This is a genomic window from Variovorax gracilis, assembly GCF_030317115.1.
Classification (GTDB): domain Bacteria; phylum Pseudomonadota; class Gammaproteobacteria; order Burkholderiales; family Burkholderiaceae_C; genus Variovorax; species Variovorax gracilis.
Map to the genome: position 1 here is coordinate 1 of NZ_JASZYF010000029.1, position 57671 is coordinate 57671.

Here is a 57671-nt window from a genome sequence, read left to right on the forward strand (position 1 = left end):
CCAAGTCAATGCCCAGAATGTCGATGTCCATCGCAGACCTCCAATGCAAGAACGGTTGATGAACCGCTCAGTTTCCTATCGGGGTGGCGCCGGGTCCATCACAGTAAAAAGATACGCTTTGCTCCGAGAGCCTTTGCTGGCGCGGGTTTCGAGACGTCGGCGCATCGTCTGGAGCGCTTCCCCAGGGCGGCCAACGACGGCGATGTACAGTCCGCCGACAGCCTGCTTTGGTCGGTCATGTCCACCTATGTCTATCGTTTCGTCGGTCTGGAAGCCCTGCCCGGTCGCCTGACAGACTTCGACCTCCAGCAGTTCTTCCAGCTCGGCACCGGTGACGTCGAGGCGATTCGCCAGCGGTTCCGATCAGACCCCCTCCAAGCGTCACGGACCAAATACGCTCATCGAGACGCTGGAGAAGATAACCAGCCGATGCGCCACTGGCATCTGAACCGTATTCAATTCGGCGAGCTACCTCTGTCGCGCGACCGATGCCGCAGCCGCCTGAGCAGCCTTAACGTGCCCGTAGTCTCGAATTGACTGCGGCAGCGCGGCGATCAGCGTAGCCGCGGGCCACGTCCGTGCGTCAAGGCTCTCAAGAAGCTCCTTAGGGGGTACTCGTCCTTATCGTGTATGTATGGACTCGGCGCCTTTTGCAAACTCTCTTCGGTGACAACGACGTAAACGCGGTGATCGTACTTATCGTGCGGATTGATACGGTCGCCCGAAACTTCTCTATTTAAGTCAACGACTTGCGACGGTGCGCCTTTGCGCAGAGACGCAGGCCGGTAAGTGGTTGTCCCGTGTCGATTTTCTTGACCTACCCGTATCAATTTTCATCGAAAGCACGATTACCCCTACTTGCGCAGCCCTGCGATAACCCGCCCCTACGAAAATCGCAGCCGAATCCTGACCGCAGTGCTCGCTTTTGTGCATCAGTCTTTGTCGATCTGGCGTTGCCGGATCAGTCAATTGTTGGTTAAAGCCTTCTTCGCGGGCAGGTCAGTGATAGTCTTCCTCGCGCTGATGTCGGACGGCCAGGACTTTGACGGTCTTTCCGGGAAGGATCTCATAGAGTGCGACGTAGCCTGATGCGCCGATTCCCACGATCAATTCCCGGCGGGTGGTTCGACGTCGGTCGCCGGCTTTGCGATAGGCCCAAGGATTCTCCGAGAGCCTCGTCATGATGTTGCTTCGGAGTTCATCCAAGACCCGCTGGGCATGTTCTAGGTCTTCCAGCGTCTGCGCCCGATCAACGAGAAAATCGAAGAGGCGCCATAGGTCTTCTTCGGCTGACGGAGTCATGTCGACTCCGAACAGGTCCATCACAAGTCGCGGCCTTGCAAGCTCCTGCGCCGCGCGTTGATTCGGTCCTGAAGCCGATCGAAGACCTCATTCGCTGGGCGGGATATTCCGTCGCGCTGGTACTGCCGCCAAGCGGCATCGCCACGGGCATGAAAGTCAGCTTCCACACGCCGAAAATCAACCGCCTGTCGGACCGCGTCCGCCACGAAGGTGCTGATCGTTTCGTTTTCTCTGAGCACGGCCTCGAGTTGAGTGCGCAGCTCGGGCTCAACGCGGACTACAGGCAGGGTTGAGGACTTCATGGAGTTACTGTATCACAAATGTAATGCAACGCCTTGATGGGGGGTGCGGGAAGGGGTACATGATGTTCTTCGCAATGTTGCAAGTGCGGCAGCAGGTGACGAGGTTACGCCCATAGCGATCACCAACCATTCGTCGATGCCGCTGCACGACGTGAACATCACGGGTTCGGGCTTCTCGCAGGCGGTCGCGGCCACCCTGGCGCCGGGTGAAACCCGCGTGGTCCGCGTCAGACCGAAGGGCGAATCCGGCCTTGGCATTTCCTTCGTGGCGGGCGCTCGGCGCGTTGCGCCGAGAAGGGCTACTTCGAGGGCAACGGCTTCTACTCGGTCAAGGTGGTGGTGCCACAGGATCTGTCGGCGTCGGTTCGAGCAGACCTTTAGCCTGGGCTAGGCCGTCTCGGCAACACGCCTGCGCGTTCCGCGCGGCTGCCCCTTCGCGCCTTTTCCTGTCCTGACGGGTTTGACGGCTTTCACCGTGCCCGCAGGCTTCACCGCCTTCACCGCAGGGCCCACCGCGCCCTGGCCCCCAACGGCGCGCACCGGCGGCGGGAAAGCGAAGGTCAATCCGAACGAGATCAAAGTGCCCGCGTCTTGCGCCGCAGCGTCCGCGATCGTGAGCGTCCAGGTTCCACGGCACGACTTCCCGGCGGCGCGGGCAAGGTTCGGGGCGCTGGCAGCGTCGAAAGCGCGTCGGATCGATTTGGCCGAGCCGCCTTGACGCTTGTGCAGCACCACATCGGCCATGCCGCTGCCCGCGGGCGCCTTCAGCGTGAGCACGAGGTCGCCGATGAAGCTGTGCGTCAGATCGATGGACACCGTGAGCGAGGCCACCGGCGTCGCATCCAGCACATCGAGCGCAAACGACACCGTCTGCAGATCGGGGATCGGCGCATCGAAGCGACGGCTGACCACCAGCTCGCTGCGCGGCGCAGGTCGCGCCAGCTCGACGGCCGTTCGTGCATTCAGCCGGCCGTGTCCGTACTTGTCGCTGTGGCCCTGCGGGTCGTAGGCGCCGTCGCCGGGATCGATGCGGTCGCAAGCGCGCCTGAGCAGGTCCTTGACGTCTCGCCAGTTGAGTGCGGGGTTGACCGAAAACACCAGGGCCGCGACGCCGGCCGCACCAGGGCAGGCGCTCGATGTTCCGCCGAAGCTGTTGGTGAACGTGCCCGCCGCATCGCCATCCGCGAGCTTGCCCGTGTTGTAGCCGGCACTGCCCTGCCGGTCCGTCGTCCAGATGCCCGTGGTCAGCGGCTGCTGTTGACTGAACGGGGCGTGACCGAAGTCGTTGCTTGGAAACGCGCACCAGACCGCCTTGCCGAAGTCGCTGTAGACGCTTCGCTTGCCCCGATCGTTGCAGGCAGCCACCGCAATGACTTTCTCGGCGCTTGCATAGCCGTCGTTGTCCACCGACTCGTTGCCGTTGCCGGCAGCGAACAGCACCACACACCCTTTGCCGCCGCGGCCCTGCGTGGTCACGTAGTCCAGCGCCAATCGCGTGTTGGCGGGCAAGGGCACCTTGTGGTTGTGGCGCGCATCGCTCAGGTCCCACCAATCGCCGTCGGGCGGGCCCCAGCTGCATGAGATGACATCCGCGCCATGGTCGGCGGCCCACTTGAAGGCATCGCCCTCGCGCTGAGAGCCCAGGCCCGAGGCAAGCCGAATCGGCATCAGGCGCGCCTTGGGCGCCACGCCCGATGCCCCGGCGGCGCCGTTGGCGCAGGCCACGCCCGCGCAGGCCGTGCCGTGGTTGTCCCCATTCTCGGGACCGGTGCCAAACGTATCCTGGGGCCGCGGATCGTCGGTCAGGTCGGTCGCGTCACGCGGAGCGACCTGCTTGCCGGGCCCGGCGAACTCGACATGGTCGATGTCCACCCCGTCATCGATGACGGCGATGGTGATGCCCTCGCCCTGCGAGATCTCGTGCGCCGCCGCGACGTTGGCATGCGCATCGATCGCCACGCCAGCGAGCGTGGTCTTGGCCAGGTGCCACTGCTGAGGCGCGATCGCCTTCGATGCGCGCCGGCGGATGATCTCGGGGTGGCAATACTCCACGTCATCGCGCGCGAGCAGCTTCTGAGCGATCTCGAAGACTTTCTGTCCCGTGCCCTCGGGCGCCGACACGAAGTAGGCATTGGTCGCGTACTCCACCGTCTGCTTGATGCTCAAGCCCGCTTCACGCAGCACTTCGAGGCAGTTGTCCGGATCGGCCGTGTCGATGAACTTGACGAACAGGTTCTCGGTGTAGAGAACCGGCTCGGGGCTGCCGGGTTCGACGAGCACGCCCCCGGCAAAGCGCACATCGGGCACTGCGCGCAAGGCCACCTTGCGCTCGTCAAGGCTGCGCTGCGACTTCCCCGTGGGAACACGATAGACTCGACCTGCGCCTCCGGATAGGCGGCCACCAGCGTGGCGTCCCGCAGCTCGGCCGTCTGCGGTGCAGCGACCGGGCCCGCGGAGCGGGCGAGCGATCGACCGCTTCGCGTGCGCACCACGATCAGGTCGTTCGAGGTCTCGAGCTTGACGCTGGGTTCGTTCTTCGCGCCAAAGTGGACGACTGGCATACACCCTCCGCAACATCAGATGCAACGCGGGCAGCTTAGAAGTCCTCGCGCGCGCCGGAATCCTCATTCCTGAGGATTCAAGACAGCGCGCGCCCCGGCGCACTGCCAATACCTCGTTCGACGGATGTTCAATTCGACGGGCTGGCGCATGATGCGCGGCTGCAAACAGAGCAAAGGGACCGAAGAATGCGCACCAACAGTTCTTCCTGCTCGCAGACCGAAGCCATCCCTTCTGCCATGGAAGAGCGCGACTTCGACAGCACGATGTTGGCTCAGAACCTGGTCGGCCGCAGCGCATGCTTTCGCGAAGCGATGGCGCTGGTGCAGCTGTATGCCGCGTGGAGCGCACCCCTTCTGATCTCGGGTGAAACCGGTACCGGCAAGGAGCTGGTTGCGCGTGCCGTCCACTACCAGGCGCAGCGTCGGCATCGGCCCTTCATTCCGGTCAACTGCGCGACGCTGCCCGACACGCTGGTCGAAAGCGAGCTGTTCGGCCACACACGCGGCGCCTTCACCGATGCCAGTCAGGCCCGCGAGGGCCTGGTCCGCATGGCCGAGGGCGGCACGCTCTTTCTCGACGAAATGGAGGCCCTGTCGCCACGCGGCCAGGGCGCGCTGCTGCGCTTCCTGCAGGATTCGAGCTACCGCGCGCTGGGAGGCAACCAGCTGCATCACGCGGACGTGCGCATCGTCGCAGCGACCAACACCAACCTGCACGAGCGCGCGGCGGCCCGAGGATTCCGCGACGACCTGCTCTATCGCCTCGACGCCTTCCACGTCAACCTGCCGCCCTTGCGCGAGCGCCTGGACGACCTGGACCTGCTGGTGCCCCACCTGCTCGCCAAGGCGGCCCGTCAGACCGATGGCGTGGTGCGACGCATCGGGCCCGCCGGGCTCGCGCTGCTGCGTGGCTACGACTGGCCCGGCAATGTCCGCCAGCTGGAGAACGTGCTGCTCAAGGCGCACGTGGTCTGCCAGGGGTGCGAGGTCGGCGTGGCCGAGCTGCAGCGATGTGTGCCGGAGCTCGTGCAGGCCGACACGACGCAGGCGCCAGTCACACCGTCGCAGTCGCTGCGCGAAGCCAGGCGCGCGGCCGTCGTCCAGGCCGAGCGGCGCTTTGTCGAGGACTGGCTCGCGCGCACGGCCGGCAACATCAGCGCCGCCGCGCGCCTGACCGGCATCGAGCGCGCGTCGCTGAGCCGGCTGGCCAAGAAGTACGGCGTCAAGGCACGCGAGCTCGGCAGCATCTAGCCGGGCCGTGTCGTCGGTCACACACCCCGTGTCTGTTGCGGCACGCAGGCCGCCAGCGCGCATGGCTTCTGCGAACAAGTAGCCGCGGCCCTCGCAGGCGCCGTGTCATCCATCGCACGGGGCAGCTTCGCGCGAAACGCGTGAGCCCAATGAAATCAAGCACTTAACAACGTTCGAGCGGTGGCACGCCATCTGCAAGGCAGGCCGGTCATGACTCCGCGGTCTTCCCACCATGCCCGGCGCGCCGGCCGATGCTGTGACAGATGTGATGGCGGCCCTGCGCCGCTATCTGCACGTGTACCCGCTCGCCTGCGACACGGTGGAAGGCATCGCGGCCTGGTGGCCCCTGCCGCGCACGGCGGTGAACTCTCGCGAGGTGGTCGCCGCGGCGCTGGACGCACTGGTCGCCAGCGGGGAGATGGAGTGTGCCTTGGGCGTGGACGGTCTCGCGGTGTACCGCACCGCACTTTCCGTGCGCCGCCGGGGAATGCAGGTGGAGCCCCCAGGCTCCTGATCGTCAACTGATGAATTGGGGGAAGTATGCCCAGTGCCCTGAGTTACCCAGGCGTCTACGTGGAAGAAGTGCCCAGCGGGGTTCGCACCCTGACGGGCGTGGCCACCTCGATCACGGCCTTCATCGGACGGGCGGCTTCCGGCCCCACCAACGAACCGGTGATGCTGACCAGCTTCGCGGACTACGAGCGCCGGTTCGGTGGCTTGGCCGTGGACTGCCCCCTGTCCTATGCCGTGCGCGATTTCTATCTCAATGGCGGCGCATTGGCGCTGGTGGTGCGGGTCGTCGGTACGGTGGCGCCGCCGCCGCCGCCGGCACCCGCACCGGCGCCAGCACCCGCACCGGCGCCAGCCCCCGCCCCCGCTCCCGCTCCCGCTCCCGCTCCCGCTGCGGCCGCCACCCTCACGCTGCCCACGGGCCTGACGCTCACGGCTGCCAGCGTGGGTGGCTGGGGAAATCGCCTCTCGGCCAAGGTCGACTACGAGACCGACAGCCTGGCGGGGACCGACACCACGCGATTCAACCTGCTCCTGCGCTTCCAGCCGCGGGCTGACCGCGACGAGTTCGTGTTCGAGACGATCGGCTCGGTTTCCACGACGGCCAGCAACCCGCGTTATCTGCCGCTGGTGCTGGAGCGCGAATCCACCCTGGTGCGAGCGCTGGGCACGGTGCCTGCAGCGCGCCCGAGCCCCACGCCCAACTGGGTGCCAGCGTCCGGCGGTGAAGACGGGCCGCCGCTGCGCGCCGCCGACGTGCTGGGCAGCCCCTTGAACCGCAGCGGCATCCACGCGCTGGCCAATGTCGATCTGTTCAACCTGCTGGTGATCCCGCCCTTGGCGCGTGACACCGCTTCCCTGCCGTCCACCTACACACCGGTGCCGGCCAACGTCTGGCAGGACGCGCTCGCGCTGTGCGTGGAACGCCGCGCGATGCTGATCGTCGACCCGGATCCCGCCTGGGGCGCCACCGCGGCGACCGCGGTGACCAGCGCGCAAACCGGCCGCACCGCGCTGGGCTTCAGCGGCACGGCGCCGCGCAACGCGGCGCTGTACTTCCCGTGCCTGCGCATGGTCGACCCGCTGCGCGACAACCGCGTCGACACCTTCATGCCCAGCGGCGCCGTGGCCGGCATCATGGCGCGCACCGACGTCGCGCGCGGCGTCTGGAAAGCGCCTGCCGGGCTCGACGCCGGGCTCAGCGGCGTGCAGGACCTGCAGATCAACCTGACCGACCTGCAGAACGGCCAGCTCAATCCCCTGGGCATCAACTGCCTGCGCTCCATGGGCGTCAACGGCCGCGTCGTGTGGGGCGCGCGCACGCTGCGCGGCGCCGACGCCAGCGCCGACGAATACAAGTACGTGCCGGTCCGCCGGCTCGCGCTGTTCCTCGAGGAAAGCCTGTACCGCGGCACGCAGTGGGCGGTCTTCGAGCCCAACGACGAGCCGCTGTGGGCGCAGGTGCGGCTGAACCTCGGCGCCTTCATGCAGGGCCTGTTCCGCCAGGGCGCTTTCCAGGGCGCGTCGGCGCGCGACGCCTACTTCGTCAAGTGCGACAGCCAGACCACGACGCAGGCCGACATCAACCTGGGCGTGTTGAACGTGATCGTCGGGTTCGCGCCGCTCAAGCCGGCCGAGTTCGTCGTCATCAAGATCCAGCAAATGGCCGGCCAGATCCCCACCTGATCGAGGAAGAACGTCATGGCACAGTTCAGCGTCAACGCCACCCGCTTCGACCCCTACAAGAGCTTCAAATTCCGCGTGAAGTGGGACGGCCGCTACGTGGCCGGCATCTCCAAGGTGGGCGCGCTCAAGCGCAGCACCGAGCCGGTGGAGCACCGCGAGGGCGGCGACCCTTCCTCCACGCGCAAGTCGCCGGGCCGCACCAAGTTCGAGGCCCTCACGCTGGAGCGCGGCGTGACCCACGACGTGGAGTTCGAGCGCTGGGCCAACAAGGTCTGGAACTTCGGCTCCGGCCTCGGTGCCGAGGTGTCGCTCTCGAACTTCCGCAAGGACATCATCATCGAGGTCTACAACGAGGCCGGCCAGCTCGCCATCGCCTACAAGGTGTTCCGCTGCTGGGTCTCGGAGTACCAGGCGCTGCCGGATCTGGATGCCAACGCGAACGCCGTCGCGATCCAGACCCTCAAGCTCGAGAACGAGGGCTGGGAGCGCGACTACGACGTGGTCGAGCCGGCCGAGCCCACCTTCAACGAGCCCGTCTGAAAGGCCAGGTTCAGGGGGTGGCGATGCGCGCACTGCCCGGCTCCGAGATGTTGTCGCTGTGGGAGCGCGGCGCCGCCCGCCATGCGCTGGACCGCAGCGCGCTGCTGGCGGCCGCGGCCCGGCCCGACTGGCCGGCCGAGGACATCGCCGACCTGCCGCTGGGCGCCATCAACGCCAGCCTGCTGCAACTGCGCATGGCCTGCTTCGGCCCGCGCATCGACGGCCACGCCGATTGCCCCGCTTGCGGGGAACGCCTGGCGCTGGCATTGGATGTGCACGAGCTGCTCGGCGCGGCCTGCGAACACGATGCGCCCGGATCGACACGCGGCATCGAGGTCGCCGGCCTGCATGTGCGCGCCCCCACCCTGCGCGACCTGGCCGCCGTGGCCCACGAAGCGGATGCGGCGCGCGCGCTGCTGACGCACTGCACCCTGGCCGGCGATGCGTCGCAACTGGACGACGCGGCGCTGCAGGCCGTGGAGCAAGGGCTGGATGCGCTCGACCCGCTCGCCGACCTCGCGCTGGCCCTGCAGTGCGTGGCCTGCGGCCACGCCGACCTCGTGCAGCTCGACGCCGGCCAGCTGATGTGGGACGAGCTCGAGGCGCAGGCCCTGCGGCTGCTGCGCGAGGTGCACCTGCTGGCCAGCGCCTACGGCTGGAGCGAGGCGCAGATCCTGGCGCTGACGCCCGCGCGGCGCGCGAGCTACCTCGCGATGACGGGGCCCCCATGACAGGCCTGTTGCAGCGCCTGGCGGCGCGCGCCACCGGCAGTGCCTGGACGGTGCGCACCGATGCGCGCCTGCCCTTTCATCCGGCGCCGGTGGAGCAGGTGCAAGACGTGGCGCTGCCCATGGCGACGGCCGCGCCAGGAAGCCCCGCGTCGGTGCGCCACCCGCAGGAGGCCGCGCCGCCCGATCGCCACGTCGACCCGCCGCGGGCCGCGGCGCCAACGCCGACGACGGACGCCATCGAGCGCAGGCCGGTGCAGCCGCCACGCACACCGCCCGCCGCGCCGGTGGACGACGCGACGACGCAGCCGCCCGCGATGCGGCCGGCAGCGTCGTCGCGTGCGCCGGTCGCCACGCCCGCAACCGCACCTGCCGCCCGCTTCGTCGCCGCCACGCAGGCCGTGGCCGCTTCGATCCACGCGCGAACCGACGCGTCCGCCGGGCCGAAGCCATCGCCCGCCGCGCCGCGCGGAGACCCCGCGCCGCTGATGCCGCTGCAGGCACAGGGCGCGTTGCAGGCCGGTGCGCCATCGCAGGCCCAGCCCCGTGCGCCAGCCGCGGTGCAGATGGCGGCGCCGTCCGGCCCCGGCGCCGACACCGAGGTCCACATCCACATCGGCCGCATCGACGTGACCGCCGTGCACGAGGCGCCGCGGCCCAAGGCCCGAGCGCGCGAGCATGCGCCGCTGGTGTCGCTGGACGCCTACCTGGCCGCCAGGAGCAAGCCGTGAGCACGGCACTGGCCATCGCCGGTGTCAGCGCGGTGCTGCGCGACCTGCTCAACGACGGGCTGGTGAACCGCAACGTCAGCGGGGTGCTCGGCGCCAGCGTCACGGTGAGCGTGCTGGCCCCCGACCGCGTGGTGCCCGTCGGCGGCACCGAGGCCTCGCAGCTCAACCTCTTCCTGTACAGCGTGACGCCCAACACCGGCTGGCGCAACGAGGCCCTGCCCTCGCGCGACACGGCGGGCCGCGCGCGGCTCACCAATCCGCCGCTCGCGCTGGACCTGCACTACCTGCTGTCGGCCTACAGCGCGGCCGATCTGCATGCCGAGATCCTGCTGGGCTATGCCATGCAGCTGCTGCACGAGATGCCGGTCCTCTCCCGCGAGGCCATCCGCACGGCGCTCAATCCGTCGCCCGCGACCGGCGCCACCCTGCCGCCGGCGCTGCGTGCGCTGGCCGACGCGGGGCTGGCCGAGCAGGTCGAGCTCATCAAGGTCACGCCGCAGCACCTGAACACCGAGGAGATGTCCAACCTCTGGACCGCCACCCAGAGCAACCTGCGCCCCAGCATGGCCTACAGCGCCTCGGTGGTGCTGATCCAAGCCCAGCGGCCGGCGCGCTCGCCGCTGCCGGTGCTCACGCGCGGCCCCATCGACGAGGCCACCGGGCGCGAGGCCGGCATCGCCGTGCAGCCCAGCCTGCTGCCCAGCGTTCCGGTGCTGGTGCAAGCCGTCTTCCCCTTGCGCCAGCCCGTGGCAGCCATCGGCGACACCGTGGCCCTGCAGGGCAGCCTGCTCGACGGCACGCAGCGCGAAGCCTGGTTGCGCAACGACCGCTTCGACATCGTGCGCATGCTGCCGGTGCTCGCCGCCGCGGCCGACCGCCCGGCCGCGACCGTGGCCGCCTTCTCGCTCGCCGGCCAAGAGGCCGCACTGCCTGTCGGCGTGTACCGCACCAGCGCACGCCTGACCCGGCCCGACGCCCAGGGCGAAGACCGGCTGCACGAGACCAACACCCTGCTTCTCACGCTGGCGCCGCGCATCACCAACCTGCCGCAGTCCGTCGCGCGCGCGGGCAACCTCTCGGCCACCGTCACGATCCAGTTCACGCCCGACCTGCGCGCAGGCCAGCGCGCGGTGCTGGTGGTGGGCGGCACGCAGGTACTGCCGGAGACGGCGGGCGCGACGGCGAACTCGCTGGTCTTCGTGATTCCCGCGGCGCCCTTGGGCGTGCACCCGGTGCGGCTGCGCATCGACGACATCGACAGTCCCATCATCGACATGGACTTCGAGCCGCCGGAGCTGCCGCGCTTCCTGGACCGCACGCTGGAGATCACATGAACGCGCCCGACCGCATGCTCGCCTGGAGCGATGCCAACCAGCGGCGGCTGGTGGCGGAGTTCGCGCGGCTGGCCATGCTGCTGGGAGACGGCACTGGCGACACGCGCGGCACAGGCGACGCGGCCGAGGCGCAAGGTGCGGTCGACGCGCAGCGCGCAACCATGCCCGCGCCGGCCGCCATCGACAGGCTGGCCGCGCTGTTCGAGCTCAGCGCCTTCGAGCGCGATCTTGTGCTGCTGGTGGCCGGCGTCGAGATGGATGCACGCATCGCCGGCCTGTGCGCGCAGGCCGGCGGCCCTTCGCACCGGCCCTGGGCCAGCTTCAGCCTGGCGCTGGCCGTGTTGCCGCAGCCGCACTGGAGCGCCCTGGCGCCGACCGAGCCGCTGCGCCGCTGGCGCTTGCTGGAGGTGGATGACAACGCGGGCCTCGCCAGCGCCAGGCTGCGCCTCGAGGAGCGCGTGCTGCATTTCATCGCCGGGCTGAACGCGCTCGACCATCGGCTGCAGCCGCTGCTGCGCCCGCAGGCACCTGCCGGCGCCATGGGCCGGGACCAGAAGGCCGCCGTCGCCCGACTGGTGGCTTGGCTGCACGGTACCCGCGGCCCCTTCCCCGCCGTCGTGCTCGACGGCGACGATGCGGCCGGCCTGCACGACGTGGCCGCCGCGGTGGCGCAGGCCTTGGGTGTGGGGCTGTACCGCCTGCACGCGGCCGACGTGCCGACCGCCGCCACCGAGCAGGCCGCCTTTGCCGCGCTGTGGGCCCGCGAGGCCGCGCTGCTCGGCTGCGGCCTGCTGATCCACTGCGAGGAGCGCGAGACGCAGGCCGCGATGACCCGCCTGGTCGCGCGCCTGGGCGGCCTGGTCTTCGTCAGTGGAGAAGGCCTGTCACTGGGCAACCTGCCGCAGCTTCGCCAGGCGGTGGCCGCACCCGAAGCGCCGGAGCGCCTGCAGCTCTGGCAGGAGGCGGTGGGCGGCCGTGGCGCGGCGCTGGCACCGACCCTCGGCACGCTCGCCACGCACTACCGCCTGGGCGCGCGCCGCATCAAACAGATCGCCGCGCAGGCGCAGGGCCAGGACGCATCCGCCGATCGCTCCTTGCTGCACGACGCATGCCGCGGCCCGGCCCATGGCATGCCGGGGCTCGCGCAGCGCATCGACACGCGCGCGCGCTGGTCCGATCTGGTGCTGCCCGAGGCCCAGCTGGCCGTGCTGCGCCAGATCGCGGCCCATGCGCGCCACCGGATCACGGTGCATCACGATTGGGGCTTCGCGGCCCAGGGCGCGCGCGGGCTGGGAACCGCGACGCTGTTCTGGGGCGACAGCGGCACCGGCAAGACGCTGGCGGCCGAAGTCATCGCAGCCGAGCTGGACCTGGTGCTCTACCGCATCGACCTGTCGGCCGTGGTCAGCAAGTACATCGGCGAGACCGAGAAGAACCTGCGCAAGGTCTTCGACGCGGCCGAGCAGAGCGGCGCGATCCTTCTCTTCGACGAGGCCGATGCGCTCTTCGGCAAGCGCAGCGAGGTGAAGGACAGCCACGACCGCTACGCCAACATCGAGGTCGGCTACCTGCTGCAGCGCATGGAAAGCTATGGCGGGCTGGCGATCCTGACCACCAACCACAAGACCGCGCTGGACAGCGCCTTCCAGCGAAGGCTGCGCTTCGTCGTGCACTTCCCGTTCCCGGACCAGGCGCAGCGCGAAGGCATCTGGCGCGCGGTGTTCCCGCGCGCCGCGCCGCTCGAGGGCATCGACTACGCGAAGCTCGCGCGGCTCGATGTGCCTGGCGGGACGATCCGCAACATCGCGCTGTCGGCTGCGTTCCTGGCGGCGCAAGCGGGCACGCCGATCGGCATGGCGCAGTTGCTGCGCGCGGCGCACCTCGATGCATCGAAGCACGAGCGCGCGATCGCGAATGCGGAAACCGGGGGATGGGTATGACACAGGTGCACATCGAGATCGAGCGTCTGGTCCTCAACGGCCTGAGCGCCAAGGACGGGCACACCGTGGCCGGCGCGCTGCGCGAAGAGCTGAACCGGCTGTTGAGTGCGCCCGAGGTCGCGCAGCAGCTGTCGCGCATCGTCGGCGCACCGGTCCTGCGCGCTGCGAATCCGGCCTTGCCCACCAGCACGAGCCCCCATGAGCTCGGCGTGAACGCGGCACGGGCGATCGGCAGCGAACTCATCAACGAGCGGGGCGCATCATGAGCGAGCGCAAGGCAGCCATCCCGGGCCAGAAGAGTCCCGCCGAAGGCAGCAGCGCCCCGGCGCGCCGCGCTGGCGATCGCGAGCTTGCCGCCAAGGCCGACGCGTCCGGCGCGATCGAACAAGGCTTGCGCGCGCCCGCCAAGCCGCTGGACAAGGAAACAAGAAGCTTCTTCGAGCAACGCTTCGGCCACGACTTCGCCAGCGTGCGTGTGCACGCTGGCGCCCGGGCGGCCGCATCCGCCGACGCGCTCAACGCCAAGGCCTATACCGCGGGCAGCGACATCGTGTTCGGCGCCGGGCGCTATCAGCCCAACACCCGCCACGGCAGCGAGTTGCTGGCCCACGAGCTCGCGCACGTGGCGCAGCAACCGGGCGGCACCTGGGCCGGCGGCAGCGTTCGGCTCAGTTCGCCCGACAGCCCGGCCGAGCACGCCGCGGCGACCAACGCCAGGCGAGTCGTCGCCGGCCTGGCGCCGGCGAACGTGGGCGTGGCGGAACCCGGCATGGTGTATCGCACGATCAAGGACGACCTGAGCAAGGCAGTCGCCGGATGGGGCACCGATGAAGAAGCCATCTTCACGCGGCTCCAGGCGGCGACGCCGGACGAGAAAACCGCGGTGCTGGCCGACCCGCTGCTGATGCAGGACCTTTACGACGATCTCAGCCGCAGCGACTGGAGCCGCGTCCTGCGCCTGCTCGGCGCGGCCGCCGAGTCCAAGATCAACGCCGCATCGGAAGGCTGGGGGACCGACGAGGACGCGATCTTCGATGCGCTGCGCGACACCGCCGCCACGGAGCTCAAGCGCCAGATCGAAACGACGACGATCCTGCTGACGCTGCGCGACGAGCTGTCCGACGACGACCTGGGCCAGGCGCTCGCGATCGTCGCCGAGAAATACGCGAAGGAGCCGTCGATCAGCTGGGAGTCGACCTTCCATGTGCTGGTGCTGTTTCCCGACGCCATTCCGCAGGCGTGCAAGTACCTCACCAACCTGGGCGTCAATGTCGCGACCGGCGTCATCGGCTTTCTGCAACGCGGGCACCTGATGGCGCCCGCGACGGTGTCGGACATCAACACCTTCATCGAGAACGACAACCTGGTCACGCGCGTCGAGGCCGCCTTCGAGGCGCGCTGGAACCTCGACCTTCGCACCCGCAAGTCCGCAACCGGCAAGGTGCCGAACTGGACCGTCAACCAGATCCGGAACGTGCATCGCTCGCTGCAGCAGCTGCCGCCCGGCCACGTCGTGCGACCGGCCCAGATGGTGCCGGGCATTCAGGCCGGCGAGGTGGCCGCCTTCGAGCTCGACGCCCTGAAGCCGCACATGGGCTTCTGGGACGCGAGCCGCGGCACCATCCTCGTCGGGGAAGAGTTCGGCGACATCGCCGGGCTGACGCGCCACGAGGTCGGCCATGCGATGGATTCCTTCCTTGCCGGCACCACGACGACCTTCAAGCAGAACGCGGTGAATGGCTGGCGCTGGAGCAACTCCTCGGCAACCTGGGAGACGGCGATGGCGAGCCCGTGGGCGCGCAAGGATGGGAGCGTGGTGCCGGTGGCCGACCAAGGGGCGATCAGGACGCATCTCGATGCGTACATCACAACCGACGGCAGCGCCGGCCTGCGCGACGGCACGCCGGCCAATCACGCGATCCGGAAGTACTGGAACGACGACGTCCCGATGATCGAGGCGGCCAAGGGCCTGGCCGGCCGGAAGGACAAGGTCTGGAACGCCCCCGGCAGCATCAAGAAGATCGGCGCCCGCTACTACAGCTGGAGCGCCTACTACCACGAGTTTTATGTCTACAACGCGGTGGTGCAGGACAAGCGATTGACCGACTACCAGCTGTTCGGCCACCCGGAATTCTTCGCCGACATGTACGAGGCCTATTACGAGGAAGGCACCGGACCCACGCGCGGCGACAAGCTCAAAGGAGTGCCAAATTGGAAGCAGTTCTTCGACGGCACGGTGCATACGGCGGTGCAGACCTGAGCGCAGGCGGCCGCATCGGCGCACTGCGCGACGTGTTGGCGGCGGTGGTGCCGGGCGCGCTCGCCGATGTGGATGCCCTCGGCGATGCGATCGGGCCAGAGCTGGACGCCTACGGCGAGTTCATCGCCTCGGCCGAGGCGCCAGTGGCCGGCGTGCTCGTGCGCGGTGAAGGGGCCGGGTTCACGCGTCGCGTCGCTGCCCTGCTGGACGACTGGGGCATGCCCGAAGAGTCCAGGCGCTTTCACGCCACGCTCGCCGAGGCCTTCGAGCACAAGCGCGTGTTCCTGAAACTCGAGTGGCAGCGCGCGGCAAAGACCGAACGGCAGGTCGCTGTCTATTACCGGCGCCGACCGCGGGTGCACGATGCGCTGAAGCTGCTGGCGGCCTTCACCGGCACCTGCCTGCGGCTGCAGGACTTTCGCGAACTGGGCGCGCTGCTGGGCAAGGACACGGTTCATTTCGTCGCGTTCACCACCCGGGCCGACGCGCCGCTCCAGTACAAGTTCTATTTCTCCCAGTACCTCACGCCCGATTCGTATGCGGCGGCAGACCACCGCCTGCAGCGCTGCGTGCAACGCTTCGTCGGCGACTCGCCCGCGGTCACGCGATGGCTGGCGTACCGCGACAGGCTGGCGCCGCGCCATCGAGAGCAGACCCTCTTCGTTTCGCTTGCACAGTCCGAAGACGGCGGCGACGGCTCGCTGAAGATCGACTACCCCGATGTCGCGCCCCTGGTCGCTGCGGGGCTGCTCGACGGCCGCAGCGCCGCACAGGCCGAGGAACGCCTGCGCTGGTTGTGCGAAGCGGCCGGACGCGACGAACTTTCCTATCTGGGGCTGCGCCTGGGCGCGGGGGCGCACCCGGTGCTCAAAGGCTACGCGGACCTTCCATGAGCCGTTGCATCGTCCAGGCCGTGACTTGCCCTGCCTGCGGCGCGAGCCAGCAGGAGAAGCTGTTCGTCAGCGTCAACGGTGCGCGCATCACGGAGGCGGCCGACCGCATCATCGACGGCGCCTGGGGCCAATGGTCCTGCCTCAACTGCGGCGCGAGCGAAGTGCTGGATACGCCGCTGCTTTTCAGCGACCTGCCCGGTGGCCTCTGGATCGTGCAACGCGACCGCTCGGAGCGCGACCGGTTCGCGGCGCTCGAAAAGGAGGCCGATGCGATCTTCCAGCGCGAGTTCATCGAGCGGCCGCCACCTGCGATTCGCGATCAGGCGCTTCGCGTGAAGCGGCGCCTGTGTTTCGGACGCGCGCAGTTGGCCGACAAGCTGCTTGCGCATCGCGAGGGCATCGACGATTGCGGGCTCGAATGCCTGAAGCTCGTGCTGACGCGCGACTACCTGCAGGAGCTGTATCCCTTCGGCCCGGTCGAGTTCCACCTGAAGCAGGCGGACGCCAAGGCCTTGCGGCTGCACGCCATGACCCTGGCCGGCGCCGGCCCGGTGCTGGAGGTGTGCGTCAGCCGCGAGAAGTTCGACGCGATCGCCGAAGACCGGCAGAGCTTCCAGGAACCCTTCGCCGACCTGTTCAGCGGGCTCTACGTCAATGCGTCGCGCTACCTGGGCGATGGGGTCACCTGAGCGGGAGACTTGTCATGTCGACCTTCCCCAACTCCCCCAAGCTCATCAAGGGTGGCCTGGTGCTGATCGACCCCGAGTCGGCCCAGGTGCAGCGCGTGATCTCGCTGCAATACAACGCCGACTCGCTGACCCGCAAGCTGCAGGCCCAGACCACCGGCGGCGCCGGTGCCGAGCGCGCCGAGCCCACGCGCTTCAAGGGCCCGCCGGTGGAGACCATCAGCTTCGACGCCGACATCGATGCGACCGACCAGCTCGAGTTCCCGGACCAGAGCGCCAACACCGTCGCCCATGGCATCGCGCCCCAGCTCGCGGTGCTGGAGTCGCTGCTGTCGCCGGGCTCGGCGCAGTTGCAGCGGGTGGACAGCCAGGCCAGCTCCGGCACGCTGGAGATCGCGCCCATGCTCGCGCCGCTGGTGCTCTTCGTCTGGGGCAAGAGCCGCATCGTGCCGGTGAAGCTGGCCGACTTCTCGATCACCGAGGAAGCCTTCGACCCCGCGCTCAACCCGATCCGCGCCAAGGTCTCGTTCAGCCTGCGCGTGCTGTCGGTGGACGACCTGGGCTTCTCGTCCAAGGGCGGGGCCTTGTTCATGACCTATCTGCAGGGCAAGGAGAAGCTCGCCGCCAAGGCGCAGCCGGTGAGCTTCGCCACGCTCGGCATCGGAGGGATCTCGTAATGACCGATCCGATCCAGGCCTTCATGCAGGCGAACGGCCTTGCGCAGCCCGCCTTCGCGCCGGACAGCCGCCATCACGGCCTGCCGCTGGCGCAGACCACCCTGCCCGATGGCCGCGAGGTGGTGTTCGTCACGCGCCGCTTCCTGCCGCCGCCGGAGAACTTCGCGCGCCTGGCGACCGTCACGGTGGTGGCCGGCGACCGGCTCGACAACCTCTCGGCGCAGCACCTGGGCGCGGCCGAGCCGAACTGGCGCCTGGCCGACGCCAACGGCGCGATGCTGCCCGAGGCGCTGGTGGCCGAGGTCGGCCGCCTGCTGGCCATCACCTTGCCCGAAGGCGTTCCCGCGCCGGGCGGAGCCGGAGATGTTCGCTAAGGGCATCCAGCTCACCTTGATGATCGGCCCGATCGTGCCGATCCCGGTGCCGCGCGCGGTGATCGACGCGCTCGAAAGCGTGGAGGTGCGCACCGCCAGCGGCAGCGCGAGCGGCTTTCGGCTCAACTTCTCGATCACGGCGCGTTCCGAGCTGAACACCATCTTCCTGCTGGCCGGCGTCAACTCGACGCCCGTCACACCGGCCCTGCGCGTGCTGCTGATCGTCACGCTCAACGGCCAGCCGCAACCGCTGTTCGACGGCGTGATGACCGATGTGCAGCTGCAGCCCGGCAGCCCGGGCCATCCCGGCAGCCTGGTCGTGACCGGCGAGGACGTGACGCGGGTGATGAACAAGCAGGACTGGAGCGGCCTGCCCTTCCCCGCCGTGCCGGTGGAGGGCCGCGTGGCGCTGCTGTGCGCCAAGTACGCGCCCTTCGGCCTCATCCCGATGATCATCCCGGTGCTGTTCCCGGACGTGCAGATCCCGGTCGACAAGATCCCCGCGCAGCAGGGCACCGACCTGGCCTACATCAAGGAGCTGGCGCACGAGGTGGGCTATGTGTTCTACGTGGAGCCGGGCCCGACGCCGGGCACCAACATCGCCTACTTCGGACCCGAGCTGAAGATCGGCGTGCCGCAGCCGGCGCTGAACGTGGACATGGACGCGCTCACCAACGTCGAGTCGCTCAGCTTCAGCTTCGACCCCGAGAAGGGCGTGCTGCCCGTCGTGTTCATCCAGAACCAGCTCACGCGCGTTCCGATCCCGATCCCCATTCCCAACATCAACCCGCTGCAGCCGCCGCTGGGTGCGCTGCCCACGTCGCTCTCCAACATTGAGTTCATGAAGGACACGGCCAAGAAGAGCCCGATGAAGGCGATCTCGGCCGGCCTCGCGCGCGCCGCCAAGTCGCAGGACTCAGTGACCGGCACCGGCTCGCTGGACGTGGTGCGCTACGGCCGCCCGCTGAAGGCGCGCGGGCTGGTCGGCGTGCGCGGCGTGGGCATTGCCTACGACGGGCTGTACTACGTCAACAGCGTCACCAGCACGCTCAAGCGCGGCGAGTTCAAGCAGCGCTTCGAGCTCACGCGAAACGGCCTCGTTTCGATCACCCCCAAGGTCCCCGTCTGAGGAGCAATGCGAAGTGCCCGAGAAGTTCTACGGCAAGTACCGCGGCATGGTGCTCAACAACATCGACCCGATGCAGATGGGCCGCTTGATGGTGCAGGTGCCCGACGTCGGCGGCGTGATGCCCTCGACCTGGGCCATGCCCTGCGTGCCGGTGGCCGGCATCCAGAACGGCATGTTCGCGCTGCCGCTGATCGGCTCGGGCGTGTGGATCGAGTACGAGCAGGGCGAGATCGATCACCCGATCTGGGTCGGCTGCTTCTGGGGCAGCGCGGCCGAGGTGCCGGCGCTGGCGCGGCTCACGCCGCCCGCGGTGCAGGCCATCACCTTGCAGACACCGCTGCAGAACGGCCTGACGATCAGCGACCTGCCCGGGCCCAGCGGCGGGATCATGCTCAAGAGCGCGACCGGTGCGACGCTGATCGTCAACGACACCGGCATCTACATCCAGAACGGCAAGGGCGCGTCCATCGTGATGACCGGTCCCACGGTCACGGTCAACGCCGGCGCGCTCACCATCGTCTAGGGCACCCCACGATGTCCGGCCCGCTCCTCCACCTCGGCGCCACCGTCATGTGCATGCATGGCGGCCAGGCCACGCCCAGCGCGCCGGTGCCGCGCGTGCTGGTCTCGGGCCAGCCGGTGACCACGCAGGCCGCGCCCTACCTGGTGGCCGGCTGCGCGTTCTCGCCGCCGCAGGGCAACGGGCCTTGCGTGACGGCGCAATGGATCGTGGCGGCCACCCGCGTGTTCGCCACCGGCCAGCCGGTGCTGCTGATGAGCAGCCAGGCCCTTTGCGCGCCCACCGGCACGCCGCTGATGGCAGTGGCCGCGCAGACCCGCGTCATAGGGATGTGAACCATGGACACCGACATCGGCTTTCCCCTGCGCGTCGACGGCCGCGGCCGCAGCGCGCTGGTCTCGCGCGAGGCGCACCTGCGCGACCTGATCGAGCAGCTCCTTTTCACCGTGCCGGGTGAGCGCGTGAACCGGCCGGACTTCGGCTGCGGCCTCATGCAACTGGTGTTCGCGCCCAACAGCCCCGAGCTGGCCGCCACGGTGCAGGCGCTGGTGCACGGCGCGCTGCAACAGTGGCTGGGCCACCTCGTGCGCATCGACGAGGTCAGCGCCGAGAGCGTCGACGCCACCCTGTCGGTGGCGGTGCGCTACACGGTGCTCGAAACGATGCAGACCGGGCAAGCGCAGTTCAGGCGGGAGGCCCCATGAACAGCCAGTACCTGTGCAGCAACCCCGGGCGCATCGCCGCACTGCGCCAGGCCGCGCAGGCGAATCCGCCGCGCGCCTTCAACGGCATCGCCTACCTCGAAGTGGTGCACGGCGAACCACGGCTGATGCTGCACTTCGTGCACGACCTGGGCTTCGCGCCGGCCGCGCCGCTCACCGCCTCCAACATCGAGATTCGCGGCGGCGTGCGCCTGCGCGATCCGCAGGCGATCGGCGTCTCGGCCACCGGCGACGTGCTGACGGTGGAGCTCGACGGCATCGGCGACTTCTCGCGCTACCAGTTGCGGCTGGTGGCCTCGGCCGACTCCGACGCGCCGCCGGACGGCATCGATCCGGCCCTGGCGCAGATCGACTTCGGCTTCAAGGTCGACTGCCCGAGCGACTTCGACTGCCGCGTGGAAGACGAGTGCGCGCCCAGCCCGCAACGCGCACCCGACATCGACTACCTGGCGCGCGACTACCAGAGCTTCCGCCGTCTGGTAGTCGACCGCCTGGCGGTGCTGATGCCCGACTGGAAGGAACGCAGTCCGGCCGACCTGATGGTCACGCTGTCCGAGGCGCTGGCCTTCCGCGCCGACGAGATCGCGTACTTCCAGGACGCGGTCGCCACCGAGGCCTACCTCGGCACCGCGCGCCAGCGGGTCTCGGTGCGGCGGCATGCGCGGCTGCTCGACTACGCGCTGCACGAGGGCTGCAATGCGCGCACCGCGGTGGCCTTCGAGGTCGACGTGGGCGCCGCGGCCGACGGCCAGACGCTCGCGGCCTGCGACAGCAGCACCGGCCTGGACGGCACCTTGCTGCTGACGCGCGTGCAGGGCGCGCCGCGGCGGCTGGGCTCGCTGGCCAGCGCGCAGGCGATGGTCGCGGCCGGTGCGCAGGCCTTCGAACTGCTGACACCGTTGCGGCTGTTCAGCGCCCACAACGACCTGCGCTTCTACACCTGGAGCGACGAGGCCTGCTGCCTGCCGGGCGGCGCCACGCGCGCCTTCTTCATCGACAACCCGGCGAACCGGCTGCGCCTCTGCGCAGGCGACCTGCTGCTGCTGGAGGCACGCGCCGGCACCGCCAACGGCTTGCCGCAGGATGCCGACGCGCAGCAGCGCCATGTGGTCCGCATCACGCGCGTGGACCCCGAGGCCAGCGCCGCCCGCGTGCCTGCGCCCGCGCCGCGGCGGGACCCGGTCACCGGGCAGCCGCTGGTCGAGGTGCGCTGGGACGCAGAGGACGCGCTTCCCTTCGACCTGTGCCTGTCCAAGGTCATCGACGGCGTGCAGGTGCGCGACATGGCGGGCGCCTGCGCCAACGTCGCACTGGCCGACCATGGCTTCAGTGCGGTGCGTCCCGAGGCCCTGCGGCCGGTGCCCGGCGGCCGCGTGCCGCGCTATCGCCTGGCGCAGCCGACGCTGCTGCCGTGGACGCGCCAGGGCCTGGTGCACGATGCCGACGGCCAGGCCCTGTTGGTCGACCCGGCCACCAGCGCCAGCGCCGCGCTGCGCCCCAACCTGGCGGACACGCGCGAAGCGGTGCACGTCACCAGCAACGGCGACGACCGCCGCTGGAGCCCGCGTCGCGACCTGCTGCAAAGCGGCGCCCATGCCGCCGAGTTCGTGGCCGAGACCGAGGCCGACGGCCAGGTGCTGCTGCGCTTCGGCGACGGCGTGAACGGCCTGCGGCCCGGCGCGGCCGAGGCGCTGTCGGCACGGGTGCGCACCGGCAACGGCAGCGTCGGCAACGTGGGGGCCGATGCCATCGCCCATGTGCTGTGCGCCTTCGACGGCATCGCGCGGGTGCGCAACCCGCTGCCGGCCCAGGGCGGCGTGGACCCGGTGGCGCTGGCGCGCGCGCGCATGGACGCACCGCAGGCCTTCCGGCGCCAGGAGCGCGCGGTGACGGCCGAGGACTATGCCGAGGTCGCGATGCGCGACGCCCGCGTGCAGCGCGCCGTCGCCACGCGGCGCTGGACCGGGAGCTGGCACACGATGTTCATCACCGTGGACCGGCGCGGCGCCGAGGGCATGGACCCGGACTTCGAGGACAGCCTGAGCGCCTTCATCGACCGCTATCGCCTGGCCGGGCATGACGTGGAGATCGATGCCCCGGCCTACGTGGCGCTCGACATATCGCTGCATGTCTGCACCCGGCCCGGCTATTTCCCGTCCGACGTGCAGCGGCGCTTGCTGCGCGTGTTCACCACCGCGCCAGGCGGCTTCTTCCACCCGGACCGCTTCAGCTTCGGCGAGCCGGTCTACCTGAGCGCCGTGATCGCCGCGGCGATGGCGGTGCAAGGCGTCTCGCACGTGGCGCCGCTGCGCTTCCAGCGCCTGGGGCGGCCGCCCGATGGCGAGGTCGACGCCGGCCGCATCGCGATGGCGCGCCTGGAGATCGCGCGGCTGGACAACGACCCCAACGCGCCCGAGCACGGCCGCATCCAGTTCGAGGTGCATGCGGCGGAGGAAACGAAATGAGCAGCGACGACAAGCACCTCGACGGCTGCCACTGCTGCGAAGACCTGGCCGAGCCCGGCGACATCCACAACGCACCCGGCCTGCCCGCGCTGGCCTGGCGCGTCGACACCCAGCCCGGCTTCTACCAGCGCATGCTGGCCCGGCTGCCGCTGTGGGGCCTGCCCGGCCAGCCGGCGAGCGCGCCGCGCCCGCTGGGCCTGCTTCGCACCCGCGAGAGCGACGACGCGGCCATCGCGCTGGTCGACGCCTCGGCCTGCGTGGCCGACGTGCTGACCTTCTACCAGGAGCGCATCGCCAACGAGGGCTTCCTGCGCACCGCGACCGAACGCCGCTCGGTGCTGGAGCTCGCACGCGCCGTCGGCTACGAGCTGCGGCCGGGCGTCGCCGCCAGCGTGCACCTGGTCTTCACGGTGGAAGACGCACCCGGCGCGCCGGGCGTCTGCGCCATCGCGGCCGGCGCGCCGGTGCAGAGCGTGCCGCCGCAGGGCAAGCTGCCGCAGGTCTTCGAGACGGGCGAGCCGATCGTCGCGCGCGCCGAATGGAACGCCTTGCGCCCGCGCCAGACCCGGCCCGCCGACCTCGCCGTGCTGGAGGTCGACGGCACGCAGCGCCTGGCCCTGCTCTACCCGAAGGGCGGCCTGCCGGGCGACACCGTCGGCCTGCATCAGGACCTGTCGAGCGGCAACCTGTTCCGGCTGGACCCGGACCTGCCCGTGGAAGCGAAGGTGGACGCCCAGGAAGTGGCCCGCATCTACCTGTCCGATCAGGCCAGCGGCCTGCAGGCCGGCGAGTTGCTGCTCTTCGTCGGCAAGAAGGGCTTGCAGCTGAAGCACCTGGTGCTGCGCGCGCTGGAGGTCGAGGACGAGCCGGCCCTGCGCCGCGTGCGCGTGGCGCTCGAGCCGCTGCCCGACCCGAAGAAGCCCGCCGCGCCGCCGATGCTGATCTGGCTGGTGCCCACCTTGTCGATGTTCCATGTCGGCTACGCGCAGGCGCAGATCGAAGTCGTGCCCTTCACCCAGACCGACCTGGGCCCCGCCGTCACCACCAAAAGCTGGAAGGAGAACGAGCTGCAGGCCATGATCGCGATCCAGGGCTGGAGCACCACGCAACTGGTGCAGGCCGTCACGGCCAGCGTCCAGCCCCCGGCCACGCCGAACTCGCCCGAGGCCGGCGCCTTCAGCTTCACGCAGCGGCTGGGCTTCTTCGGGCACAACGCGCCCAAGTGGGGCTCGCTGCCGAAAGAGAACCTGCGGGACAGCACGATCTACAAGGATGGCTGGGACGACCAGGATCCGGTCACCAATCCCACCGGCACGCTGGACGCGAGCCGCAGCATCTGGACCGACTCGCAGGGCAAGCCCAACATGGAGAGCCTGGTCATGCCGCCCTGCCACGCGTTGCTGGAGCGCCCGGTGCCCAAGCTCGCGCCCGGCAGCTGGATGGTCTTCGACGCGCCCAACGAGAAGGCCACGGCCTATGCCCTGTTCGATGCGCGCGAAGTCTCGCGCGCCGACTACGGCCTGTCGGCCCGCGCCACCGCGCTGCGGCTGGCCGACAGCAACGGCCAGCCGATGGCGCAGGCACCGACAGAGGAATTTCTGTTCCGCGACACCACGGCCCATGTCGTGAGCCGGCGCCAGCCGCTGGTCGAGCTGCCGATCGAGACGCCGATCGAGACCGGCAGCAAGCGCATCGAGCTGTCGACCATGGTGATGGGCCTCGCGCGCGGCCAGGCGCTGGCCTTCGTTGGCCAGCGCGGCGACCTGGCCGGCGTGGACGCGGCCGAGATCGCGCTGGTGGACGAGGTCGAGCACAGTGCCGGCCGCAGCACCCTGGTGCTGCAGAAGGCGCTGCTCTACAGCTATCGCCGCGACAGCCTGCTGATCCACGCCAACGTGGCGCGCGCCACGCACGGCGAGAGCGTCCAGGAGGTGCTGGGCAACGGCGACGCGACGCAGAGCTTCCAGCGCTTCATGCTGCGCAAGCCGCCGACCACGCACCTGAGCGCGGCCTCGGCCAGCGGCGCGAAGAGCACGCTGGAGCTGCGCGTGAACGGGCTGCTGTGGACCGAACGCCCCTCGCTGTACGGTGCGGCGCCCGACGAGCACGTGTTCACCACGCGCATCGACAACGAGGCGCGCATGCAGGTTCTCTTCGGCGACGGCCGCAGCGGCGCGCGCCTGCCCAGCGGCCAGATGAACGTGCAGGCGCGCTACCGCAGCGGCATCGGCCCGGACGGCGAGGTGGCGGCGGGCACGCTGACCTTGCTGCGCGCCATGCCGCTGGGCCTGCGCGGCGTGAGCAACCCGCTGCCCGCAAGTGGCGCCCAGGGGCCCGAGAAGCTCGATGACGCGCGCCGCAACGCGCCGCTGACGCTGCTGGCTTTCGAGCGCGTGGTCTCGCTGTCGGACTACCAGGATTTCGCGCGCGCCTTTCCGGGCATCGGCAAGGCGCGCGCAGACCTCGTCTGGGCCGAAGGCGTGTCGCGCGTGCTGCTGTCGGTGGCCGGCGCCACCGGCGGGCTGCCGGGCGACGAAGTGATGGACAACCTGCGGAAAGCCATTGCCGGCTTGTCCGACCCCTCGCAGGCTTTCGTGCTGGGCGCCGCGGTGCTGCGCTATTTCCGCTGCAGCGCGCGGGTGGCGATCGACCCGCGCTACGAAGCCGACACGGTGCTCGCGGCCTGCCGCACGAAGCTGCAGGCGGCCTTCGGTTTCGACGCGCGCGACCTCGCGCAATCGGTCACCGCCGCCGAACTGCTCGCGCTGCTGCACCAGGTGCCGGGTGTGGTGGCGGTCGACCTGGAAGTGCTGCAGCCCTACGGCGAAGCCGCAACGGCCGGCGGCGGCGCGCAGGCCGTGCCGACCTTCGGCGCGCGCTGGGATCCGGTGACCAAGATGCGGCCGGCCGAACTGATGCTGCTGAACCCCGCGGCGCTCGAACTCGTGAAGGCCACGCTATGAGTCTCCTCACCCCCGAACGGCTCTACCAGCTGCTGCCGGTCATCCACCGCCTGCGCGACAACGAGCGCGGCGCGCCGCTGCGCGCGCTGCTGGCGGTGATCGAGAGCGAACTCGAAGCGGTCGAGGCCGACACCGCGCGCCTGTACGACAACTGGTTCATCGAGACGTGCGACGAGTGGACCGTCCCCTACATCGGCGACCTGCTCGGTGCACGGCCGATCCGGCCCGTGCCCTCGGCCGGCGTAAGCACGCGCGCCTGGGTCGCCAACACCATCGCCTACCGCCGCCGCAAGGGCACGGCGCTCGTGCTGGAACAGCTGGCGCGCGATGTCACGGGCTGGCCCGCGGCGGCGGTGGAGTTCTTCCAGCGCCTGGGCACCACCCAGCACATGAACCACGTGCGCCGTGCGCCCACCGCCACGGCCTGCGTGCGCGACGCCGCGGCGGCGCAACTGGCGCAGGCCTCGTCGGGCGCCTTCGACCCCTTCGCCCATACGCTGGAGGTGCGCAACGCCGACCCGCGCGGCGGCCGCTTCAACATCCCCCACGTGGGCCTGTACCTGTGGCGGCTGCGCCCGCAGCCGTTGGGCAGCGGCGCCCCGGGCGGCGCCGCCGCCATGGCGACGGCCGACTTCATCAGTGCGCGCCAGGATGCCGGTGGCTGGTGGCACATGCACCCGGCGGGCGTGGACGCGCCGGTGTTCAACAACCCGCCCACCGAGTCCGGCAGTGGCGCCATCACCCAGGCCGCGCGCGAAGAGCGCGTGCCGGCCCCGCTGCGCCCGCTGGCGCTGCATGCCGAGTTCCAGCAGCTGCGCGCCGGCCAGGCCGAGCCTGCGCCGCGCTTCATGACCGCGCACCGCCCGGTGCTGCGCTGCTTCGTGCGGCTGACCGGCGAGACGCTGCCGGTGGAGCTGCCGCGCGAGGACCTCTGCATCTGCGAGATCCCCGATGCCGTGGAGCTGGCCTTGCCGACGCCGCGCGTGGCGGCCCTGGACCTGCTGCGCGGACGCATCGGCTTCCCGGCCGCACTGGGCGTGGTAGAGGTGTGGCTGCATGCGACCCACGCCAGCGTGGCCGACATCGGCGGCGGCCCTTACGACCGCGGCGCCGCGCTGCGCGCGGCCAGCCGCGCGGCCGAGAGCAGCACGGCCGACGACGAGGCCCGAAGCGGCTTCTTCGACCCGCAGGTCTGGCAGGCGGGCGTCTCGCACCTGCTGCCCCCCGGCGGCATGCTGTTCTCCACCTTGCGCGCCGCGGTCGAGGCCTGGAACGCGCAGCCGGCGGGGCGCACCGGCGTCATCGTGGTCATGGACAGCCTGAGCGAGACCGACACCGCCGCGCTGGAGATCCTGATTCCCGAGGCCTCGAAACTGCTGGTGATTGCCGGCCAATGGCCGCTGCAGCCCATCCCCGGCGCGCCGCCCGGCAGCATGGAGCGCGTGGCCGGCCGCTTCGAGGCCCGGCAGGTGCGCGCGCATTGGCAAGGCCGGCTGCAGGTGCGCGGTACCGCCGACGCCGACGCGTCCGATCCCGGCGCGCTGTTCCTGCACGGCTTGCTGCTGCAGGGGCCCTTGCTGGCCTCGGGCCGCCTGGGCCAGCTGGAACTGGCGCATTGCACCCTGCTGCCCGACACGGTGCTCGGAACGCAGCACCTGCAGGTGGGCGCCGACAGCCCGCGCCTGCAGTTGCGGCTGCTGCAAAGCCTGTGCGCGCCGGTCACGGTGGCCGGCCCGGTGCGCGGGGTGGAGGTGGCCGACAGTCTCGTCGGCCTGGGCCTCGCCGACGGCACGGCGGCCCCGGCGCTCGACGCCCCCGAGGCCCCGCTGGACCTGCAGCGCGCGAGCTTCTTCGGCGCCGTCAACGCGCTGTCGCTCAACGCCAGCGACTGCATCTTCGACGCCCCGGTGCGCGCCGAGCGCCGCCAGGTCGGCTGCGTGCGCTTTAGCTACGTGCCGCCGTCGTCGCAGGTGCCGCGGCGCTACCGCTGCCAGCCTCAGCTCGAGAGCGAGACGCGCATCGCCGCGCTGGGCGCGAACGCCCCGCCGGCCGCCAAGGACGCAGTGCGTGCCGAGGTCGAGGCCACAGTGCGGCCGCTCTTCGTCTCGCGCCGCTACGGCGATCCGGCGCTGGGGCAGCTGGAGCTGCGCTGCGCGGTGCAGATCCGCACCGGCGCGGCCAGCGGCGCCGAGATGGGCGCCTACGAACACCTGCAGCAGCCGCAGCGCGAGGCCAACCTGCGCGATGCGCTGACCGAATACCTGCGCCTGGGCCTGGTTGTCAGCGTGCATTTCGCCAATTGAGGAGGACACCATGAAAGCCGATCTCTCCCGCGAGACCTTCGAGCCCGGCGCGCACTACATCGCCGTGCGCATGCAGCAAGGCCGCGTGATCACCGATGCGGATTTCAACGAGCAAGGCGACATCACCCGCCGCCGCGACCAGACCCTGGCCGAGGACGTGATCGGCCAGAGCGGCGCGCCGGCCGAGAACGCGGGCTTTGCGCTGTCGGCCGGCATGGTGGCGCTGGCGGTGCATGCGCAGGACGCCAACAGCGTGTGGATCGCCGGCGAGGACGGCGTGCTGCTCGTCAGCACCAACGGCGGTGCGGCCTGGACCCTGCCCGCCACCGGCAGCACGCGGCACCTGCGCGCCGTGGCGCGCGCCGCCAACACCGGCTGGGCCGTGGGCGATGGCGGCACCGTGCTGCGCACCAGCAACGCGGGCAGCAGCTGGACCGTGCAGAACGCCGGCAGCCTGCAGCGGCTGCGCGGCGTCGCGGTCTTCGATGCGCAGCACGCGTGGGCCGTGGGCGACGATGGCCTGGTGCTGCGCACCGTGGACGGCGGCGCCAACTGGACGCGCCATGCCAGCGGCGTGGGCCGGCTGTATGCCGTGGCCTTCGCCAACGCACAGGATGGCCTGGCCGTGGGACCCGGCGGCGCGATCGCGCGCAGCAGCACCGGCGGCGCGAGCTGGACCCTGGCGGACAGCGGCAGCACCGCCACGCTGCGCGCCGTGTCGCTCGCCGGCGCCCAGGCCTGGGCGGTGGGCGACGGCGGCACCGTGCTGCGCAGCAACGACGGCGGCGCGACCTGGACGGCCGCCACCAGCGGCAGCACGGCGCGGCTGCGTGCGGTGCGCTTTCGCGACGCCAACAACGGCTGGATCGCCGGCGACGGCGGCGCGCTGCTGGCCACCACCAATGGCGGCACCACCTGGACGGCGCGGAACGTTGCCGGCAGCCCGGGACTGGCCGGCCTTTCCGTGGCCGGTGCCGAGGCACCCTGGCTGGTCGGTGCCGGCCAGGCCTGGCGCGTGGCCGCCACCGGCGCCGGCGCGCCCGCAGCGCTGCCGGCGGCACGCCTGCGCATCGGCGCGGGCCGCTACTACGTGCAGGGCCAACTCTGCGAATGGGAGCAGCCGGCCTCGCTGGCCAACCAGCCCGACGGCGGCGTGCCGGCGCAGCTGGCGACCGGCACGCACCTGGTCTACCTGCGCGCCTGGCAACGCCACGTGAGCGCGCTGGAAGACCCGCGCATCCGCGAAGTCGCACTGGGCGGGCCCGACACCGCCACGCGCGCACAGCAGGTGGCGCAGGTGCGCACGCTGGCGCTTGCGGCCCCGGCCAACAACGCACCCTGGCACTGCGGCGCGGACGTGGACGCCTGGGACGCGCTGATCGAACCGCCCACCGCGCGACTGGCCGCGCGGGCCGAGCCCGAGCTGGCGTCGACCGGCGTCTGCGACATCGCCGCCACGGCCGGCTACCGCCGGCTCGAGAACCAGCTGTACCGCGTGGAGATCCACGCCGTCGACGCGACGGGCGCGGCCACTTTCAAGTGGTCGCGCGAGAACGGCTCGGTCAGCTACGCGGTGCAGCAGGTGAGCATCGATACCGCCACCAGCCGCACCACCGTGCGCGTGGCGGCGCGCGGCCGCGACGCGAACCTCGACTTGGCGCTGCACAACCGCGTGGAACTGGTCGACGACGACGCCGAGTTGCAGGGCCGCGCCGGCCAGCTCTTCGAGTACCTGCAGGACGGCGACGATGCACTGGAGCTGGTGCTGGCCGGGGTGCCCGTGGGCGCGCTGGGCCAGGACCCGGCGCGCCACCCGATCCTGCGCCGCTGGGACCATGTGCCGATGGTGGCCGGCGAGAACGCGTTGCCGGTGGAAGAAGGCGAGTGGCTCAAGCTCGAGGACGGCGTGCAGGTCCGCTTCTCGCCCGGCGGCACGTACCGGCCCGGCGACTACTGGGAGATCCCGGCGCGCACCGTGACGGCCGACGTCGAATGGCCGCGCGACGATGACGGCGCCCCCGTGGCGCGGGCGCCGGCCGGCGTGCAGGACGGCTGGGCCCGCCTGGGCCTGGCTACCGTGGATGCGAACGGCCTGGTCGGCGGCATCATCGATTGCCGCGACATCTTCCCGCCGCTCACGAAGATGATCCAGCTGCTCTACGTGGGCGGCGACGGACAGGCCACCACGCCCGGCGCCGATCTGCCCGAGCCGCTGCGTGTGCGCGTGATGCGCGGCGCCCTGCCGGCGGCGGGCGCCCGCGTGCGCTTTGCGGTCGAGGCCGGCGCGGGCGGCGTGGGCGGCGCCACAAGCAGCGTGTTCGACGCCACATGCAACGCCGAGGGACTGGCCGAATGCCCTTGGCGACTGGGCACCGCTACCAATCAGCGCGTGCGCGCCAACCTGCTGACCAGCGGCGGCACGCCGGTGGCCGAGCAGGTGCTGGTGTTCGCGGCCACTGCAGTCACCGCAGCCAGCGGCGGCGGGGGCTGCGAGATCACCATCGGCGAAGGCGGCGACTTTCCCAAGCTCAGCAGCGAACTGCTGGAAAAGCTGCTGGTGCAGCGCCCGTCGCTTTGCATCTGCTTCTTGCCCGGCACCCACCAGCTCGATGGCCTCGTGCTGGACACGACGCCCACGCGGCTGGTGCGACGGCTGTCGCTGCACGGGTGCGGGCCCACGGCCGTCGTCACATCCGCCGGGCCGATCAGCCTGGCCGGCCTGGCGGCGCTGGAGCTGCGCGACCTGCAGCTTCAATTTACGGAGCGCGGCCTGCTCGCACTGGCGAACAATACCCAGCTCGAACTGGACGGCGTGAACATCGTGGGCCGGGGCGACAGCCCGCTGCCCTGGCTGGCCGTGACGGGCTCGCGCGTGCTGCGCATGCACCGCTGCCAGCTCCCGGCCGCCGTGCGGGCCGCCGCGGTGATCCAGGAGATCAGCGCCGTGTGCGAGATCACGAACTGCGTGTTCGCGGGCGACGTGTCGTTCTACGGCGTGCCCGATCCCGATGTGCCGCGCGACCTCCTCATCCGCGCCCTGCAGCCCGGCGACTTCGAGGTGCAGCCCGGCACCGGCCAGCTGGTGTTCGCCAACAACCTGCTCACGCGCCTTTCGATGGGCATCGAGACCGTGAAGCTGTTGACGAACAGGCAGCTGCGCGGCGTGTTCCAGACCGTGGTGCTGCAGGGCAACACCTTCACCGCCGACATGGTGCTGTGCGCCGGCAACTTCATGAGCGTGAGCGGCAACCACTTCAGCGCCACCCAGCCCCGGCAGAGCACCTACGGCATGCTGGCCGCGCGCCGCGCCGCTGCCAGCAGCAACGTGGGCGAACTGTTCGGCGACAACGCGACGCTGTGGTTTCTGGTGACCAAGGGCGAGTTCCGTGGTGCGGCGAACATGGTGTTCACGTTGCCGCAGTCGACGAACTAGTTTGGCGCTGGCGGAGCTGGCGGAGCGGCGCAGTTCGGATCGAGCGCTGGCTATGCTGCGCCCGTTCGCGTCCGCCCATGCGGCGCGATCAGGTTTGACAGCCTAAAAGCACCCCTGCGACGAAAGCCGCAGTGACCTCCTCCGCAGGTAAGTGTGGGCTCAGCACCCTCTTGACGGCCGTCTGATCGACGGCAATCAGATGTCGAGCACGTGGCGAAGCATGTGGAACGGCACGCGCCATGAGTGACCGTTGCCGGTGTCGACGGTGGCCGTTCTCTGGTTGATGCGAACGACGGTGCCAACTTGGGGTTGAAGGTACTTGTCGTCGAACGAGACCTTCTCACCGCCGCGGAAGTCATTGCGAGAGGCCTTGATCGGTGGAGGTGTCGGCGGTGCTGCCGCCGCTGTCGGCTGCGCAGTCGCAGTTGGCGGTTCGACCGCGGTATAGGGCAGCTTCCATTCGCGCCGCGTGCCTTCCTCATGCAGCGTGACCTGCGTGTCCTTCATCGCCACGACCTTGCCGTTGCGCATCTGACCGTCGCGCCAGTCGAGGAAGCGCACGGTCTGCCCCAGGTTCATGTTCGTGCGCACCGCGATGATCCGTCGCGGATCGGCCAACTGCGCCGAGCCAACGAGATCCTGAAGCTGGCGAGCGCGTTTTTCGCCCAGGCGGAGCTCGACCGCCGGCTGAAGTCCTGAGGGATTTCATCGACAAGCACCGCGCCACCTTCGGGGTCGAGCCGATCTGCAAGGTCTTGCAGGTCGCCCCGTCGGGCTACCGGCGGCACGCGGCGCTGCTGCGTGAGCCGCACAAGCGCTGCGCCAGAGCACACCGCGACGATGTCCTCATGCCGGCGATACAGCGCGTCTGGCAGGCCAACATGCAGGTCATGGGGCCGACAAGGTCTGGAGGCAACTGGCTCGCGAGGGCACGGCAGTGGCGCGCTGCACAGTCGAACGGCTGATGCGGCGCCTGGGGCTGCGAGGCGTGATGCGCGGCAAAGTGGTGAAGACCACGATCAGCGATTCCAGAGCACCATGCCCGCTGGATCGGGTCAACAGGCAGTTCGGAGCGCAGCGCCCGAACCAGCTATGGGTCTCGGACTTCACGTACGTATCGACCTGGCAGGGCTGGCTCTACGTCGCCTTCGTGATCGATGTGTTCGCCCGGCGCATCGTGGGCTGGCGGGTCAGCAGCTCGATGCGCACGGACTTCGTGCTCGATGCGTTGGAGCAAGCGCTGTACGACCGTCAACCCGAGCGCGATGGCAGCTTGATTTGCCACTCGGATCGCGGGCCGCAATACGTCAGCATCCGGTACACCGAGCGACTGGGCGAAGCTGGCATCGAGCCATCAGTAGGCAGCAAAGGCGACTCTTATGACAACGCTCTGGCCGAGACGATCAACGGCCTCTACAAGGCCGAGTTGATCCATCGCCGTGCACCGTGGAAGACCAAGGAGGCGGTGGAGTTCGCAACGCTCTAATGGGTGTCCTGGTTCAACCACCATCGGCTGCTCGAACCCATCGGCTACATCCCGCCCGCAGAAGCTGAGGCAAACTATTACCGGCAACTCGCCAGTCAGGCCGCCACGGCGGTGGCATGACTTAAACCAACCGGCCTCATGAAAGCCGGGGCGATTCAGCCGTAGTGTTGCTTGGGCGCTTGAACAGCTGGAAGCTTTTTGTGCTTACCTTGCTGATCAAACGATCAAACTAAGGCTGCTTGCATACGTCGCTCTTGTGTTCGGCGGAAGTGTCCAGGCCCTCGACGTTCGCAAAAGGTCCGCCGATGGATTCAGCCAGCAGGAGCAAGCGAGCTTCGATCGCCGAGGGAAGCATTGGTGGACGCCCGGGCGAACCGCAGGTCATGAAGGTGTATCGCAGGATGGCGGCGCACGCGCCAGACGAACGTCTATCGCGCCTCGAAGACCGCGAACACCTTGTTCGAGTTGAAGATGTGCGTCTCAACGAACTCGCTCCATTCAAGCTCCGCCCCGAGCGCCTCCATTGCGCCGATGAGCGTCCACCAGTTAAGCACCTCCTGCTGGCCCGCTCCCTCGACCTGCTGAAGCGACGTCGATCGCCAGAAGTCGTAGTCGCCGGCGACCATTGAGTCGTAGAGGTGGCGATCGCTCTCCGTGTCCGGTCTCAGGCGCCAAGTCTTGTCGACGAGAAACGCGTGCGACCATGACGATGAGGCGATCAGGGCGACCCGGTAGGGACTATCCCTCAAGATCCGCGCGGTCGCTGCCCCGAGAGCCATGAAACGCCTGGGCGACGGCGACGGCGGATCGTAATCCACAGGCTGGTCCATCCGCGTCATAAAGCCGCGGCACGAGACAACACGGCGCCCATAGCAATTCAAGGGAAAACAGATGGTCGGGTGGTCATAGCCCTTCCGGTGGTAATCGAGAAAGAGAACCGAATTCGTGAAGGCGTGTGGCACGCTGCGGTGGTGAAGCGGCTTGTACGCATAGGAGACGTCGAAATCCCGTTCGATGAGCGCGGTGACGAGTTGCTTCGCAATGTCGGGGCGCCCGCGCAAACGGTAGCCGAACAACTCGTCCTCGTTCCACACATTGGCCTTGCCCTTCATCATTGACGAAGTCTTTGTCTCCGCCCAGGGCCGCAGGTCCAAGTTCTCATAGGCGAAGATCGCGAACGGCGGAATCAGGTCTTCGTGGAAGTTCTCGTATTGGTCGTCGCCCCAAATGACGACCACATCCGGCTTGAACTCGTCGAGACGAGCGCGCACGCGATCAAGGCCGGTGACGAGTGCGCCGCGATGCCTGGTAGCCGCAGCCGCGCCCTGGTCATCCGCCCACTCCTTCCGCATCGCCGCTGGCCAATTGTCCGGATCCTTGGCGCCGGCGGGGATCGCGGGGTCCTCGAGCGTCCAACGCAGGATGCCCGACATCGCGGCGTCCGGCAGGCAAAGCGGCGGATAGTGAGTGATGCCAAGTCCAAGGATCTCAGCCATGAATGTGCCTCCGCGATTGATTGCGCGACGGGTAAATGATGCCTGCGTATCGCCGCGAGCACTAGGATATGCCGAGTGCGCCCCAAGGGCTCAGCGCTTCCTCAAGCTGTGCCCTGCAACTCGCTGCGAGAAGAATTTGATGAGTTCGTCACGGTCAAATCGTCGATTGACGATCTGACCAGTTTCAAGGTCGACCCAGGCTCGAACCTCCTCTCAAGATCAGATCTGCACGGGCAAGCGCGAGAATATTTTTGTGAACCCATCCGAGCAGTCCTCGCGGAAATTCGAATCAAGGGGCATCATGAGCTGATGAATATCCAGCTCGGTTTTGAAATCGCCTACCAGTTCCCCCAGCCGACGCCGATGATCCTGGCCCTCAGCATTCATTACTCGCGCGCCTCGGATCTACTGCGCCCGGATCATCTCCTGACGAAGCCGGCCGTACCCATCACCGCGTACCGCGATCTGTTTGGTAACTGGTGTACACGCCTGGTCGCACCCGCCGGCCGCTTTGTACTCAGTACGGATACCGTGATCCGCGACAGCGGCGTGCCGGACATCGTCGTGCCCTCAGCGGCGCAGACGCCGGTGGAGTACCTGCCCGAATCCACCTTGCTCTACCTACTGGGTAGCCGCTACTGCGAAACCGATCTGCTGTCCGATTTTGCTTGGCAGCGTTTTGGGGCTGGACCGACCGGCTGGGGCCGCGTGCAGGCGGTCTGCGATTTCGTGCACCAGCACATCGAGTTCGGCTACCAGCACGCCCGGCGCACCCGTTCGGCCTTTGAAGCTTTGAAGGAAGGGCAAGGCGTGTGCCGCGACTATGCGCACCTGGCGATCACCCTATGTCGCTGCCTGAACATTCCGGCCCGTTACTGCACCGGCTACCTCGGCGATGTAGGGACTCTGCCGCCGTACGGCACGATGGACTTTGCGGGTTGGTTCGAGGCTTTCCTGGGTGACCGCTGGTACACCTTCGATGCGCGCAACAACGTGCCCCGCATCGGCCGCGTGCTGATCGCGCAGGGGCGCGACGCCAGCGACGTGGCGTTATCCAGCACCTTCGGCCCCAACGAGTTGGACGGATTCAGGGTCTGGTGCGACGAGGTTCAATGATTAAAGATATCGCAGCGAACTTCCGGTGTCAGCCTCGCCCACGCCGGATGGCAGATGCCATGAGGGGGGGCTGGAGAAGGCGGGCGTCGCGGACTTCGTGCGCCACGCCCCCTGCGGGTTGTCGCACCTGAGCCCATGAGACTTGTGGTCGACGAAAGTGGGCTTCATGGCGATCCTTGGGAGCCGGCCAATTTTGTGGGTCCGCGGCGCCGATGGAAGCGCCCGCGCGCTGCCTTCGTGATCGCGACCACGCAGGGATGGGTGATACGACGCTCGACCGAGATCGCGAAGAACTCCTCGATCAGTTCGGCCGCGCGGCCAATCACCTCGACGCCATACTGGGCGCAGGTTTCCTCCTCGAGCACCCCGGGCGTCATGAAGATGCCGCGACCCTCGCCGCCGAAGGCCTTCAGGAGCGCGGCATCGTCGAACTCGCCGATCAGCCGCGGCCGCAGCCGGTGCTCAGCCAGCCACAGGTCGAGCCGTTGCCGCGCCGCCGAGGTCGCACCCTGGATCAGCATCGGCGCGCGATCGAGACAGGTCGGGAATTCGCCCACGAGCGTGCGGCGCAGTGCCGCGGTGGCGAAGAAGCTCATCGCTGTGGTGCCCAGCGTGTGGTTGAAGGCCTTCACGCCGATTTGCCGGCCCATCGGTTCGTCGGCGATCACGAGGTCGATGCGCTGCACCGACAACTGCCCGAGAAGGTCGCGGAAGTTCCCTTCATGGCAGATCAGCCGCACCGGCTCAGCGATGCCGAGCGCCGGCTCGAGCAGCCGGTAGGCGATCGACTTCGGTACCGCGTCGGCAATGCCGACCCGGAAGTCGAGCGCGCGGGCGCCCTCCCCGCGGCTGCCCAGGGCCGCCTCGAGTTCTGAGCCGAGCGCGAAGATCTGGTCCGCGTAGCTCAGGGCCGTGCGCCCCTCGGGCGTGAGTTCGAGGCCGCGCCCGCGCTTCTGGAACAGGGGGCTGCCCAGGCTGTCCTCGAGCAGCTTGATCTGCCCCGACAGCGTCTGCGGCGTGATGTGCAGCTGCTCGCTCGCCCGCACGATGCCGCCCGCCTTGGCGGCAGCCCAGAAGTAATGCAGGTGCTTGAAGTTCATCCTTGCGCGCAATCCTACGGAAAAGACGAATGAATGGTGTAATAAATTCGACTTTTCTCGAATGCTATCCAGGTCTAGAGTGCACTTCATGCGCGTCCATACGCGTGGTTCTTCAACCTACCCAGGACACTCGAAATGAACGACAACATCCAGGTTTATGGCTCGCCGCAGGCGGCGTTGCCGGCCGCCGCGGAGCGCAACCAGGTGCTTCGCAACACCTACTGGTTGTTGGCCCTCTCAATGGTGCCGACGGTGCTGGGCGCCTGGCTCGGCCTCTCGACCGGCCTCGCCCGCGCCATGCCGGCGGGCATCTCGATGGTCGTCTTCCTGGCCGGGGCCTTCGGCTTCATGTTCGCGATCGAGAAGACCAAGAACTCCGCCGCCGGCGTGCCGGTGCTGCTGGGCTTCACCTTCTTCATGGGCCTGATGCTGTCGCGCATGCTGGGAGTGGTGCTCGGCATGCAGAACGGCGCCAGCCTCGTCATGACCGCGTTCGCGGGCACCGGTGCAGTTTTCCTCGGCATGGCGATGCTGTCGTCGGTGATCAAGCGCGACCTGTCGGCGATGGGCAAGTGGCTCTTCATCGGCGCCATCCTGCTACTGGTGGCCGGCATCGCGAACTTCTTCATCCAGTCGGGCGCGCTGATGATCACCCTCTCGGTGCTCGCGATCGGCATCTTCTCGGCCTTCATCCTCCACGATCTCAAGCGCGTCAAGGACGGTCACGAGACCAACTACATCACGGCGACCCTCGGCGTCTACCTGAGCCTGTACAACGTGTTCCAGTCGCTTCTGATGCTGCTGGGCCTGGGCGGCAGCCGCGAGGAATGACGACGACAACGACACCACATGAACTCCGCGCGCTCGTCACCCTGAGCCGATGACCTGAGCGTTTCACGCAGCTCGAGAGCATCCAGAAGCTGGGGGATGTGCAGAGGGTCGCGAACCAGCGCACCTCGAATCGCTAGAAGAGTGGCCGTCGAACAGGTGGCCGACGCAGTGATGGCGGCGCATCCGTCAATCTCCTACTCCGCGGGGAGCGTCGACTGGTTGGTCGAGCGCGCGAACAGGTCGCCGACTCGTCGACGCGCCGCACGTAGCCTTCACGCGCGAAGGTCAATCGCTCCGCGCCGCCAGCAGCACAAGGCATCACCATCGCCTCATCGTGCCACGGTGTTCCGTCCGAGCCAACCATTTACCGCTGTGACGACTCACCGGATTTCTGCGGACCACAGTCGCAAGCTGTTCAGACCGAGGCCGAAGCGATCGAGTTTTTCGACCGTAGCATCCAGGCTCGCTTCTGCTGCTTTCAAGGTCACCCTTGAAGGCTTGCCGGACTTCTTCCAACGCCGTATGCACCAAGCGCAGCGCAACTTCGAGGTCGTGCATGCCGTCGCGTGCGACGCCAGGCGCCCAAGTAACACTTTCGCGAAGCTGCGGCTTCTTCTGCTCGCCCTGTACAGTCGGGCATGAATCATTTGCCTCCGGTCGACCAGAGCCCACCGCAGGAAAGCGATGAGGAGCCTTTGGATGAGCATGCTTTTGCGAACGGATGGATCCTCTTCATCGGCTTGTTCCTGATTGTGCTAGGCATCCTTTGGGCCATCAACGTGTCCTTCGGCTGACGTTCCCGCGATCCTCGTTCGCAATTGCTCGTGCGGGCCCTCGCCCGCCGGCACGACATCGCATGGATCGAGCCAAGCGAACCTGGAAGAAACTGGCGATGCAGGGCTAAAACGACGCAGAACGTCGCGACGAACAAGCTCCCTATGAGCCGCTGCCGGAACCCGCCAGGGCAGCAAACCATGCGCGCGAGTTCGAATACGGCGACACCGTGACGTTCGATGACCGAGATGGTCGCAGCATCACCGGCGTGATCGGCGAGGTGCAATTGCCCGAGGTGATCCTAGAAGACCCCAGGGACCGCTGTATAGCGGCTGAGCAGCGATAGCCGAAGTTCCCCGAACGGCGTCGAACCGACAGCTTTCCGCCCGTCAGCAGCCTCCGAGCAAGCCATCAGTCTTCCGGGGCCGAAAGCTGGCCCTCATGCCTTCTCGCCGATTGCGCCGCGAGATCATCAACTGCTTTCAGCTTGTCGCAGCCGGTCATAAGCATCGCCATCGTTCAGCCGCCGGCGGTTTACTCAGGCGCGAGCCTGCAGGCGATGCCAAGTCCGCCCGGCGCCGGCATCGAGCGGTCCTATGCCTTCGCCATTCTCACAGGTTGGGAAGTAGGGCCAACGGTGGGAAGGCTATTGGGTCTTCGTCAAGTCGGTGCGGCGAGTGCTGTCCACGGATCCCCCAGGAAACGATCCCGTAATGGACACGACGCCGTCGAGAGCGATGGTCCCTGTAAACACCTCGTTAAAGTAGTCCCGCTGCTCCTTGAATTTCGTTGTCCCTGTGCTCGTCTGAATTCGGCCGTCCCCGCGACTGCTGACGGAGAAGGTTCCGTCGGGCCTCCCCGTGAGGCTCAGCGTGGCGACCGCGGGGTACGTCAAGTAGCAGGACGCCGGGTCGGCGGCGTTAAAGGAAATGTTGATATTGGCGTTTCCTGTCCGCAAGTCCACGGTGATGGCTTGCGCGAACTGTGGACCATGCAGGCAATCTGGGTTCCTGGCGTAGTCGGGCTTCCAACCGAAAGGACGATGCTGGCTTCGCGCAAGCCGGTGAAGAAGTTGTCGCCGACGACCACCTAAAAAAAAGCGCAGTTTTGCAGGGCATCGCATCCGCCGCCTGTTGCAACATCCTGTTCTGTCTTGAATCTTGTCGTCTGCTTGGCCAGGTTCAGCGGCTCCGCGACTGACAATGACGACGTCGCTAAGAAGCTTGCAATGATGCACGTCTGAAGTATTGTTGGTCTTCGCATGATGGTATCCCCGCTACTGTGTTCCGCCGGCATCGCGAACTCAGGAGCCCGCACCAATCCGTGGTGACCCTTTCATCGACGGATCAGCCAAGGCGCCAGCGGAATAGGGACCTTGGCGTGGCGGTCGTTGTACGCCTCTGAATCAGCAGGGTCAACGTGCCGAATCAACCCAAGAAGCGGTGAACGCAGTCCGGGTCGTCTGCCGTTACACGTGCACGGCTAGGCTTCCTGGCGGCTCGGATGGCAGCGGTCGATCGCTGGATCTGCGAGGCCATCAGGCGCTCGATGCGCGATGGCGGTGCGCGGATGCACCAGGAGATCGATGATCCAGCCAGCCGCCACCAGTACGGCCAGTGCGCCGAGGGTGAAGATCGCTGATTCCATGGTCCGCTCCGAGATTGCTGGGGTATGAAGCACCCACTTTGCCTGAGGTAGCACGTCCCGTGAACCCTCCAGATGGACTGCGTGGTATTCGCGTGATCTGTGAGGTATTTCCGCCTCGCCGGGGCGATAGGGTGCTAGGAGATTCCGCCCGCCGTGGACAACCTGCTGCCCAAACACGTGGACAGGCCCTTCGGGCTGCCAGGTCTGCCCACCGCTCCCCGCGCGCTTGCCTTCGACCTGACGCCCTGATCACCGGCTTCGCCCGTGGACAGGTTGCCCGGACGGTGACCCGTCCGCCCCTGCGGCCTGCGGCCGGGGGCCTCATCTCGGGCTTACCTTTCCGATCTCAAACCTCCTCCGAGCTCCACAGAGTACGTTAGGTGCGCTTTTCCTTGCGCCGAAGGCACCTCACCCCTAAGCTCGCCCTGACTCGACGATCGGGCCAGAGATCCCTGCACCGCGACCTCCTTGGAAGGGCACGATGATGCTTTGAGAGGCAGTTCGGGCGATCATCGATGCATTTCTCCACTGACGCCCGCGCAGTGGCGATCGGCGACTTGCATCTGCGACTCGGCGAGCGATTCACCTATGAGTATGACTTCGGCGATTGCTGGATTCATGATCTGCGCATCGAAGCGGCCCTACCGATTGACCCCAGGTTGAGCTATCCCTCGTGCACCGCAGGACATAGAGCTGCACCGCCCGAAGACTGCGGCGGCCCGCACGCGTTTATGACCGACCGATTCGTGTATGCCCTCATCGGCGAGCGCCAGAGCTGCGGGAGGACCTCATCGATGACATGGACGAGGAGGAATGGGACATCCTGAGCCGATATCACCCTGACCGCTTCGACCGGCGCGCGGTCAACCAAAGGCTCGCAGCCCTGGCATCGCAGCCATATTGGAGGTCCGACGATGAAACTCACAATTGAAATGCGCACCGAGGGAGGTGCCACTCTGCCGCTTACAGTGCTAATCCACACCATGGACCGAAACTGCGAGCACGTGCAGGACGTCGGACTGAAACTGGCCGAATCCAAGGCGATCCTCGAGGGGATCCAGCAGATGGTGGTGCGAGAACAACCGGCCCGATACATGGTCGAGCACAGGCCCTGCCCTCAATGTCAGCGGCTTCAATCGTTGCGCTTCAGAACTGCCTTCGGCGATGTGCCTGTGCGCAGCCCTCGCTGGTGTCGCTGTCGATGCGAGACGCCCAGCAAGACTACGTTCAGCCCCCTGACCGAGATATTGACGACGCACACGAGTCCAGAACTCGAATATCTCGAGGCCAAGTGGGCCGCCAAGGGATCATTCTCGGCCGTCGCGGAACTGCTGCACGATGTCCTACCCGTTGACCGCTCCTTGGGGCACGAGGCGGTTCGTCAGCACGTGCTGGCCACGGCGCAACGGCTCGAAGCACAGCTGGAGACGGAACCGGCGGCCGACCAAGGCGGGAGTCAGCGTGATATTGAAGCGGCACCTGAGCTGGATCCCCGATCACCGTCGGTCTCGATGACGCCTACGAACAGTGCTCGAGTCGCAGGGAATTTCGCCGCGCCGGCACGTCACCTTCCTTTGGGACGGCGGCGACACCGTCCGCGAACTCGCCACTTCCGTGCATGCGCGGTCCGAGCACATCCTGGACTGGTTTCATGTGGCGATGCGCATCGAGCAGCTCCTGCAGGTGACACGGGGCTTGCGCGACGCGGGCGAGAAGCTGCTCATCGGGCAGCTCGAGCGCGTGAAGTGGTTCCTCTGGCATGGCAACTTGATCGGGGCCGACGGCGCGCTGGGAGATCTCATCGATGAAGTGGACATTGCCCGAAACGAGGATCGGGAAGCGGGGCGACCACCGTCGGTTGTGCTCAAGAAGCTCGCTCGCGCCCTTGACGAGTTCGCCACCTACGTCGACAACAATGCATATGCCATTGTCAACTACGGCGAGCGGTACCGATGTGGCGAACGTATCTCCACCGGATTCGTGGAGTCTGCCGTCAACCAACTTGTGGCCAAGCGATTCGTGAAGAAGCAGCAGATGCGTCGGCCACCGCGCGGAGCCCACTTGCTGCTTCAGATCCGAGCTCATGTTCTGAACGGTGATCTGGCGGAGCAGTTTCGACGTTGGTACCCGGGCTTCAACGTCGAAGGACAGGCGCCGCTCGCCGCGTAGTGCACCCCTCACTTCTGGCTGCTCTCCTGGCTCAACGCATTGAGTCGAAAAGCGCTCGAGCGCGCGCATGGCAGAACGGCGGCTCGAAGGTGCCGTGGTACGAGGTGTAGTAGGTAGCATAGGCCGCTGAAGCAGTATCGGTGGGCGCGCTGCCACCAGGCCCGTAGGTCGCTTGAATCTGCGCATCAACATCTACCGCCGAGACGGTGGTCACGCCCCGCGCATCGAAGTCCGCTTTCATGCGCACCATGTGGATTGAGGTCGGCACCGTCCTATCGCCGGCGCCCCCGCAAAGCAGGGTTTGCGCCTTCGGGGACCAGCCGAACAGATCGTTCTCCTTCGCACGTTTGTACAACGCGTTATTCGGGTTCGTTTGCACGTCTGTCAGATAGCTGGGCTGGATCAGAGCGTCACGCACCTGCGATGGTGTTTCGCCGTGGGCTCCGGGCAAGGCACCGGTGCTCATCAGGGGCCCGTAGTCGAGAGTCGGGTTGGGCAGCAGATTCTCGATGCTCGCGGCGTAGGGGGCCTTGAAGACTTCGTTCACGTTGCCATACACGTCGCCATAGATCTTCTGATAGGAAGTGACCACGAAGGGGACCCAGAATTGATAGTCGTTGATCGCGACCGGATTCTGAAAGGCACCGGACAGGTTGTAGGGACCGGCGAGGTGCGCTCCTGCCACGATGTTGAACTCCGATGCGTAGTCCCGCTCTGCGAGGCGCTGTGCCGCCATCGACGAATGAGCCCCCTGCGAGTAGCCTGTCAACATGATCTTGGTGGAGAGCTTGCCTCCCACAACGCCCACGGCTTCACGCGCCGCGCGGATCGAGTCGAGGATGGCCCGTGCCTCGGAATCCGCATGAAGGTAGGGGTGGTAAGGGAAAGCCGATTTCGCAAAGCCAAGGTAGTCGGTCGCCACCACCGCGTAGCCTTGGGACGCGTACATGGCAGCCAGGAACACGGTCTCTGGATTCTGTGCGTCCGCCAGTGTTTTCGTCTTAAGGACCTCGGTGCCTCTCCCATATGCTACTAGGGGCGCCGCCGAGGTCTGGCAACTGCCGAGCGGCATGAGGACCACGCCCGAGGAATTGCTTGATTCTCCCTTGGGCCCGGACGCGCTGTAATTCAACGAGACCAGTGCGACGTCGCACGTGGCACGGCCGGTGAGTGCCTGTATACCCCGGCTGGCCGAAGCCGCATCGATCTGCGTGGTTGTCATCGTGGCCAGTACGACCGGGGAGTCCAGAAGCTTGCCGGTCGGCGGCGGCGTATCACCGCCGGTGGCGACCGGGCTGGACGCTCCGGTCGCCGCGCTCGCGCCTGGCGACGATGAAGTCCCAAGCGCTGCGAACCCTGCGCCGCCAGCGCTTCCACCCCCGCCTCCGCCACATGCCGCCAGCGCGACTGCAGTTACGACGCCAATCATCAATTGTTCGAGTCTCATTAGTTTCCTTGTCAGGAGTGAAATCACATCAGGGCTGCAAGCCAAGAACCCTCGATGGCACGGGGAAAACGGCCTTGGGCTCGTCGCAGCCAGGGCGTGCCTCAGCGACATCGAGCCGTGCAAACAGCCACAGGTCTAGGTCCGTCAGCCTGGGCGCCGCGCGCTCGACGCCCAAGATCTTCCTTGCGCAATCTCATGGCTCGAATGGCCAAGGGCCCATGTGCCTGAGCAATCCGAATTTCCAATGCGGCCTTCCCCGCAAACGCCCGAAGATCCGATTCGGTCGGCCATCCAACAGGTATGCACGGAAGGCTTGCACAAGCCCTTCGGCAATCGCCACTGAACCACGCGTGACGCGCCGGCGAGCGATTCGAGCTACGCCAATACGGTTGAAGTGATGAACAGACCAGATGAAGCAGAGCGGACTGGTGTGCCTGACGCACAGCTACGTGCGCGCCATCGTTGCGCAGGTAGAGGTCGTAGAGGTGGTCCCGATGCTCGTCGGAAGTCGCTCGGACGCGTTGCGTCATGCGTCGATGTCCATCGTCGAGGGCCTGCCATGACCTCGAATTCCATCGCCCAGGTCGCCGATCACGGTTTGCGAACGCTTGACGGCATTCGCTGTCTCGCTCGACGCCGGTGATTCGAGGTCGTAAAAGAGCCATGCGCCGCCTATAGCGCATCCTGAGATAACCAATGCTGCGGGCATTCCCGGCAGAACGATAAGCGCTGTCAACGCGATGGCGGCGACGAATATCTGTGCGATCACAACGAATCCTAAATGGGAAAAATTCACATTTGAAGTTCTTTGTCGTACATTCGATCGGCCTGCGGTGTCGGACAACGCCTCGATCTATGTCAGTCTTCGCACAAAACGTACTCACGCGACACTTTACAGACGCCGTCGCGCTGGCGGTTAACAAGGGCCTTCAGATCTGGCCCCGGAAATCTGCACAACTCGATAAGGGTGGAAACTGCTCCTGAGGGCGAGGACCTCGCCCGCGATGATTGGAGCGAACATGAGCAGAAGGCCCCGCCGCACGCACTCAGCCGCCTTCAAAGCCAAAGTTGCGTTGGCTGCCGTGCGCGGCGACAAGACCCTGCCCGAGCTGGCCCAACAGCATGACGTGCATCCCAACCAGATCACCGACTGGAAGAACCAGTTGCTCAGCCGCGCGGTCGGCGTCTTTGGCAGTGAGGCGCATGCTGTAGAGCCTGCAGTTGATCTGAAGGCGTTGCATGCCAAGATCCGTCGACTCGCGTTGGAGAATGATTTTTTAGAAGGCGCGCTCATCAAGGCCGGTATGCTGAGCGCAAAGCGATGATTGACCGAAGCCATGACCTGCCGCTCAAGCGCCAGGGTGCTTGTGAGACGGCGTCTCGCTTCCTCGAAATGGTCGTGCTTGCATGTCTTGAGCTTGAACGCTATCCCGCGGTCTGTCGGTGACAGTTAAAAGCTGGTGCACCCGGTCACGGCTAGCTCAACCAGAATCCCCAGGCAAGGCTTGGCAAGCATCTCCACCTCCGGTTTTACCGCAGTCTAAGACGGCTTGATGGAACTGTGCCCGGAGACGAGCCTTGTGGCCTCCACTCAATTTGCGGATCAACTCGTAGTCCTCGAGTGGGGCCGTGTCACGCCTGTAGCGCGCGCCGCGCGCCTGGCCGGGCCGGCTGGCAACGAGGCCGGCACACCGCGTCCGCTCTACATCGCCGGCTCGCGTCAGCCCGGAAGATGACGCGACATTAAACGGCTCTGGTGCAAACCGTGCGTGCGGTAGGCTGTAGCGCTTGTGGCGCGCTGAAGTTATCCCGTGCACTTCGAGCTGCTGAATCGCATTCGGAAAGGCTAGTCTCCGTCGGCTGCGCGTCAAAGGCTAAGCCGCGCCCGCGGTCTGGAATGCAGTGTCTCAGCATGATCGCGCGTCGTGCTCACAAAATTGTTCGGCCGCGCGGAAGATTTGCACCAGCACCGCCAGGATGTGGGGAGTGCAAGATCATGCTTTCGCAAACCTCAGAACGCGGTCAAGTACTATGGTTTCCGATCCCAGGAGATTTCGACGTGTTCAAGCGCATTCTTGTGGCCACCGATGGTTCCACGCTTTCCGAACAGGCCGTCGCCAAGGCTATCGACCTGAGCCTGCTGACCGATGCAGAACTGCATGTGATCACTGTGGCGTACTTGGAACCACACAGCTATTTCGAAGGTTCGTCCGTGTTGAGCCAGCGCGAGGTCGAGGAGTCGCATCGCCGTTCGGTCGCGGCGGCACAGGCTATGGTCGATGCAGTCAAGGGTATCGCGCTCGCAAAGGGCGTTCGTCATGCGGAGGCAGTGGTTGCGAAGTCGAACCACGTGGCTGAATCGATCGTCGAATTCGCAAAGAACCACGACTGTGACCTGATCGTCATGGCGTCTCACGGGCGCCGGGGACTCACGCGGCTGCTGATGGGAAGTGAGACCCTGCACGTCTTGACCCATTCGCACACCCCTGTCCTGGTGCTGCGCTAAGCGATCTGCTCCTCACTGAATCTTGACCTCTTCATCGGTTCTCCTTCCTGCCCTTCCGGGCCTCCGGGCCGGCCGAAAAAGACATCACCTACAGTTCTGAAAAGTCCGGAATCCGGGGGAGACGTCACCGACTTGAGAATCAAGTCACAACCCGTCCGCGCAGCAGGGTCAAGTCCAAGTCCAACTTCAAGGGACCTGAACTCCCCCCACTGGATGAGGCGTGAAGCGAAGCGATAAGGCGCTGGAATCCGTAGGAACAGTCCAATGACCGGGGCATGGTGCGGATTCAACCGGTCGAGGCAACACTAGAAACTGCGTAGGCAGAAGGAGTGTTGTAGATGAAGTATCAAACACGGACCTATTTGGTCCCCTTCGATTGGACGCTGACAGACCCCAGAGACCGCGCGTAGCACTGCAAGTCTGCCAAATAGCAACTGCATGAAACCGCCTCCAACCCCGGTCTGTCAAGAACCGTCATCTCACCGCGCTTGTACGAAATGAGACCGTCACGCTGAAGCAACGTCGCTGCTTCCGAGATTCCGCTACGGCGCGCGCCAAGCATGTAAGCCATGAATTCCTGTGTCACGCTGAACTGATTGGAATGCGCCCTGTCTTGGCTCATCAAGAGCCACCTTGCAAGGCGGGGGGCGACCTGATGAAACCGTACACAGGTGAGCGAAGTCATAAGCTGCAAATTGAGGACATGAATGTATCGATCCATTACTTCTTTAAGCGCCTTGCAGCTGTCCAGTTCACCCCGGAATGGTTTGATCGGGATCCGCAGCGCCGACCCCGCGCCTTGAACCAGGGCTCGCAACGGCGCTTCCACCACACCGAGGACGACCTGCGTTCCGACCATGCCCTCCGTGCCCACCATGCCAACCTCGAGGCTCGGATTGCCTTCGCTTGAACTCACGAGCGACACAAACCCTCTGGTCGGAAAGTAGACATACGCGGGAGTTTCGCCGGCGCTGACCAGCACTGAGGACAGATCCAGCGGCATTGCCGTCGCTAGCAGGAGCAATCGCCTGCGGTCGCGCGCTGGCAAACCGGCAAGAAGATGATTTTCGATTGTGGCCACGTCATCGCTCCAAGGTTGATTCCTCCATTGGCGGAGGAACACTTCAGGTGACGTGTCGGCTGGCAACCGTTGGATGGAGACTCAGTATGCGCTATCGCCGGAACCCCGCCCGGGCAGCAAACGTTCGTACTCCTTCTTGACGACCTGATAGCACTCACAAGTACGCTTTTCAAGCCCGGGACGATCCAGTACCGAAATCCGCCCTCGCGAGTAGCGAATCAGGCCGGCTGCCTGCAGTTGCGACGCTGCCTCCGTCACGCCGGTTCGACGCACGCCCAGCATACTGGCTATCAGTTCCTGGGTCATCACCAGCTCGTCACCGTCAAGACGATCAAGACTCAAGAGCAGCCAGCGGCAAAGCTGCTGATCCAGCGAATGATGGCGATTGCACACCGCTGTCTGGGACATCTGACTGATGAGTGCCTGGGTATAGCAGAGCAGAAGTCGCAACACCCGTCCTGCTCGACTGAATTCGGCGTTCAGCGCATGCGCGCCGAGCCGGTATCCTTTGCCGGCACTTTGCACGACTGCTCGATTGGGCGTCGAGTTGCCGCCCATGAAGAGTGAGACCCCGACCAATCCCTCTCTTCCGACTACGGCAATCTCGGCCGACGCGCCATTCTCCAGGACATAGAGCAGCGAGACGATCGCCGTCGTCGGAAAGTACACGTACCGCAATGCCGAATCAGATTCGAAGACAACATGCCCAAGAGGCAACTCAACCGGCTCCAGGAACGGCAGCCACCGCTCCAGTTCGGCCATCGGCAACGCCGAGAGCAGGTAGTTCCCTTTGACATCTAACGCTGTCGTCATCTTTCCCGCTCACCCAGACTCGTCAGCAGCCCAAGACATCGCCGCTATCACGGCTTAAAGTATAAATACCTTCGCTCGCCGGTCTGTCCGGCAGCGGACATAGGTACTTTGGGAACAATGGCATCCTCCCGGCCTCTTCCAGCGTAGCTGCTCGGTTCAGGAGCGTGAATTTACTCCCTTGAGGTGAGGCTATTTGACAAAGGTCATGTCCGCTCGCGCTTGCTCAAGGCATCAACGGGCAGGCGCGTGCCACGCCCTCAGTTCGCGCCCAGGAGCCTTCTCAGTCGCTCGCCTTGCTTCGGAGCCCAAAAAATTTGGCGCGTGTGTCCGGTAGCGGACGTTGCGAAGGGCGCCGATGAGCTAATGTCATCCTGCCGGGCGCCGCAGCGCGCCACTCTTGGAGCAGCAAAAGATGAGCGCGAGCAATCCACGGCATTCTGATGGCAATTGCACCGCGCCCGCGACAACGCCGCCTCCCATCCCTCGTTGGCGCGGCAGCCGCTGGCCGATGCGGCTCGGACGCCCGCGATGTCAGATTCGTGGGAAAGGTGCGGCTTGACTGGCCGAGACTTGGCCGCCGTGCGGAATATCTACCAGCGGTTCGAGTCCACGCAGCCTTTCGAGAAGTTGAGCGATCAGGATCCATCGGCTGGTTTCCAATCATCGAGGTTCCTGGCGCATCTGCCAGACGCACGGCCCGATGACCCCCCGCGGTCCCGGATCCGATGGGGGATTCGCGCTGCTTGCCTCCTCCTGGCCGCGGCCGCGGTGTTGGCAGGAGGGGTCCGGCTGGTCCGACTTTTGTTAGCGACCTCATTTCCATTGAATGGGCGCCGTGCCGCGGGTACCGAGGCGCGAGTGGACGCGCCTTGTCCTGCAGAGCCCGCGGTACATGAGGTCCACCACGTGGGCTTGTCCGATTCGCAGGCAAGGTAGACAAAGACTGAGCCGCAGGAGAATGCACATGACCAACGCATCGACGTTACCCCACGTCCCGCCCGAACCGTTGCTCACGGACGCCTGGCTTGGGACGCCGGAATTCCCCGGCTATCGCGCAAACAATGTTGTGGCGAGACTCGAGGACCATCCGCAGGTCGATCGCGATCACCTGTACTTCCATCTCCTCCTGCTCGATGCCAACAGCCAACTCCAGGACAACCACTCGGGGCCTTGCTTAGCGCTCGAGCGGCAGCAGTCACTGCCGGAACGAATTCGCTTCGTGCGCGTCGTCGCCGAACTGGTTCGCTTTTCCCCCAACGAGGATCGAGGACTGTCGGCCATCGGGCAAGCGCTGACGCTTGTTCGCGAAGCGGGGGTGGACCGCGCCAGTCTTCTTGTTGCTGCACAGGTGCTCGACAACGCCTGCAATGAAGAGGCCGTCATCGCGAGCTTGAGCCAGCTCCTCAAACTATCCATGGGTGTGCATGATGCGCGTCAGGCGATCTTTGACGTCGCCGCCGGCTTGGCACGCAGGGCAGACTTTGACGCGACCGGCGCCGCGGACCTCGGGGTGCCGACCGCCGACGTGTGCAGCAAGTCCGCACCCCCGAACGATAGCAGCCTCCATGCGCAGATGTCATACATCGTGCACGCTGTGGGCAAGGCGCATGCCCGCCGCTATTTGCAGGGTCTTATGGCTAGCGAGCTGGTGCCGATGCCGCACATGCTCGGCGTGTGAGTCTGTGTGCCCCGCGCGAGAGTTCCCTGGCGCAACTCGAATGGCGAACTTCCGCAGCCTCGCCTTCGACGGGCTACCGAAACACAGAATCGATCAGGCAGCGCGCGCGGCGACAATGCACCCATGACTCAAGGAAAACGCATCGCGGCAGACATCGGCGACGACGCCTTGCATGCAATCCGAGAATTGGGGTTGGCAGCAAGGTTGGCCCGATCGGCGGCCGGCGAGGGCCAGACTGCCGCGGCCGCGCGCCTCGCGCATGTCCAAGCCATCGGCCGTATTGAAGCGGGCGAGCTTGGAGTGGCCATTGGGCACGTGCCGGGCCCGCTCGCGCTCTATGGCATCGGCGTCAGGCTGCAGCAGCCAGAAGGCCGCTGAGCCATGGTCCGACTGCAGGCGGAACGCACCTCCACGGTCCTCTACACGCTTCCTAACGGGGTGAGGCTGCTCGCCATTCACATTCCCCATGTGCAGAGCGCCAGTGTGGGCGTGTTCCTGCGTGTCGGCTCCCGGGACGAGACGCCGGCCACCAACGGCATCGGCCATGTCCTGGAGCACATGGCGTTCAAGGGGACCGCCACCCGCTCCGTTCAGGCCATCAACCTGGATGCGGAGCGGCTCGGGGCGGATGTCAACGCGTACACTGGCAAAGACACTACCGGCTACTTCATGACCGGCCTGGGCCGGCACGCTGAGCAGTTGCTGCGCATGACGGCCGACATCGTCTTGAACAGCACATTTCCCGACAGTGAACTGCAGCGCGAGCTGGATGTGATTCGCCAGGAGGCCATCGAGTACGAGGAGGACCCACAGGACTACTCCAGCGAATTGCTCGACCGCGCGATCTGGGGCGACGACCCGATGGGCATGCCCGTGACCGGCACCGTCGGCAACATTGAAAGCTTTACCCGGGACGATCTGGTTCGCCACGTGCAGTCCTACTACGTCGCGGAAAAGACCGTCGTCGCTGCGGCCGGGAACTTCGACGTTGAAGGCTGGGTCGCGCTCGCCCGGGAACTCTTTGCAGCGATGCCCCCTTCGGCCGGCATACTCGCGTCGCGACAGCCGGCGCCCGCGAAGTACATCGGTCATGCCTTGGCCCGGGGCTTCACGCAGGTGTCGCAAGTGTTTCTGAACATTGCCTATCCGCTGGCGCCTGCGCGGCAGGAGGAGATGTCGCAGCAGCGCTGGCGCCTTGCGGCTTCGCTGGCGGCCAACCTGTTTGGAGGCGGGATGTCGGCACCCCTGGTCGATACAGTTCGGGAGCAGCTCGGCCTGGCCTACACGACGCATTCCACAATGGACAGCGGGGACGTCTGGGCCAACTTCGTGGTGCAGGCGGTCACTACCCCGGACAAGCTAGACGCGCTAGTGACGACGACGGGCGGCCTGCTGCGTGCGCAGGCAACCACCATCGATCCGGTGCACCTGGAGCGGGCAAAGAACCAGCTCACCGTGTCCCGCGTGCGAGCAGAGGAGCGGACCTACGCAACGATGGAGCAGGCCGTCGAAGAACTCTTCGCCAGCGGGACCGTGACGCCGATGGACGAAGTGATTGCGATGATCGACGACATCGGGCCGGTAGAAGTGCGGGCGGTGTTCGAGCGGATGCTGGCCAACGCCCCGGCGCTGGCGATTACCGGCAAGGGCGCCAGCGCGCGAACCGCGCGCCAGCTGGTAGCGAGCCTGGCCACCTGACTCGGTAGCGGGGCAGAAGCGACCGAGGTGAGCTGCAGAATGGGGCAGAGCGCGCCCGGACCACTGCGCTTGAGCCCAGGCGTTCGCCTTCTTCGCGTTGACGCGAAGGGGCTGGATCGCGGAGCGCTCCGCAGGTGCCGGCACCGGACGTGGAAGACGCACTTCTGCAGGATCGCCGGATCGCCTTGCGGCCGGCGAGCAGCGCTCGTATCACTCGTGATCAAACGGCGCAGGTAATCCGACGATCGATGCCTCATGCGGTTGACAAATTTGCGTGAGCATCGCTCACGTGTTTGATCAAGATGAGGCTGCTAGTTAGCCCTGTTGCGTTCGGCTCAAGCTACATTCGAACTGGTAGGTGCCACTCTGAACATCGAAGGACTGCACGATTGCTTTGATCAACCCATCCGTAGGTGCCAAGGCGCCAACTCGAGACCAGTCATCGGGGGACTGAATGAAGTCGGATTCATTCACGGAAACATCGATGTAGTTGACGAATGCGATCTCCGGAACCTGCCCCTCCAATTTGAGAATCTCATTAGAATCCGCATCGTCCCAATAAGTTGAAAAAAACTCTGGACGATGGTCATCGGCGTACAGTGTCAGCGTGATCTCGTCTGCGCCCAGCCAATCGGGTCCTGTTTCATCGGCGCAGCGCAAAACCATGGGGCGGACATTCGGTACGCTGCGCAACCAAGTGAGGCCTGACTGCCAGGAGACCCGAAAACTTGTGTCGCTCAGGGTCGAGCGATTCAAGCGTATAAACACCGTGTCCGGCCCCGATGTCGAGTATTCGACAACCGTTTCCGGGTCGGCATTGCTAAAGCCGGAAATCACTGAGAAGCCGCTTCGAAACAACTTGACTTTAGCGTCGTTTCCAGTATTGTTCTGGATGATGAATCTGGAATTGTGTTCCGTGCCACTGTATGCCCGGCCGATTTCAGCGCGAAACCAGCATTCGTCGTGCACACCATTTGGTTGACCCGCAGGTAACCCCGCGTCGAGCGGCATTGCCCACGGTTGGATCACAATCGCCGTATCTGGCGTTTGCCCCGTGTGCTCGTAAATGCCGAGAAAACAAGTTCCTTGCACGTCTGGGTTTTTTGAGCCCGCACGTATTCTGATAAAAAATGGCCCTGGCATCGAATATTGGTCGCCAGTGGGCTCTAGAGAGTCAAATCGCCGGACATCCTTTTCGAGGTTGTCAATGCCCATGGTGGCAGCGTCTATTTGGCCATAAGGATTCCAGGGCGTGGACAGATTGTCAGCCGCGTACAGAGTAATCTCGAGCCCTGTCGGCTTGAATATCGTATAGGTTCCAGGTTTGGCGACAAACACCCACTGGTAGGCACCAGGGCGTGTGATCTCCAGTTGGGCTAGCTTGAGATGGGAAATCGCGACTGGAGCCAATGCTGCATCGAAGGCCGTAGAAGGGCTGCAGTGCGGCGAAGTCAGATGAATATCGGCCTCAAGAGACCAATGGTCACTCAAGGTGCGGAAACGGGTGCGCAAGTGCTGCGCAACGAAAACCTGGTCAGCCGGGAGCTTAGAAAAACAGATGTAGTCCAAGCGCGAGAGCAGGCCCCGGGGAAGTTGACCATTCTCGCCTGCTTCCAAATTGTTATTGGTGAATCCCGGATCTTGCTCGATTGCCGAGCCGGGCGGCCGGTTGAAATGGCGCCACCCGTCCCAAAACGCGTCTGCCATAATTTGACCGGGATTTTCAAAAGTTGAATCCCATTCAAGCTTCGGGTTGGCAGCGGGATCCGGCGGGTGATTGCCAATGATATTCAAGTCGCCCATCAAAATGGTCTTAGCCCAGGGCAAGGCTGGAAAGTTTCCGTTGACCTGCGCAATGGTCTTGCCAACGTCCGCCAGTTGTTTCGCACGGGTCCCCCGATACTCGTCTTCGGAGTGATAAAAGGCTTGAGTGTGCGTGAAGGCCAAGGTCAACATGCCCAGCGGAGTCTCCAAGCGGATTACGGCCACTCCTTTACCAGCCAACGCGTCATCATCTTCGGCATCCGGGTATGAGAAAAACAGAAACTTCTTGCCATCGGCGTCGAGCGGGAAAAAAGGGTACTTGCTATACACTGCTAGCCCGCTGTCGCCTCCGACAAACGTATCATCAAATTTGGCGATGTGATTGGGGTAGAGTCCGGACATCCCGTTGATCACTACCTTACGTGCGTCCTCATTGAAACATTCATTGAAGGTCACCACATCGGGCAATTCGTCAAGCGGTAATTTCTTGAATGCTTCCATGATCGCAGACGCCCGAGATTCTGCTTCGTCACCCGGAGAAGGGGCGACGATCGGGACCACCGGAAGCAGCTGCACGTTGAACGTCATCAATCGTAGATATCTCATCAGATACTCCTGAAATATGGCATTTTTCGAGGCAACGGGGCCCCTCGGTTTCTGCTCGCACCCGCTGTGTCGGTTGAATATTCCACTATTGAAAAAAATGGGGCGGTTATTCCTGAAAACATCGAGGGTCGGCATCGCCCGCCAATACAAAAGCGACCGAACGGCTGGCGACTCTTTACCTCTTAAACCAGTGGAAATCGGCCAGATCCCCAGTTCTGGCCGAAAGCGTGTCAATTTGTCTGGAAAGTACGATCACCCCAATCCCCACTTCGATCCAAATAATTAGATCTATCTAAAGGATGTTGTACTCGTCGGCGGTACGAAGCGTCGCCGCCGATCCATTTCAATGGTTCATTCGCTTACTGGTTGTAGGCGGTACTGCTGTCAGCAGCGCTCTTTCAGCGCTGGGACTAAGCGGTGACCCCCGGAGCCAGCACTCCCACTCGTTGTGACACGCCCGGTTGAACACGATTCGCACGCACGAGTTGTTCCACTTCCTTCAAATACGTGAATGCTTCGGCGTGGGTGCGGAGCAACCGAACTCGCTCAACTATGGCGGCGTGTTCCCCCGCTAGAGCGACCTTGAGATGGCGGACAACTGCACTATGGAGGACCGCAGTCAGATTTCCATGCGGATCGTCGAAGATGAGGGCGGCGGGGTTGTGAGCGATCGCCTTGTCGACAGGAGTGATCGCCCCTGCTGCCAGTAGTCCCGTGGAAGCAGCATCAGGCAAGGTAGAGGGCGTCTCTGATCGGAACACGCCGCCAACAAGCTGGTCGACACCTCCGTTGATGCCATCGCGCGCTCCAAGTGACGGGAGCTGGAAAACTCGGCTGAGGGTTGCGGGAATCGCTGTGTGGTCGAGTACTCTGTGTTCGATCAGATTTCCGCGAATGAGCGGGGAGACGATCACCGCCGGGACGCGCGCTCCGAGTTGGTCGAAAGTGAATCCGTGTGAGCGTCCAAGATTTCCTGTTGGTATCGCGGGGCTTGGTTTTACGTGATCGTAGAAACCGCCATGCTCGTCCCAAGTAATGATCAGGAGACTCGTCGCCCATAGCGGGGACTTCCGAATCGCTTCATAGGCTGCCTTGATAAACCGCTCGCCCGCGGCGACGCCGCCGCCAAAGCTCGGGTGCTGCGACAACGGCTCCGAGAATGGCACGATGCCATAGGACGGCTCTATGTGGAAGTAGCCCACTTCGAGGGCTGACGGATCCTGCAGGTCGTCCGCAAAATCCTCGAAGTCACGTTGCTCGTCGACGTTGTCGAATTCGCCGACCACTGGAAAGAGGTCGCCTGCGTAGATGCGGTACTGCACGCCTGCCTTCTTGAGCAGGTCATAGACGGTCCCGTGTTTGAACGTGAATCCGGGGTGGAGCGAGTCGCTTCCTTGCGCGACCAGGATTTCCGTTTGGTCTGGAGATCGGTCCCAGGTACCGCAGGTCGCCGCATGCGCAAACATGCGGTTGGGCTCAGTCGGTCCGGGCATCGAGGAAAACCAATGGTCGCAAACGACGAATTCCTTCGCCAACGCGCTCAAAACCGGCAATCGACCTGGACCGAAGCATTTCATGACCACACCCAGATCGAAACTCGCCTCCTGTGCGTTCAGTGCGTCGATAGTCAGGGCACTGTTCAGGCCTGACGCGGACAAGGCATCCCTGCGACGTTTTGCAAACTGCGCGGCTACTCTCTTCTGGTAGTTGGCCACAAAGCCGCCGTTGGTGATCGGTGTTGGGTAGGCGGAGCCCTTCAGGTTGAAGGCAGGATCCACGGCACGCCCGGTCAGTTGTTCAAGCACGTCCACAAATTCATGGGCCGGGCCGATGCTTATCTGATCGGGTGCTCCCGCAGCGACCGTGTGCGTATGCACGGTGCCGGCGCTGTCAGTGAACTCGTTCGATTCGTCGCCTTTCAGACCGTCTATCGTCGTCGGCTTTCCCGTCAATGCGTCGGTCCCTGTGATGCCAGAGAACCCCAGCATGTGATCAAACGACCGATTTTCGAGCATCAGCACAAAGACGTGTTTGATCGGGCTGCCGAAATCGCCCAGTGAACTGAAGACGCCGCCACCAGGATCGGCGACAAACAAGGCGAATCGGTTGCCGGCAATGGGCACTGCGGCAATGGACGTGTTGGGGCCGGCGTGGCCTTCGGACACGCTGAGCCACGGACTCCAGCCGGTCTCCGCATTCCCCGATGCGGCGAAGACTCCGCCACGAACATCGGCGAGAAACAAAGCAATGCGGTTCCCGGCGAACGGAACTGCCGTGATGGATGTCTTGGGTCCAGCGCGGCCCTCGGAAACGCTGGACCATGGACTCCAACCCTGCTCTGCATTGCCTGACGCGGTGAAGACTCCCCCATCGGGATCGGCCAGAAACAGCGCAATGCGGCCACCGGCGATCGAAACTGCCGTGATGGATGTACCGGGCCCGGCGCGGCCCTCAGACACGCTGGACCAAGGGCTCCAGCCGCCCTGTGCATTCCCAGACGACGTGAAGACTCCGCCTCCAGGATCGGACAGAAACAAGGCAAATTGCCCCCCCGCGATCGGTACAGCAGTGATGGATGTATTGGGCCCGGCATGGCCCTGGGACACGCTGGACCATGGGCTCCAGCCGCGCTCTGAGTTGCCCGACGCTGTGAAGACTCCTCCACCCGGATCGGCGAGAAACAAAGCAAAGCGGCTTCGTGCCAGAGGAACCGCAGCGACAGACGTGTTGGGTCCGGCATGGCCTTGGGACACACTGGACCAAGGGCTCCAGCCGTTCTGTGCACTCCCAGACGCCGTAAAGACTCCGCCACCAGGATCGGCGAGAAACAAGGCGAAGCGGCCGCCGCCGATTGATACCGCCGTGATCGATGTGTTGGGCCCGGCGTGACCTTGGGACACACTGGACCAAGGGCTCCAGCCGTGCTCTGTGTTACCCGACGCAGTGAAGACTCCGCCACCAGGATCGGCAAGGAACACGGCAACGCGGCTTGCATCGATCAGGGCCGTCGTGATCGACGAATTCAGCCCGGCACGGCCCTCGGATGCGCTAGACCATGGATCCCAGTTCATAGGTTCCCCAATTCCCGACACCAGTGGGACGTTGTTGGTGATCGCATCCCGATGCAGGTGGAGCATCCGCGCATGAGCACATTCATGCTACTCGCTGTACGGCAGCAAGGCTAAAAATTTCCTCCATTGGTTTGGGCAGGCAGCGCAGTTTGAATTCTCAGCGAAAAGTCATTCAGCCGACGCACTACGCCGACCAGCGCTGCCTGCATCCGTATATCGCCCCTTGCCCTCTTGGACGTGACAACCGCCTGGCCAGTGAAAAAATGGCGATGGCGAGCAAGCCCATGGCAACCGGTTTGGCAGTTGACGAGATTGCCCGGCTTGTGCGTATGGCGACGCGTTGATGCAGCTGAGCGCGCCGGCAGGATCGCGGCGATGCGCGCCATGTAGGGGAGTCTGCGAATCAAAAGTTTCGCGTTGCGGCGCTCAAGCAAGGGTATCAACGCCTGCTTGCAAAACTCGGAATGACGCTCGGGTCCCCGAACTTCCACTCCGATGGCAAGCAGAGTGGACGTTCGATACTTCGAGCACGGTCGCCAGAGAGCGCAAGCAGTAGGGTATGACTGCAATCCCTTGAGACCGGCTTGGATACAAAGGTGTCTCGCTCTGTTGTGCAATCTGAATCGGCCTCACAGCGTGAACTCACCCGGCGGTAAGCAAGGACCAACCGCTGCATACCTAGCCTAACGACATGCACGAGGAGCTCCCTCAACTGGATAGGCGATAGCTTGCGCAAGCGCTCTTGGGGATCGGCAATGCGCCGCTGCGCGCGATCAAGCTTGTCCAGCCGACCCAGCAGTCAGGCTGAGCACAACTGGCACAGGATGCTCGCGTCGGCGTCAGTCCCCGCCGTCGCGGGCCCGTCGATCTCCTTGAGTCGGCAAGAGGAATCGCGCTGTGTCCCCGTTCAGAAAGAGGTGGACACGACGACAAGACAAGCACAGACTTGGTTTGAGATTGGAATTGAGATGGCGTTAAGCAGCAGAATGGAAAGCGAGTGTTGTCTTCGTTTTTGGCGGGCATGCGCTTTAGCTCTGGCAGGACTTTCCCGGAATTTGACGGTCGCCGGTCGATTGAC

General features: G+C 66.1%; 46 protein-coding genes, 2 pseudogenes and 1 other annotated feature. Of the genes and pseudogenes, 35 read left to right on the plus strand and 13 right to left on the minus strand.

The window, feature by feature from the left end; genetic code table 11:
- Window positions 1–537 (plus strand): hypothetical protein (locus QTH97_RS30350; protein ID WP_286572310.1); only part of this gene is annotated, 537 nt, incomplete at its 5' end.
- Window positions 538–999: 462 nt separating this feature from the next.
- Here QTH97_RS30350 and QTH97_RS30355 read toward each other — a convergent pair.
- From QTH97_RS30355 to QTH97_RS30365, 3 genes are all read right to left on the minus strand, one after another.
- Window positions 1000–1302 carry a type II toxin-antitoxin system RelE/ParE family toxin gene (locus QTH97_RS30355; RefSeq protein WP_286572311.1) on the minus strand — a complete coding sequence of 101 codons (303 nt, stop codon included), beginning with the start codon at window positions 1300–1302 and terminating at the stop codon, window positions 1000–1002.
- A 20-nt stretch (window positions 1303–1322) separates the two neighbouring features.
- Window positions 1323–1604, minus strand: coding sequence for a YlcI/YnfO family protein (locus QTH97_RS37075; protein ID WP_353655677.1), 282 nt, complete (start codon window positions 1602–1604; stop codon window positions 1323–1325).
- A 387-nt stretch (window positions 1605–1991) separates the two neighbouring features.
- Window positions 1992–3926 carry a S8 family serine peptidase gene (locus tag QTH97_RS30365; protein WP_286572313.1) on the minus strand — a complete coding sequence of 645 codons (1935 nt, stop codon included), beginning with the start codon at window positions 3924–3926 and terminating at the stop codon, window positions 1992–1994.
- Between the two features lie 425 nt (window positions 3927–4351).
- On the opposite strand from QTH97_RS30365, the gene QTH97_RS30370 reads away from it, so the two are divergent.
- The 22 genes from QTH97_RS30370 (at window position 4352) to QTH97_RS30475 (ending at window position 31310) form a co-directional block, all read left to right on the plus strand.
- Complete coding sequence (locus tag QTH97_RS30370) at window positions 4352–5416, plus strand: sigma 54-interacting transcriptional regulator (RefSeq protein ID WP_286572314.1); 1065 nt, start codon at window positions 4352–4354, stop codon at window positions 5414–5416.
- Between the two features lie 256 nt (window positions 5417–5672).
- Window positions 5673–5930 (plus strand): hypothetical protein, encoded by a 258-nt coding sequence (locus QTH97_RS30375; protein ID WP_286572315.1) that lies wholly within the window; start codon window positions 5673–5675, stop codon window positions 5928–5930.
- 26 nt (window positions 5931–5956) lie between these two features.
- On the plus strand, window positions 5957–7612 hold the full coding sequence (locus QTH97_RS30380; RefSeq protein WP_286572316.1) for a phage tail sheath family protein: 1656 nt from the start codon (window positions 5957–5959) through the stop codon (window positions 7610–7612).
- A 15-nt stretch (window positions 7613–7627) separates the two neighbouring features.
- Entirely contained in the window at window positions 7628–8152 is a 525-nt protein-coding gene (locus tag QTH97_RS30385; RefSeq protein ID WP_286572317.1) for a phage tail protein, read from the plus strand.
- A 23-nt stretch (window positions 8153–8175) separates the two neighbouring features.
- Window positions 8176–8883, plus strand: a complete 708-nt coding sequence (locus tag QTH97_RS30390; RefSeq protein ID WP_286572318.1) for a hypothetical protein — start codon at window positions 8176–8178, stop codon at window positions 8881–8883.
- A complete protein-coding gene (locus QTH97_RS30395) occupies window positions 8880–9611 on the plus strand; it encodes a hypothetical protein (RefSeq protein ID WP_286572319.1) in 732 nt (243 codons plus the stop codon). Before QTH97_RS30390 ends, QTH97_RS30395 begins: the two co-directional genes overlap by 4 nt.
- Window positions 9608–10945 carry a Pvc16 family protein gene (locus tag QTH97_RS30400; protein ID WP_286572320.1) on the plus strand — a complete coding sequence of 446 codons (1338 nt, stop codon included), beginning with the start codon at window positions 9608–9610 and terminating at the stop codon, window positions 10943–10945. Before QTH97_RS30395 ends, QTH97_RS30400 begins: the two co-directional genes overlap by 4 nt.
- Window positions 10942–12885: an ATP-binding protein gene (locus tag QTH97_RS30405; protein ID WP_286572321.1), complete on the plus strand. Its 1944-nt coding sequence runs from the start codon at window positions 10942–10944 to the stop codon at window positions 12883–12885. Before QTH97_RS30400 ends, QTH97_RS30405 begins: the two co-directional genes overlap by 4 nt.
- The gene (locus QTH97_RS30410; protein ID WP_286572322.1) at window positions 12876–13151 is read left to right on the plus strand and encodes a hypothetical protein; all 276 of its coding nucleotides are present in this window, start codon (window positions 12876–12878) and stop codon (window positions 13149–13151) included. The genes QTH97_RS30405 and QTH97_RS30410 overlap by 10 nt, the downstream gene beginning before the upstream one ends.
- Window positions 13148–15145: an eCIS core domain-containing protein gene (locus QTH97_RS30415; RefSeq protein WP_286572323.1), complete on the plus strand. Its 1998-nt coding sequence runs from the start codon at window positions 13148–13150 to the stop codon at window positions 15143–15145. Before QTH97_RS30410 ends, QTH97_RS30415 begins: the two co-directional genes overlap by 4 nt.
- The gene (locus QTH97_RS30420) at window positions 15097–16038 is read left to right on the plus strand and encodes a hypothetical protein (RefSeq protein WP_286572324.1); all 942 of its coding nucleotides are present in this window, start codon (window positions 15097–15099) and stop codon (window positions 16036–16038) included. The genes QTH97_RS30415 and QTH97_RS30420 overlap by 49 nt, the downstream gene beginning before the upstream one ends.
- Window positions 16035–16727, plus strand: a complete 693-nt coding sequence (locus QTH97_RS30425) for a CpXC domain-containing protein (RefSeq protein WP_286572325.1) — start codon at window positions 16035–16037, stop codon at window positions 16725–16727. Before QTH97_RS30420 ends, QTH97_RS30425 begins: the two co-directional genes overlap by 4 nt.
- A 14-nt stretch (window positions 16728–16741) precedes the next feature.
- Window positions 16742–17401 carry a CIS tube protein gene (locus QTH97_RS30430; RefSeq protein WP_286572326.1) on the plus strand — a complete coding sequence of 220 codons (660 nt, stop codon included), beginning with the start codon at window positions 16742–16744 and terminating at the stop codon, window positions 17399–17401.
- Window positions 17401–17775, plus strand: a complete 375-nt coding sequence (locus QTH97_RS30435) for a LysM domain-containing protein (protein WP_286572327.1) — start codon at window positions 17401–17403, stop codon at window positions 17773–17775. The genes QTH97_RS30430 and QTH97_RS30435 overlap by 1 nt, the downstream gene beginning before the upstream one ends.
- Complete coding sequence (locus QTH97_RS30440; RefSeq protein ID WP_286572328.1) at window positions 17765–18904, plus strand: hypothetical protein; 1140 nt, start codon at window positions 17765–17767, stop codon at window positions 18902–18904. The genes QTH97_RS30435 and QTH97_RS30440 overlap by 11 nt, the downstream gene beginning before the upstream one ends.
- A 13-nt stretch (window positions 18905–18917) precedes the next feature.
- Window positions 18918–19427 carry a phage baseplate assembly protein V gene (locus QTH97_RS30445; RefSeq protein WP_286572329.1) on the plus strand — a complete coding sequence of 170 codons (510 nt, stop codon included), beginning with the start codon at window positions 18918–18920 and terminating at the stop codon, window positions 19425–19427.
- Window positions 19428–19438: 11 nt separating this feature from the next.
- Window positions 19439–19759 carry a hypothetical protein gene (locus QTH97_RS30450; protein WP_286572331.1) on the plus strand — a complete coding sequence of 107 codons (321 nt, stop codon included), beginning with the start codon at window positions 19439–19441 and terminating at the stop codon, window positions 19757–19759.
- Between the two features lie 3 nt (window positions 19760–19762).
- Entirely contained in the window at window positions 19763–20128 is a 366-nt protein-coding gene (locus QTH97_RS30455) for a GPW/gp25 family protein (RefSeq protein ID WP_286572332.1), read from the plus strand.
- On the plus strand, window positions 20125–22611 hold the full coding sequence (locus tag QTH97_RS30460) for a putative baseplate assembly protein (protein WP_286572333.1): 2487 nt from the start codon (window positions 20125–20127) through the stop codon (window positions 22609–22611). Before QTH97_RS30455 ends, QTH97_RS30460 begins: the two co-directional genes overlap by 4 nt.
- Window positions 22608–25574, plus strand: coding sequence for a putative baseplate assembly protein (locus QTH97_RS30465; RefSeq protein ID WP_286572334.1), 2967 nt, complete (start codon window positions 22608–22610; stop codon window positions 25572–25574). Before QTH97_RS30460 ends, QTH97_RS30465 begins: the two co-directional genes overlap by 4 nt.
- A complete protein-coding gene (locus QTH97_RS30470) occupies window positions 25571–27877 on the plus strand; it encodes a hypothetical protein (RefSeq protein WP_286572335.1) in 2307 nt (768 codons plus the stop codon). Before QTH97_RS30465 ends, QTH97_RS30470 begins: the two co-directional genes overlap by 4 nt.
- A 10-nt stretch (window positions 27878–27887) precedes the next feature.
- Window positions 27888–31310 carry a DUF6519 domain-containing protein gene (locus QTH97_RS30475; protein WP_286572336.1) on the plus strand — a complete coding sequence of 1141 codons (3423 nt, stop codon included), beginning with the start codon at window positions 27888–27890 and terminating at the stop codon, window positions 31308–31310.
- Between the two features lie 195 nt (window positions 31311–31505).
- Here QTH97_RS30475 and QTH97_RS30480 read toward each other — a convergent pair whose 3' ends face one another.
- Window positions 31506–31928, minus strand: a complete 423-nt coding sequence (locus QTH97_RS30480) for a hypothetical protein (protein WP_286572337.1) — start codon at window positions 31926–31928, stop codon at window positions 31506–31508.
- Here QTH97_RS30480 and QTH97_RS30485 point away from each other — a divergent pair.
- A pseudogene (locus QTH97_RS30485) lies at window positions 31920–32916 on the plus strand (IS3 family transposase); the annotation flags it as partial. The gene QTH97_RS30480 and the pseudogene QTH97_RS30485 sit on opposite strands and share 9 nt — an antisense overlap.
- Window positions 31964–32080 (plus strand) — a sequence feature (AL1L pseudoknot). Its footprint overlaps the pseudogene before it by 117 nt.
- Window positions 32917–33224: 308 nt before the next feature.
- Here QTH97_RS30485 and QTH97_RS30490 read toward each other — a convergent pair.
- Window positions 33225–34292 (minus strand): DODA-type extradiol aromatic ring-opening family dioxygenase, encoded by a 1068-nt coding sequence (locus QTH97_RS30490; protein WP_286572338.1) that lies wholly within the window; start codon window positions 34290–34292, stop codon window positions 33225–33227.
- Window positions 34293–34367: 75 nt separating this feature from the next.
- Here QTH97_RS30490 and QTH97_RS30495 point away from each other — a divergent pair, with 75 nt between their 5' ends.
- A complete protein-coding gene (locus tag QTH97_RS30495; protein ID WP_353655680.1) occupies window positions 34368–35408 on the plus strand; it encodes a transglutaminase-like domain-containing protein in 1041 nt (346 codons plus the stop codon).
- A 164-nt stretch (window positions 35409–35572) separates the two neighbouring features.
- Here QTH97_RS30495 and nhaR read toward each other — a convergent pair whose 3' ends face one another.
- On the minus strand, window positions 35573–36508 hold the full coding sequence (nhaR, locus tag QTH97_RS30500) for a transcriptional activator NhaR (RefSeq protein ID WP_286572360.1): 936 nt from the start codon (window positions 36506–36508) through the stop codon (window positions 35573–35575).
- Between the two features lie 135 nt (window positions 36509–36643).
- Here nhaR and QTH97_RS30505 point away from each other — a divergent pair, with 135 nt between their 5' ends.
- A complete protein-coding gene (locus QTH97_RS30505; protein ID WP_286572339.1) occupies window positions 36644–37339 on the plus strand; it encodes a Bax inhibitor-1 family protein in 696 nt (231 codons plus the stop codon).
- A 638-nt stretch (window positions 37340–37977) separates the two neighbouring features.
- Window positions 37978–38133 (plus strand): hypothetical protein, encoded by a 156-nt coding sequence (locus tag QTH97_RS30510; RefSeq protein ID WP_286572340.1) that lies wholly within the window; start codon window positions 37978–37980, stop codon window positions 38131–38133.
- 1462 nt (window positions 38134–39595) lie between these two features.
- On the opposite strand, the gene QTH97_RS30515 is transcribed toward QTH97_RS30510, so the two are convergent.
- Window positions 39596–39760, minus strand: coding sequence for a hypothetical protein (locus QTH97_RS30515; protein ID WP_286572341.1), 165 nt, complete (start codon window positions 39758–39760; stop codon window positions 39596–39598).
- Window positions 39761–40275: 515 nt separating this feature from the next.
- On the opposite strand from QTH97_RS30515, the gene QTH97_RS37080 reads away from it, so the two are divergent.
- Window positions 40276–40587: a plasmid pRiA4b ORF-3 family protein gene (locus tag QTH97_RS37080; protein ID WP_353655681.1), complete on the plus strand. Its 312-nt coding sequence runs from the start codon at window positions 40276–40278 to the stop codon at window positions 40585–40587.
- Window positions 40588–41287: 700 nt separating this feature from the next.
- Window positions 41288–41929, plus strand: coding sequence for a hypothetical protein (locus tag QTH97_RS30520; RefSeq protein ID WP_286572342.1), 642 nt, complete (start codon window positions 41288–41290; stop codon window positions 41927–41929).
- A 31-nt stretch (window positions 41930–41960) separates the two neighbouring features.
- On the opposite strand, the gene QTH97_RS30525 is transcribed toward QTH97_RS30520, so the two are convergent.
- The gene (locus QTH97_RS30525; RefSeq protein WP_286572344.1) at window positions 41961–43376 is read right to left on the minus strand and encodes a lipase family protein; all 1416 of its coding nucleotides are present in this window, start codon (window positions 43374–43376) and stop codon (window positions 41961–41963) included.
- Between the two features lie 410 nt (window positions 43377–43786).
- On the opposite strand from QTH97_RS30525, the gene QTH97_RS30530 reads away from it, so the two are divergent.
- The 3 genes and pseudogenes from QTH97_RS30530 to QTH97_RS30540 all read left to right on the plus strand — a co-directional run bounded on the left by QTH97_RS30530 (window position 43787) and on the right by QTH97_RS30540 (window position 45882).
- Window positions 43787–43939, plus strand: a complete 153-nt coding sequence (locus QTH97_RS30530; protein WP_286572345.1) for a hypothetical protein — start codon at window positions 43787–43789, stop codon at window positions 43937–43939.
- 456 nt (window positions 43940–44395) lie between these two features.
- A pseudogene (locus QTH97_RS30535) lies at window positions 44396–44736 on the plus strand (transposase); the annotation flags it as partial.
- Window positions 44737–45435: 699 nt separating this feature from the next.
- Window positions 45436–45882: a universal stress protein gene (locus QTH97_RS30540; protein WP_286572346.1), complete on the plus strand. Its 447-nt coding sequence runs from the start codon at window positions 45436–45438 to the stop codon at window positions 45880–45882.
- A gap of 358 nt (window positions 45883–46240) precedes the next feature.
- On the opposite strand, the gene QTH97_RS30545 is transcribed toward QTH97_RS30540, so the two are convergent.
- Both QTH97_RS30545 and QTH97_RS30550 read right to left on the minus strand, forming a co-directional pair.
- The gene (locus QTH97_RS30545) at window positions 46241–46963 is read right to left on the minus strand and encodes a Crp/Fnr family transcriptional regulator (RefSeq protein WP_286572347.1); all 723 of its coding nucleotides are present in this window, start codon (window positions 46961–46963) and stop codon (window positions 46241–46243) included.
- Between the two features lie 81 nt (window positions 46964–47044).
- The gene (locus tag QTH97_RS30550) at window positions 47045–47725 is read right to left on the minus strand and encodes a Crp/Fnr family transcriptional regulator (protein ID WP_444813494.1); all 681 of its coding nucleotides are present in this window, start codon (window positions 47723–47725) and stop codon (window positions 47045–47047) included.
- A gap of 1015 nt (window positions 47726–48740) precedes the next feature.
- Between QTH97_RS30550 and QTH97_RS30555 the strand changes: the two genes are divergently transcribed.
- From QTH97_RS30555 to QTH97_RS30565, 3 genes are all read left to right on the plus strand, one after another.
- On the plus strand, window positions 48741–49454 hold the full coding sequence (locus QTH97_RS30555; RefSeq protein ID WP_286572349.1) for a hypothetical protein: 714 nt from the start codon (window positions 48741–48743) through the stop codon (window positions 49452–49454).
- Window positions 49455–49577: 123 nt separating this feature from the next.
- Window positions 49578–49832, plus strand: coding sequence for an XRE family transcriptional regulator (locus QTH97_RS30560; RefSeq protein ID WP_286572350.1), 255 nt, complete (start codon window positions 49578–49580; stop codon window positions 49830–49832).
- A 3-nt stretch (window positions 49833–49835) separates the two neighbouring features.
- Complete coding sequence (locus tag QTH97_RS30565) at window positions 49836–51152, plus strand: M16 family metallopeptidase (protein WP_286572351.1); 1317 nt, start codon at window positions 49836–49838, stop codon at window positions 51150–51152.
- Between the two features lie 315 nt (window positions 51153–51467).
- Here the strand turns inward: QTH97_RS30565 and QTH97_RS30570 are convergent, their stop codons facing one another.
- The 3 genes from QTH97_RS30570 to QTH97_RS30580 form a co-directional block, all read right to left on the minus strand.
- Entirely contained in the window at window positions 51468–53504 is a 2037-nt protein-coding gene (locus QTH97_RS30570; protein ID WP_286572352.1) for an endonuclease/exonuclease/phosphatase family protein, read from the minus strand.
- 428 nt (window positions 53505–53932) lie between these two features.
- Window positions 53933–55981 carry an alkaline phosphatase family protein gene (locus tag QTH97_RS30575; protein WP_286572353.1) on the minus strand — a complete coding sequence of 683 codons (2049 nt, stop codon included), beginning with the start codon at window positions 55979–55981 and terminating at the stop codon, window positions 53933–53935.
- A gap of 722 nt (window positions 55982–56703) precedes the next feature.
- The gene (locus QTH97_RS30580) at window positions 56704–57027 is read right to left on the minus strand and encodes a hypothetical protein (protein WP_286572354.1); all 324 of its coding nucleotides are present in this window, start codon (window positions 57025–57027) and stop codon (window positions 56704–56706) included.
- Window positions 57028–57671 lie beyond the last annotated feature (644 nt).

Excerpts from the sequence above, each read along its gene's own strand:
- QTH97_RS30560 (WP_286572350.1), top strand. The coding sequence starts at position 49,578 with ATGACTCAAGGAAAACGCATCGCGGCAGACATCGGCGACGACGCCTTG.
- QTH97_RS30550 (WP_444813494.1), bottom strand. The coding sequence starts at position 47,725 with ATGGCCGAACTGGAGCGGTGGCTGCCGTTCCTGGAGCCGGTTGAGTTG.
- QTH97_RS30455 (WP_286572332.1), top strand. The coding sequence starts at position 19,763 with ATGGACACCGACATCGGCTTTCCCCTGCGCGTCGACGGCCGCGGCCGC.
- QTH97_RS30390 (WP_286572318.1), top strand. The coding sequence starts at position 8,176 with ATGCGCGCACTGCCCGGCTCCGAGATGTTGTCGCTGTGGGAGCGCGGC.
- QTH97_RS30470 (WP_286572335.1), top strand. The coding sequence starts at position 25,571 with ATGAGTCTCCTCACCCCCGAACGGCTCTACCAGCTGCTGCCGGTCATC.
- QTH97_RS30555 (WP_286572349.1), top strand. The coding sequence starts at position 48,741 with ATGACCAACGCATCGACGTTACCCCACGTCCCGCCCGAACCGTTGCTC.
- QTH97_RS30475 (WP_286572336.1), top strand. The coding sequence starts at position 27,888 with ATGAAAGCCGATCTCTCCCGCGAGACCTTCGAGCCCGGCGCGCACTAC.
- QTH97_RS30465 (WP_286572334.1), top strand. The coding sequence starts at position 22,608 with ATGAGCAGCGACGACAAGCACCTCGACGGCTGCCACTGCTGCGAAGAC.
- QTH97_RS30460 (WP_286572333.1), top strand. The coding sequence starts at position 20,125 with ATGAACAGCCAGTACCTGTGCAGCAACCCCGGGCGCATCGCCGCACTG.
- QTH97_RS30430 (WP_286572326.1), top strand. The coding sequence starts at position 16,742 with ATGTCGACCTTCCCCAACTCCCCCAAGCTCATCAAGGGTGGCCTGGTG.
- QTH97_RS30370 (WP_286572314.1), top strand. The coding sequence starts at position 4,352 with ATGCGCACCAACAGTTCTTCCTGCTCGCAGACCGAAGCCATCCCTTCT.
- QTH97_RS30570 (WP_286572352.1), bottom strand. The coding sequence starts at position 53,504 with ATGACGTTCAACGTGCAGCTGCTTCCGGTGGTCCCGATCGTCGCCCCT.
- QTH97_RS30525 (WP_286572344.1), bottom strand. The coding sequence starts at position 43,376 with ATGAGACTCGAACAATTGATGATTGGCGTCGTAACTGCAGTCGCGCTG.
- QTH97_RS30395 (WP_286572319.1), top strand. The coding sequence starts at position 8,880 with ATGACAGGCCTGTTGCAGCGCCTGGCGGCGCGCGCCACCGGCAGTGCC.
- QTH97_RS30490 (WP_286572338.1), bottom strand. The coding sequence starts at position 34,292 with ATGGCTGAGATCCTTGGACTTGGCATCACTCACTATCCGCCGCTTTGC.
- nhaR (WP_286572360.1), bottom strand. The coding sequence starts at position 36,508 with ATGAACTTCAAGCACCTGCATTACTTCTGGGCTGCCGCCAAGGCGGGC.
- QTH97_RS30565 (WP_286572351.1), top strand. The coding sequence starts at position 49,836 with ATGGTCCGACTGCAGGCGGAACGCACCTCCACGGTCCTCTACACGCTT.
- QTH97_RS37075 (WP_353655677.1), bottom strand. The coding sequence starts at position 1,604 with ATGAAGTCCTCAACCCTGCCTGTAGTCCGCGTTGAGCCCGAGCTGCGC.
- QTH97_RS30410 (WP_286572322.1), top strand. The coding sequence starts at position 12,876 with ATGGGTATGACACAGGTGCACATCGAGATCGAGCGTCTGGTCCTCAAC.
- QTH97_RS30425 (WP_286572325.1), top strand. The coding sequence starts at position 16,035 with ATGAGCCGTTGCATCGTCCAGGCCGTGACTTGCCCTGCCTGCGGCGCG.
- QTH97_RS30530 (WP_286572345.1), top strand. The coding sequence starts at position 43,787 with ATGAAGCAGAGCGGACTGGTGTGCCTGACGCACAGCTACGTGCGCGCC.
- QTH97_RS30435 (WP_286572327.1), top strand. The coding sequence starts at position 17,401 with ATGACCGATCCGATCCAGGCCTTCATGCAGGCGAACGGCCTTGCGCAG.
- QTH97_RS30440 (WP_286572328.1), top strand. The coding sequence starts at position 17,765 with ATGTTCGCTAAGGGCATCCAGCTCACCTTGATGATCGGCCCGATCGTG.
- QTH97_RS30515 (WP_286572341.1), bottom strand. The coding sequence starts at position 39,760 with ATGGAATCAGCGATCTTCACCCTCGGCGCACTGGCCGTACTGGTGGCG.
- QTH97_RS30405 (WP_286572321.1), top strand. The coding sequence starts at position 10,942 with ATGAACGCGCCCGACCGCATGCTCGCCTGGAGCGATGCCAACCAGCGG.
- QTH97_RS30385 (WP_286572317.1), top strand. The coding sequence starts at position 7,628 with ATGGCACAGTTCAGCGTCAACGCCACCCGCTTCGACCCCTACAAGAGC.
- QTH97_RS30380 (WP_286572316.1), top strand. The coding sequence starts at position 5,957 with ATGCCCAGTGCCCTGAGTTACCCAGGCGTCTACGTGGAAGAAGTGCCC.
- QTH97_RS30450 (WP_286572331.1), top strand. The coding sequence starts at position 19,439 with ATGTCCGGCCCGCTCCTCCACCTCGGCGCCACCGTCATGTGCATGCAT.
- QTH97_RS30510 (WP_286572340.1), top strand. The coding sequence starts at position 37,978 with ATGAATCATTTGCCTCCGGTCGACCAGAGCCCACCGCAGGAAAGCGAT.
- QTH97_RS30505 (WP_286572339.1), top strand. The coding sequence starts at position 36,644 with ATGAACGACAACATCCAGGTTTATGGCTCGCCGCAGGCGGCGTTGCCG.
- QTH97_RS30415 (WP_286572323.1), top strand. The coding sequence starts at position 13,148 with ATGAGCGAGCGCAAGGCAGCCATCCCGGGCCAGAAGAGTCCCGCCGAA.
- QTH97_RS30355 (WP_286572311.1), bottom strand. The coding sequence starts at position 1,302 with ATGACTCCGTCAGCCGAAGAAGACCTATGGCGCCTCTTCGATTTTCTC.
- QTH97_RS37080 (WP_353655681.1), top strand. The coding sequence starts at position 40,276 with ATGCATTTCTCCACTGACGCCCGCGCAGTGGCGATCGGCGACTTGCAT.